The sequence below is a fragment of the Streptomyces sp. A0958 genome, assembly GCF_004795035.1.
In the GTDB taxonomy this organism is placed as follows: Bacteria; Actinomycetota; Actinomycetes; order Streptomycetales; family Streptomycetaceae; genus Streptomyces.
Map to the genome: position 1 here is coordinate 1 of NZ_SSBK01000038.1, position 57,401 is coordinate 57,401.

Genomic DNA, 57,401 nt, shown 5'->3' on the forward strand with positions numbered 1-57,401 from the left:
GAGCGCAGGATCCTGGTCGAGCTCAGGCAAGGATTGTTCACCCAGCCACGGCCATAACCACCCGGAGAGGCCGCCACCAGCCCCAGCAGCAAGCGCGAAACGGGCAGGACGTCACTTACCGCCCTCTGAGTAACATCCGCCAGGAGACCCCGTCAACTTCGCTCCACTCCGTGTCCGTAGCCGGAGTCGTCGTCCGGGAGGACGGCCGGGTGCTCACGATCAGGCGTGCCGACAACGGGGCATGGGAGCCGCCCGGGGGTGTGCTCGAATTGGCCGAGTCCCCGGAGGACGGCGTCCGACGCGAGGTCTACGAGGAGACCGGCATCAGGGTGCGGGTGGGCCGGTTAACCGGGGTCTACAAGAACACGTCGCGAGGCATCGTCGCCCTGGTCTTCCGTTGCCGCACCGAAGGCGGGTACGAGCAACTGTCCGACGAAACCACGGCAGTCGAGTGGCTGACTCCGGACGAGGTGGCCGGCCGCATGGCCGAGGTCTACGCGGTCCGGGTCGCCGATGCCCTGCTGGATGGCGCACCCCGTGTGCGCGCACACGATGGCAAGAAGTTCGCTCGTTCATGCTGAACACACCGTGAGGAGAGGGTTAGGCATGTCGCAGGCCGAAGGTGCCCGGTTGTTCCGTGAGGCATGGGTCGCCGGTGTACGGCGGCACTTTCCCGGGGAACCGAAGGCCGGGTACGTCACGCCGTGGGACGACGCGGCGCGCTGCCGGCCGGGTGGGCGGTGGAGGGCGGCGTCGGCGCCCTCTTCGGCGGCGGCCGGCTGGTCGAGGCGGTGACGCGCACGGGCCGGGCCCGGCTGTACCGGGTGGAGCCGGACGGGTGCGGAGGCGTTTCAGGAACGTGCCCTGCCGTGCGGGCGGCTCGGTGCGGCGATGCCGCGCACGGTTGCTGACTAATCGTCAGATCCATGTCATGCTCCGCCCCATGGCGGGCGGAGAGAAACGTGTCGTACCCGATGTGCTGGCCCCGGCCCGGCTCGGGCCGCTCAGGCTGCGCAACCGGGTCATCAAGGCGGCCACCTTCGAAGGGGCCACCCCCGAGGCGCTCGTGACGCAGGAGCTCATCGACTACCACCTGCGCCCCGCCGAGGGTGGTGTCGGGATGACCACCGTGGCGTACTGCGCGGTGTCGCCGGAGGGGCGGACCGAGCGGCGGCAGGTGTGGATGCGGGCCGAGGCGTTGCCCGGGCTGCGGAGGCTGACCGAGGCGGTGCACGGGGCCGGGGCCGCCGTCAGCGCTCAGCTCGGGCATGCCGGGCCGGTGGCCGACGGGCGGTCCAACGGGGTGGCCTCCCTCGCGCCGACGGGCGGGTTCGACCCGCTCAGCATGCGCCGCAACAAGGCCGCCACCGCCGAGGACATCGCCCGGGTCGTGACCGCCCACGCCGACGCGGCCCTGCTCGCGGCCGAGGCCGGGTTCGACGCGGTGGAGATCCATCTCGGCCACAACTACCTGGCCAGCGCCTTCCTCAGCCCCCGGCTGAACCGGCGTACCGACGCCTATGGCGGGCCCCTGCGGGCCCGGGCCACCGTGGCGCTCGATATCGCGCGGGCCGTACGCGAGGCGCTGGGCGACCGGCTCGCCATCACCGCCAAGCTGAACATGAAGGACGGGGCGCCCGGCGGGCTCACCGTGGAGGAGAGCCTTCAGGTCGCCCGCTGGCTGGAGGAGGACGGCAGCGTCGACGCCCTCGAACTCACCGCCGGCAGCTCCCTGCTCAACCCCATGTACCTCTTCCGGGGCGACGCCCCCGTCACCGAGTTCGCGGCCGACTTCCCGCTCCCGCAACGCCTCGCCATCCGGGCCCTCGGGCGCGCCTTCTTCCGTACGTACCCCTACCGGCCGCTCTATCTGCTGGACGACGCCCGCCACTTCCGGGCCGCGCTCGGTCTGCCGCTGATCCTCCTCGGCGGGATCACCGACCGGGAGGGCATGGACCGCGCCATGGCCGAGGGCTTCGACTTCGTCGCCATGGCCCGCGCCCTGCTGCGCGAGCCCGACCTGCTGCGCCGCATCGGGGGCGACCCGGCCACGGTGTCCGGCTGCGTCCACTGCAATCGCTGCATGCCCACCATCTACACCGGAACCCACTGCCCATTGGCGTAGTGGTGGCGGCAGCGGTGGTGGGCCTGGACTACCCCCCCGCCGGTAACCGACAATGGGCGGAGGATCACGAGCCCGCGGGCCGTGAACGGGGAACGGGGGAGGGACACGATGCACGCGGTCCTCATACTGCTCGGGCTGCTCCTGAGCGCGGTCGTCTTTTTGATCGCGAAGCTGACGTCGCAGCAGCGCAGACGCCGTACGGACAACTTCGACGGCCAGGAGATCGAACGCCACCACAGCGCGGAGATACGCAACATCCGCGCCGCCAACACCTCGGTCGCCGTCCACAACCGCTTCGTCGACGGCGGCAACGACTACCGGTACCGCAAACACTGAGGGCCTGAGGTAGTCTTTCGCACCCCGTACCGGGACATGACCAAGGAGGTGGGCCCCATTACCGCTGTATCGACCCGGGTGCTCACCCCCAGCGATCGCGTGGCCGGCCGGACCTGACCGGCTGCGGAGCACCCCTCGGCGTTCCTCCGAAAGGCTCCGCACCATGCCGGTCCCCCTGTCACCGACCGCCCTCTCCACCCTCGTCGCCGCCCTGCGTGCCGCCGGCTGCGTCTTCGCGGAGGACGAGGCCGGTCTCATCGCCGCCACCGCCGCCGGACCCGCCGAACTCACCGCCATGGTGGAGCGCCGCGCCGCCGGCCACCCCCTTGAACACGTCCTCGGCTGGGCCGAGTTCAACGGGCTGCGCATCGCCGTGGACCCCGGCGTGTTCGTACCCCGCCGCCGCACCGAGTTCCTGATCCGCCAGGCGGTCGCCCTCGCCCCCGAACCGGCCGTCGTCGTGGACCTGTGCTGCGGCTCGGGCGCGCTCGGCGCCGCGCTCGCCGCCGCCCTGGACCGCGTCGAACTCCACGCCGCCGACGTCGAGCCCGCCGCCGTACGCTGCGCCCGGCGCAACATCGGGGACCGCGGCGAGGTCTACGAGGGCGACCTCTTCGCCCCGCTGCCCGGCTCCCTGCGCGGGCGCGTCGACGTGCTGCTCGCCAACGTGCCGTACGTACCGACCGAGGACGTCGCCCTGCTGCCCGCCGAGGCGCGCGTCCACGAACCGCTCGTCGCGCTCGACGGCGGCGGCGACGGCCTCGACGTCCTGCGCCGGGTCGCCGCCGAGGCCCCCCGCTGGCTGGCCCCCGGCGGCAGCCTCCTGGTCGAGACGAGCGAACGGCAGGCGGAACGCGCCGCCCGGGTCATCGGCGACAGCGGGCTCGTCCCACGCGTCGTCTCCTGCGACGAGCTGTACGCCACCGTCGTGATGGGGGCCCGGCCGGGCCGAGCGGTGAGCTGAAGTCCTCTTCGGGGCGTGGGCGCGTGGCGTCACGCACGACGGCGTGCAGCCGGTCCCCGGGCCGGGGCGGCGCGGTGTCCTCGTCCCACCAGGAGGTGCGGAGAAGGAGGGGCGGTCTCAACGGTTCGCGCTCACTCGGGGATCAAGACGCCCGGCAGGACCGGGACGGTTCTCACCGAGCCGCTGCTGCGGGCAGCCGCAGTGCCGTGATGGCGCGGCGGATCACGGTCACTCGCAGTCTCCGAATCAAGGGGCGCCGGGCTAGGCTCGGCAGGCTGAAGGCTATGCGGGCGGCGAGCAGGAGGGCGCGGAATGACGATGATGCCGGGGCGCAGGAGCAGTACGTTCACCAGACTGCTGCGGCACGGTTTCACCGACCCGTCCGCCGCCGAGCGGCTGCTCGACCTGCCCGACCTCTCCTCCGTACGCTCCGACTCCGTGCTCCTCGACGCCCTCGGGGCCACCGCCGACCCCGATCTGGCGCTGCGCGGCCTGGTCCGGCTGGTCGAGGCCGAGGAGGCGGGCCAGCGGCAGATCCTGCTGGACACGCTGGTCACGGCCAAGCCCCTGCGGGACCGGCTGCTCGGGGTGCTGGGGGCGTCCGAGGCGCTCGGCGACCACCTGGCGCGCCACCCCCGCGACTGGCAGGTTCTCGTCACGTACGAGGCCACCGATCTGCACCCCGGGGTCGCCGAGTTCGAGCAGGAGCTGGCCGGGGCCGAGGACCCGGACGGGCTGCGCGTCGGCTACCGGCGGTGCCTGCTGTCCATCGCGGCCCGGGACGTCTGCGGCACCACCGACGTCGCCGAGACCGCCGCCGAGCTGGCCGACCTCGCCACCGCGACGCTGCGGGCCGCACTGCGCATCGCCTCAGCGGCCGCCCCCGACGACGCCGCGCAGTGCCGGCTCGCGGTCGTCGCCATGGGCAAGTGCGGCGGCCACGAACTGAACTACCTGTCCGACGTCGACGTCATCTTCGTCGCGGAACCCGTCGACGGCGCCGAGGAGAGCAAGGCCATGCAGGCCGCCACCCGGCTCGCCGCACACCTCATGCGGATCTGCTCCGACACGACCGTCGAGGGCACCATCTGGCCCGTCGACGCCAACCTCCGCCCAGAGGGCCGCAACGGGCCCCTGGTGCGCACGCTCTCCTCGCACCTCGCCTACTACCAGCGCTGGGCCAAGACCTGGGAGTTCCAGGCGCTCCTCAAGGCCCGGCCGGTGGCCGGCGACCCGGCGCTCGGCGCCGAGTACGTCGAAGCCGTCTCGCCGCTCGTCTGGCAGGCCGCCGACCGGGAGAACTTCGTCCCCGACGTGCAGAAGATGCGCCGCCGCGTCGTGGACACCATCCCCGCCGACCGCGTCGACCGGGAGCTGAAGCTCGGCCCCGGCGGGCTGCGGGACGTCGAGTTCGCCGTCCAGCTCCTCCAGCTCGTCCACGGCCGCAGCGACGCCGCCCTGCGCAGCGGATCGACCCTGGAGGCGCTGGGGGCGCTCGCCGACGGCGGATACGTGGGGCGCGTCGACGCCGTACAGCTGGACGACGCCTACCGCTTCCTGCGCGCCATGGAACACCGCATCCAGCTCTACCGGCTGCGCCGCACCCACCTCGTCCCCGACGACGAGCCCGACCTGCGCCGCCTCGGCCGCTCCCTCGGGCTGCGCACCGACCCCATCGCCGAGCTCAACCAGGCCTGGAAGCGGCACGCCTCCGTGGTGCGCCGGCTGCACGAGAAGCTGTTCTACCGGCCGCTGCTCGACGCCGTCGCCCAGCTCACGCCCGGCGAGTCCCGGCTCAGCACGAAGGCCGCCGGCCACCGGCTCGTGGCCCTCGGCTACGAGGACCCGGCGGCGGCCCTGCGGCACCTGGAGGCCCTGTCCTCCGGGGTGTCGCGCAAGGCGGCCATCCAGCGCACCCTGCTGCCCGTGCTGCTCGGCTGGTTCGCGGACTCCGCCGACCCGGACGCCGGCCTCCTCGGCTTCCGCAAGGTGTCCGACGCGCTCGGCAAGACCCCCTGGTACCTGCGGCTCCTGCGCGACGAGGGGGCCGCGGCGGAGAACCTCGCCCGGGTCCTGTCGGCCGGCCGGCTCGCCCCCGACCTGCTGCTGCGCGCCCCCGAGGCCGTCGCCATCCTCGGCGACCCGCACGGCCTCGCCCCCCGCAGCCGCGCACACCTGGAACAGGAGGTGCTGGCCGCCGTGGGCCGCGCCGGCGACGCGGAGTCGGCCGTCGCGGTGGTGCGCGGGGTGCGCAGGCGCGAGCTGTTCCGTACGACGGCCGCCGACCTCATCGGCTCCTACGGCACGGAGGACAGCCCCGCCGAGTCCGACCCGGGCGCCCTCGTCGACCGGGTCGGCGGCGCCGTCACCGACCTGAACGCCGTCACCATCGCCGGGGCGCTGCGGGCCGCCGTCCGCGCGGAGTGGGGCGACACCCTGCCCACCCGGTTCGCGGTCATCGGCATGGGCCGCTTCGGCGGGCACGAGCTGAGCTACGGCTCCGACGCGGACGTCCTCTTCGTCCACGAGCCGCGCGAGGGCGTGGACGAGCAGGAGGCGAGCAGGGCCGCGAACCGGGTGGTCTCCGAGATGCGCCGGCTGCTCCAGCTGCCCACCGCCGACCCGCCGCTCATCATCGACCCCGACCTGCGCCCCGAGGGCAAGAGCGGCCCGCTGGTGCGCACCCTGAAGTCGTACGGAGCGTACTACCGGCGGTGGTCGCTGGGGTGGGAGAGCCAGGCCCTGCTGCGGGCCGAACCGATGGCGGGGGACATGGACCTGGGCGCGGACTTCATCGCGCTGATCGACCCGCTGCGGTATCCGGCCCGGGGCCTCGGGGAGGACGCGGTCCGTGAGATCCGGCGGCTCAAGGCCCGCATGGAGTCCGAGCGGATGCCGCGCGGCGCGGACCCGACCCTCCACACCAAGCTGGGGCGGGGCGGGCTGAGCGACGTCGAGTGGACCGTCCAGCTGATGCAGATGCAGCACGCCCGGTCGGTGCCCGGCCTGCGGACCACCCGCACCCGCCAGGCACTGGCGACGGCGTGTGCGGCGGAGCTGATCTCCGAGGAGGACGCGCAGACCCTGGACGAGGCGTGGGTCCTGGCGACACGGGTGCGCAACGCCGTGATGCTCGTACGGGGCCGGCCCGGCGACACGTTCCCCTCGGTGCCGCGCGAGCTGACCGCGGTGGGCCGGTACCTGGGGTACGAGGAGGGGCACGTCGGCGACATGCTGGACGACTACCGCCGCATCACGCGGCGGGCGCGGGGAGTGGTGGAGGAGCGGTTCTACGGGGGGTGAGGTGCGGCCCCCCGGGGGCTTGCGGGGCGCTGCCCCGCACCCCGCTCCTCAATCGCCGGAGGGGCTTGACTGCGCCGCGGGTCGGCTTTCTCCTGCGGGAGGGGCCCGGTCCCGGAGCCGGCCGGGCTTTGATCGCCGGCGGGGGCGAAATCAGCCCCTGCGGCGCTCGAGGAGCGGGGTCCGGGGCGGAGCCCCGGGGCTAGTGCCGGCTCGCCGCCGCCTCGCGTGGCTGCGCCGACAGGGCGCTCAGCCGCGGCCTGCGCGCCGTCTTCGGCGCGATCCGCTTCGGCAGCCGGTGCGGCAGCGACCCGTACCACGCGTACGACACCGCGTAACCGAACGCCAGGCACGCCACGCCGCCCACCGCGTCCAGCCAGAAGTGGTTCGCCGTCGACACGATGACCATCAGGGTCACCGTCGGGTACAGCAGGCCCAGGATGCGCGCCCAGGGGGCCGAGGCCAGGGCGAAGACGGTGAGGCCGCACCACAGCGACCAGCCGATGTGCATCGACGGCATCGCCGCGTACTGGTTCGACATGTTCTTGAAGTTGCCCGACGCCATCGAGCCCCAGGTCTGGTGGACCAGGACGGTGTCGATGAAGTGGCCGCCGTGCATCAGGCGGGGCGGCGCCAACGGGTACAGGTAGTAGCCGAGGAGCGCGACCGCCGTGGTCGCGAACAGGGCCAGCCGGGCCGCTGCGTACCGGCCCGGGTGCCGGCGGAACAACCATACGAGCACACTGATCGTGACGATGAAGTGCAGTGTCGCGTAGTAGTAGTTCATCGACACGATGAGCCATGTCACCGAGTTCACCGCGTGGTTGACCGACTGCTCCGCGGCGATGCCGAGGAACCGCTCGACCGACCACAGCCAGTCCGCGTTGGCCAGGGCCGCCGTCTTCTGCTCCGGGACCGCGTTGCGCACCAGCGAGTACAGCCAGTAACTCATCGCGATGAGCAGGATTTCGAACCAGAGCCGGGGCCGCCGGGGCGACCGTGGGGAGCGCAGCCGTGACACGACGTGGCCGAGCGGTCTGTCGAGCGCCCTGCCGATCCCGTGCGCGCGACCGGATTGCTTCGTGTTCGCCTCGGGAGCCGCCTCGTTCACGATGGGTGACGGGGTGGCCTCCGTGCGGCCTTCCTGTCGTTTCACGCTCAATTCACCCATAGGCACAGAGTCTGCCAGATTTGCCCTCTCCGCCCGATGATCCTCCGGCCGGGAGCGGGTTGCACGTCCGGGCGGGCCCGCGTGAGGCCCTGAATCCCGCCGGACAGGCCCGTTACGGGCGCGCGTGCGATCCTGGGAGAGCGGCCGGGGCGTTGGCGGCCGTGCCGGGGCCCGCGGCCGTCGAGCCGCGTACGACCAGCTCCGGCATGAAGACGAACTCGCTGTGCGGGGCGGGCGTGCCGCCGATCTCCTCCAGGAGGGTGCGCACCGCGGCCTGGCCCATCGCCGTGACCGGCTGGCGGATCGTGGTCAGCGGCGGGTCGGTGAACGCTATGAGCGGCGAGTCGTCGTAGCCCACGACCGAGACGTCGCGCGGGACCTCCCGGGAGAGCCGGCGGGCGGCCCGGATCGCACCGAGCGCCATCATGTCGCTCGCGCACACCACCGCCGTGCAGCCCCGCTCCATCAGCGCCGACGCCGCCGCCTGACCGCCTTCGAGCGTGTACAGGGAGTGCTGGATCAGCTCCTCGACCTCGTCCGCCGTGAGGTCCAACTGCTCCCGCATCGTGGTGTGGAAGCCCTCGATCTTGCGGAGCACGGGGACGAAGCGCTTCGGGCCGACCGCCAGCCCGATCCGGGTGTGGCCCAGCGACACCAGATGGGTCACCGCCAGCCGCATCGCGGCCCGGTCGTCCGGCGAGATGAACGGCGCCTGCACCTTGGGCGAGAAGCCGTTGACCAGGACGAAGGGCACGCCCTGCGCGCGCAGTTGTTCGTAGCGCTGCATGTCGGCGGAGGTGTCCGCGTGCAGCCCGGAGACGAAGATGATCCCGGAGACGCCCCGGTCGACCAGCATCTCCGTCAGCTCGTCCTCGGTGGAGCCGCCCGGCGTCTGGGTCGCCAGCACCGGGGTGTAGCCCTGCCGGGTCAGCGCCTGCCCGATGACCTGGGCGAGCGCCGGGAAGATGGGGTTCTCCAGCTCGGGCGTGATCAGGCCGACGAGCCCCGCGCTGCGCCTGCGCAGACGTACGGGCCGTTCGTAGCCGAGGACGTCGAGCGCGGCGAGGACGGATTCGCGGGTGGCAGCGGCAACCCCGGGCTTGCCGTTCAGTACGCGGCTGACCGTCGCTTCGCTGACCCCCGCCTGAGTTGCGATATCGGCAAGCCGTGCGGTCATGGCATTGGACTGTACCGGGAGCGGGTCGGATTGCCCACCATGCGGGGAATCGGGCGGGGGCGCCGGGGGAGGGCGGGCTTGCAGGCGGGGGACGGGGTCAGGAGTGGCCCGTAGCAACGTCTTGCAAACTCTTGCGGAGGTGGTTCGCCGGCTGCGGTCGGATCGTCGCACTGCGGAATCGCGGCTGGTGACCCGCTCCTGTCAGGGATCGACGGGTTCCGTCAAGAGGCTTGACGGCAACCTTGAGGACACGCCAATGTAACGATCGCCGGAGCTTGCAGAAATCTTCCGCAAACTCTTTCGGTCGTCTTTCATCCTTGTTACGTTCACGTCGACCCGGCGCCGCGACGGAGCGGTACGGCAGTTGAAGGAGTTCAGATGCGACGTGGCATAACGGCCACCGCCCTGGTCGCGGCCCTGGCGCTCGCGGCGACCGCCTGCGGCAGCGATGACGACAGTTCCGACAGCACCTCGAAGAGCTCGGGCGAGCTCTCGGGCACCGTCACGTGGTGGGACACCTCCACCGCGGGCAGTGAGGACAAGGTCTTCAAGAAGATCGCCGAGGGCTTCGAGAAACTGCACCCGGAGGTCGACGTCAAGTACGTCAACGTGCCCTTCGGTGACGCGCAGAACAAGTTCAAGAACGCGGCTCAGGCGGGCTCCGGCGCCCCCGACGTGATCCGCTCCGAGGTCGCCTGGACCCCCGAGTTCGCGGACCTCGGCTACCTCGCCCCGCTGGACGGCACCTCCGCCCTCCAGAAGGAGAGCGACTTCCTGAAGCAGGCCGCCGCGTCCACCAAGTACAACGGCAAGACGTTCGCCGTTCCGCAGGTGATCGACTCCCTGGGCATCTTCTACAACAAGAAGATCTTCAAGGAGGCCGGCGTCGAGGTCCCCACCACCATCGACGAGCTGAAGTCCGCCTCCAAGAAGATCAAGTCGAAGACCGGTAAGACCGGCCTCTACCTGCGCGGCGACGACGCGTACTGGTTCCTGCCCTTCCTGTACGGCGAGGGCGGCGACATGGTCAACGCCGCGGACAAGTCCGTCACCATCGACGACGCGGCCGGCGTCAAGGCGATGAAGCTCGTCAAGGACCTGGTCGACTCCGGCGTCGCGAAGACCGACGCGACGGACGGCTGGGACAACATGCAGGCGTCCTTCAAGGACGGCGACGTCGCGATGATGATCAACGGCCCGTGGGCCGTCGCCGACACGTACGCCGGCAAGGAGTTCAAGGACAAGGCGAACCTCGGCGTCGCCCCGGTCCCGGCCGGCTCCGCCGCACAGGGCGCCCCGCAGGGCGGTCACAACCTGGCCGTCTACGCCGGTTCCAAGAACCTTGAGGCCTCCTACGCCTTCGTCGACTACATGACCTCCGTCAAGACGCAGGCCCAGGTCACCAAGGAGCTCAACCTCCTGCCGACCCGCACCTCCGCCTACGCCGAGGAGTCCGTGGTCGACAACGAGATCGTCGGCTTCTTCAAGCCGGTCGTCGAGAGCGCCGTCGAGCGCCCCTGGATTCCGGAGACCGGCAGCCTCTTCGCGCCGCTCGTCACCGAGTACACCAAGGTCCTCACCGGTCAGACCACCCCGGAGAAGGCGGTCAAGACGACCGGCGCCTCCTACCGCAAGCTCCTTGACGGCTGGAAGTAACTCAGGAAGGCAGGCCGGCTGATGGCTGTCCACACCAGCCAGTCGGTGGCGAAGGCCGCGGGCGACGACGTCGCCCGCGGCCGGAGCCGCGGTACTGGCAACCCCCCGCCGCCGGGCAAGCTCCGGCGGGCCCTGTCGACGCACTGGTACGCCTGGACGATGGTGGCCCCGGTCGTCATCGTGATCGGCGTGATCATCGGTTATCCGCTGGTCCGCGGCATCTACCTGTCGCTGACCGACGCCAACGAGCGCAACGTCGCGCGGTCCATCGGTGTCAACCACCTGCCCGCCACGTACAAGTTCGTCGGCCTGGACAACTACGCCGACGCCCTCACCGGCGAACAGTTCCTCGGCACGCTCGGGTGGACCCTGGTGTGGACGGTCTCCTGCGTGGCCATCACCTTCGCCCTCGGCATGGCCCTCGCCAACATCCTCAACCGCAGGATCGCCGGTCGCTCCGCCTACCGGATGGCCCTCATCCTGCCCTGGGCCGTCCCCGGCTTCGTCTCCGTCTTCGCCTGGCGCTTCCTGTACAACAACGACCGCGGGCTGCTCAACAAGATCCTCTCCGGCGGCGGCTTCGGCGGCATCGACTGGCTCGGCGACCCCACCTGGGCGAAGCTGTCCGTCATCGCCGTCAACGTGTGGCTCGGCGTGCCGTTCATCATGGTCGCCCTGCTCGGCGGCCTGCAGTCCATCCCCAGCGAGCAGTACGAGGCCGCGGAGATGGACGGCGCCACCGCCTGGCAGCGCTTCCGCCACGTCACGCTGCCCGGACTGCGCCCGGTCTCCACGACCGTGATCCTGCTCTCCACCATCTGGACCTTCAACATGTTCCCGGTGATCTTCCTGCTCACCGGCGGCGGACCCGGCGACGCCACCCAGATCCTGGTGACGCAGGCGTACAAGTTCTCCTTCGAGATCAGTCCGCGCGACTTCGCGCAGTCCTCCACCTGGGGCGTGCTGATCCTCGTACTCCTGCTGATCTTCGCCACCATCTACCGGCGGGTCCTGCGCACTCAGGGAGATGACTGGTGACCACCGCAACCACCCCCACCGCGCGGCACTCCGCGCCCAAGGTCCGGCGCCGCGGCGAGCGTTCGCCGCTGGCCTCCACGGCCCTGCACCTGACGCTGATCGTCGCGTCCGTGATCGCGGTCTTCCCCGTGCTCTGGGTCCTGCTCACCTCGCTGAAGCCGGCCGAGTTCGCGACCACCACGGACTTCTTCAAGGACACGACGTTCGAGAACTACACGAACCTCATCAAGGACACGAAGTTCCTGACCTGGTTCGGCAACTCGCTGATCGTCGCGGGGCTCACCACGCTCATCGGCGTCATCGTCTCCGCCTCCACCGGCTACGCCGTCAGCCGCTTCCGCTTCCCCGGCAAGCGCGGGCTGATGTGGACGCTGCTGATCACCCAGATGTTCCCGGTCGCCGTCCTCATCGTGCCGATCTACAACATCATGGCCAGCATGGGCCTGCTCAACAAGCCGGCCGGTCTGGTCATCACCTACCTCACCATCTCGGTGCCGTTCTGCGCCTGGATGATGAAGGGCTTCTTCGACACCATCCCGCGCGAGATCGACGAGTCGGGGCAGGTCGACGGCCTCACCCCGTTCGGCACGTTCTGGCGGCTCGTCCTGCCGCTGGCCAAGCCCGGCCTCGCCGTCACCGCGTTCTACTCCTTCATCACCGCCTGGGGCGAGGTGGCGTACGCCTCCGCCTTCCTGGTCGGCGAGGACAACCTCACGCTCGCGGGCGGACTCCAGCTGTTCGTCAACCGGTACGGGGCCCAGTGGGGTCCGATGACCGCCGCGTCCGTACTGATCGCGATACCCGCGGCCCTGGTGTTCCTGTTCGCGCAGAAGCACCTTGTCACCGGCATGTCCGCCGGAGCCGTCAAGGGCTGAGCGTCCTCAGCGGCACGCCCGTACGACCCGCACGCACCAGTCACGGTGGCGCCGGCATCCCGACCCGGTCCCGGCGCCGCCCCCACCCAGACACCCCAGGGACGACATGACCCAGCACCTCGCTGCCCCCTCCACCGGCACGTCCGACGACGCCCCGGGCCACCGCACCGGCTGGTGGCAGGACGCGGTGATCTACCAGGTCTATCCGCGCAGCTTCGCCGACGGCAACGGCGACGGCATGGGCGACCTCGCAGGCGTCACCGCCCGGCTCCCGTACCTCAAGGACCTCGGCGTCGACGCGGTCTGGCTCAGCCCGTTCTACGCCTCCCCGCAGGCCGACGCCGGCTACGACGTCGCCGACTACCGGGCCATCGACCCGATGTTCGGCACCCTGCTGGACGCCGACGCGCTGATCCGCGACGCCCACGACCTGGGCCTGCGGATCATCGTGGACCTGGTGCCCAACCACTCCTCCGACCAGCACGAGTGGTTCAAGCGCGCGCTCGCCGAGGGCCCCGGCTCCGCCCTGCGCGACCGCTACCACTTCCGCCCCGGCAAGGGCGTCGACGGCGAACTCCCGCCCAACGACTGGGAGTCCATCTTCGGCGGCCCGGCCTGGACCAGGACCACCGGCCCGGACGGCACCCCCGGCGAGTGGTACCTCCACCTCTTCGCGCCCGAGCAGCCCGACTTCAACTGGGAGCACCCGGCCGTCGCCGACGAGTTCCGCTCGATCCTGCGCTTCTGGCTCGACATGGGCGTCGACGGCTTCCGGGTCGACGTCGCGCACGGCCTGGTCAAGGCCGAGGGGCTGCCCGACCTCGGCACCCACGACCAGCTGAAGCTGCTCGGAAACGATGTCATGCCGTTCTTCGACCAGGACGGTGTGCACGAGATCTACCGCAGCTGGCGCACCATCCTCGACGAGTACCCCGAGAACAACGGGCCCGAAGGACCGGAAGGGCGGCGGCGGGCGACGGGCGGGCGCATCCTCGTGGCCGAGGCCTGGACCCCGACCGTCGAGCGCACCGCCAACTACGTGCGCCCCGACGAGATGCACCAGGCCTTCAACTTCCAGTACCTGGCGACCGCCTGGGACGCCGCCGCGCTGCGCGAGGTCATCGACACCTCGCTCGACGCGATGCGCCCGGTCGGCGCCCCCACCACCTGGGTGCTCTCCAACCACGACGTCACCCGGCACGCCACCCGCTTCGCCAACCCGGCGGGCCTCGGCACCCAGATCCGTACCGCCGGCGACCGCGAGCTGGGCCTGCGCCGGGCCCGCGCGGCCAGCCTGCTGATGCTGGCGCTGCCCGGCTCCGCCTACGTCTACCAGGGCGAGGAGCTGGGCCTGCCCGACGTCACCGACCTGCCCGACGAGGCCCGCCAGGACCCCTCGTTCTTCCGGGCCGAGGGCCAGGACGGCTTCCGCGACGGCTGCCGCGTCCCGATCCCGTGGACCCGCGAGGGCAGCTCGTACGGCTTCGGCGCGGGCGGCAGCTGGCTCCCGCAGCCCGCGGGCTGGGGCGAGCTGAGCATCGAGGCGCAGACCGGTGCGGCCGGCTCCACCCTGGAGCTGTACCGGGCCGCGATCGCCGCCCGCCGGGCGCACCCCGGGCTCGGCGCCGGCACCGACGTGCGGTGGCTGGACGCGCCCGAGGGGCTGCTGTCCTTCGCCCGCCCCGGCTTCGTCTGCACCGTCAACACGACCGGCGAGCCGGTCCGTATCCCCGTCCAGGGCACCGTGCTGCTGTCCAGCGCCCCGGTCCGGGCCGACGGCGACGCGATCGAGCTGCCCGCGGACACCACGGTGTGGTGGACGGTGTGACGACCGTCCCCCTGCCGCGGGGCCCCGGCGCGGGCGGCTCGCTCAGGCTGTCGGACATCGCGGGCCAGGCGTCCGTCAGCGAGGCGACCGTCAGCCGGGTCCTCAACGGCAAGCCGGGCGTCGCGGACACCACGCGTCAGCGGGTGCTCGCGGCGCTCGACATCCTCGGATACGAACGCCCCGTACGGCTGCGGCAGCGCAGCGCCGGGCTGATCGGGTTGGTGACCCCCGAGCTCACCAACCCGATCTTCCCGGCGTTCGCCCAGTCCGTGGAGCAGGTCCTCGCCGGCCACGGCTACACGCCGGTGCTCTGCACCCAGCTGCCCGGCGGCGCCACCGAGGACGAACTCGTCGAGCAGCTCGTCGAACGCGGCGTCGGCGGCATCGTGTTCCTCTCCGGGCTGCACGCCGACACCTCCGCCGACCCGGCGCGCTACGCCGCGCTGACCGAGCGCGGGGTGCCGTTCGTCCTGATCAACGGCTACAACGAGCGGATCAGCGCCCCGTTCGTATCGCCCGACGACACCGCCGCCGTGCGGATGGCCGTGAGCCATCTCGCCGAACTCGGCCACCGCCGGATCGGCCTCGCCATCGGACCGCAGCGCTACGTCCCCTCCCGCCGCAAGCGGGACGGCTTCGTGGACGCCGCGGTCTCCGTGCTGGGCCTGGACCGCGAGGAGGCCGAACTCCTGGTGTGCTCCACGCTGTTCAGCGTGGAGGGCGGCCAGGTCGCGGCCGGCGCGCTGCTCGACCAGGGGTGCACCGGCATCGTCTGCGGCAGCGACCTGATGGCGCTCGGGGTGGTCCGCGCCGCCCGGGACCGCGGCCTGGACGTGCCGCGCGACGTCTCCGTGGTCGGCTTCGACGACTCCCAGCTCATCGCGTTCACCGACCCGCCGCTGACCACGGTGCGCCAGCCCGTCCAGGCGATGGCGGCGGCCGCGGTGGGCGCGCTGCTGGAGGAGATCGGCGGCAGCCCCGTGCAGCGCACGGAGTACGTGTTCCAGCCGGAGCTGGTGGTACGCGGGTCCACGGCGGCGCTGCGCAGCGTCTGAACGGGCGCGGGAACAGGGCCGGGTCGGGAGGGGGGCCCGGCCCGTCCGCGTTCCAGCCCGTCGGGCGGTCGGCTCGGGCAGACGCACGCTCGGGGGCGCCCGCTTGGACTGGTGCCCGTCTTCGCACGGGCAGCCCCCACCTGCCCGCGTCAGCGCGCGAGCACCGACTCCGGTTCGGTGGAGCTCTGCGGCGCTTCACCCTTCTCGTGGGGCTGGGTGAGCGCTTCGCCCTCCACGTCCACGTGCGGCAGAATCCTCTCCAGCCACCGGGGCAGCCACCACGCCCTGTCGCCGAGCAGCGCCAGAACCGCGGGCACGATCGCCATCCGTACGACGAAGGCGTCGAAGAAGACGGCGATCGCCATGCTGAAGCCGATCATCTTGATCATGGATGCGCCCGCCCCGATGAATCCGCCGAACACGGCCATCATGATGAGCGCTGCGGCCACGACGACCCTGGCGCTGTTGCGGAACCCGGAGACAACGGCCTCGCCGGGACTGTCGCCGCGGACGTATGCCTCGCGCATCCGGGTCACCAGGAACACCTCGTAGTCCATCGCGAGTCCGAACACGATCCCGATCATGAACAGCGGCATCATGCTGAGGATGGGCCCGGTCTGCTCGACGCCCAGGAAGCCGGAGAGCCAGCCCCACTGGAAGACCGCGACCACGGCTCCGAGCGCGGCGGAGACCGACAACAGGAAGCCCAGAGCAGCCTTGAGCGGTACCAGGACCGAGCGGAAGATCACCATCATGAGCAGGAAGGCGAGGCCCACCACGATGGCGATGTAGGGAACGAGGGCGCTCTTCACCTTCTGCGCGACGTCGATGTTCATCGCGGTCATGCCGCTGACGAGGACGGTCGCTCCGGTGTCGGACCTGAAGCGGTCCGCCTGCTCGCGCACGTCGTGGATGACCTGGTCGGTCCGGCTGTCGGTCGGAGCTGTGGACGGCACCGCGCTCAGCAGGGCGGTGTCGCCCGCCTTGTTGAAGACCGGTGGGGAGACCGAGACGATTCCCTTGGTTCCGGCGACCTCGGCTGCGACGGTGTCGGCTGCCGCCTTGGGGTTCTCGGCACCCTTGGCGTCGACGACCACGGTCAGCGGGCCGTTGAAACCGGGGCCGAACCCACTGGCGAGATCGTCGTAGGCGCGGCGCTCCGTGGTGGACGTCGCCTTCACCTCGTCACCGGGAAGTCCTAGCTGGAGGTCCAGGGCGGGTACGGCGATCACGCCGAGGCCGACCACGCCGAGGAGGAGCACCAGCAGCGGGCGGCGCAGGACGAACCGAGCCCATCGGGTGCCCGCATTGGGCTTGCCCGCCTGCGACGCGACCGGTTCCTTCGCCCTGCGCGTCCTGCGGGGCAGCACGGCGCGGTGGAAGAAGCCCAGCAGCGCGGGCACCAGCGTCAGCGCGATGACGACGGCGACGGTGACGACTCCGGCGGCGGCCAGGCCCATCTTGGCCAGCATCGGAATGCCGATGACGGACAGCCCAGCCAGGGCGATCACCACGGTCAGGCCGGCGAAGACCACCGCGGAACCCGCTGAGCCGACGGCCAGGCCCACCGCTTTCTCGGGGTCGTGGCCCTTGACCCGCTCCTCGCGGTAGCGGGAGACGATGAACATCGCGTAGTCGATACCGACCGCCAAGCCGAGCATCACCCCGAGCGTCGTGGTGGTCTGCGACAGGCCCAGCGTGCTGCCCAGAGCGGTGATGGATGCGACGCCGACGCCGACGCCGATCAGAGCCGTCAGCAACGGCATGCCGGCCGCGGCGAGCGACCCGAAGGTGATGAGCAGGATCACGGCAGCGCCGACGACGCCGAAGACCTCGCTGGACCCGCCGAACTCGTCCTCGGCCAGCGCCGAGCCCCCGATCTCGACGGTCAGGCCGGCGTCACGAGCTGTCTGGGCCGCGGCCTGGAGGCCCGACTTCGAGTCCTGGGTGAGGTCGGCGGCCTTGGCCTTGTACGTGATGGTGGCGTACGCGGTCGAACCGTCCTCGCTCACCGCCTGCGACGTGAAGGGGTTGAGCGCCGAGTCGGTTTGCGCCCCCTTGGCGACGGCGTCGACGGCGTCGACGATCGCCTTCTTGTTCTCGGTCGCCGTCACCTTCTGCCCGTTCGGCGCGACGAAGACGAGCCGGGCATCGGCGCCGTCGGACTTCCCGCCGGGGAAGCGCTGGTCCATGAGATCGAAAGCGCGCTGCGACTCAGTACCCGGCATTCCGGCCTCGTCGTCCGGTGCGGCGGGGGCATTGGCTGCGGCGAAACCGGCGACGGCCAGTAGCGCTACCCACATGAGGGTGATGTACCGGCGTTGTCGGAAAGCCATACGGCCCAGTCGGTAGAGAAGCTGTGCCACGGAAGGGTTCCTCCGGTCTGGAGCATGGGCTGTAACGGGCAAGGGGCTCGAGTGCGGCCGGAGTCGGCAGCGGCTTCGGGCGCCCTGGTGCCGGTGCACGACTCCGGCACCAGGGAGGTGTCAGCGGTCCGCGGCTTCCGCGTCCGCTGACGGTTCAACTCCCGGCGTCGTCCCCGCGGGGGAGGCGGGGATGAGGAAGGAGGCGATGAGCCCCAGCAGGACGAACCCGGCGGCGAGGTAACCGCCGAGGACGACGCCGTCCGTCATCGCCGCGCGGGCCGCGTCCGCGACGGAGACCGTCTGCGGGTTGGCTGCCAGGGGCCCGATGGCCGCCCCGGCGCTGTCGGTGACGGCCCCGGTGAGCTTGTCCGCCTCGTCCGCGGGCAGGCCGCCGCTGGTGAGCCGGTCGTTCAGCCGGGTGCTGAGCGTGGTGAAGAACACCGTGGTCAGGGCGGCGATGCCGAGAGCGGAGCCGAGTTGGCGGAAGGCGCTCTGGACCCCGGAGGCCTGCCCGGAGCTGGCTTCGGGGACATCGTTGAGGACGACGTTGGTGACCTGGGCGGTCGCGAAGCCGACACCGATCCCGTACAGGAAGAGCACCAGGGAGACGGGCCACCAGGAACTGTCCGGGGCGGCGATCAGCCCGATTCCGGCGAGCCCGACGACCTCCAGCGCGAGCCCGACGCGCAGCTGGCCGAGCGGGGAGACCTTGGCGGCCATCCCGAAGCTGGCGCCGCTGGCGACGAAGGACCCGATGGCCACGGGCACGAGGGCGAGACCGGCCTGCAGGGCGCTGTAGCCGAGGGTGAACTGCAGCCACAGCGGCAGGATGGCGACGACGCCGAACTCGCCGATGCCGATGATCAGCGTGGCGATGTTGCCGCCCCGGAACGAAGCGATGGAGAACAGGCTCACATCCATCAGGACCCGGTCCGCGTCGCCCTTGCGGCCCAGCGTGATCTGCCGCCGGACGAACGCGTAGAGACTGACGGCCGAGAGGACCAGGGCGACCAGGACGGGCGAGGGGTCACCGGACCAGATGAGGCCGAGGACGTCCAGCGGGTGCACGGTGGTGATCCAGCCGTACGTGCGTCCCTCGACCAGCCCGAAGGCGAGCAGCCCGAGACCGGCCACGGACAGCAGCGCGCCCGGCACATCGATACGGCCCCGGGTCCGGGGGGAGGGGGCCATGTACAGCAGCACACCGACCCCGACCAGCACGGACAGCGGCACGTTGATGCCGAAGGCCCAGCGCCAGGAGACGTGCTCGGCGAGCCAGCCGCCCAGCAGCGGGCCGAGGGCGGCGGCGGCGCCGATGGTCGAGCCCCACACGGCGAACGCCTGACCGCGCGCCCTGCCGGTGAAGGTCGCCTTCAGCAGGGACAGCGAGGTCGGCAGCAGCATCGCCGCTCCGGCGCCCTGGAGGAACCGGGCCAGGATGAGCAGCCCGCTGTTGGGCGCGAGCCCGGCGAGCACGCTGGTCGCCCCGAAGACGACGACGCCGCCGACGAAGATCCGGCGGGCTCCGAAGATGTCGGCCAGCCGGCCGGTGAGCAGGAGCAGCGCCGCGAAAACGATGGCGTACGACTCCTGGATCCACTGCGCCTGGACTGAGGTGGCGTCCAGGTCCTCGATGACCGAGGGGACGATCACGTTCACGATCGTGGTGTCCACCACGATCAGCGCCACCCCCAAAGCGATCGCGATCAGGCCGAGCCACCGGCGGGTGGCAGAAGGGCTGCGCATACCAAGACCTTCCATGGTGGAATAGTTCGATGATGGAAGGGTAGGCTGGGGGTAGTAGGTTGTCAAAAGTCGTGGCCGGCGCGGATGGCAGGCCCGCGGGGAGGAAAGGTGGCGCCGGCGGTGGAGGGATCGACACGCGATGAGGTGACTGCGCAGCGTGAACGGCTGATCGAGGGGCTTCGGGCCTACGGCGGTCAGTTCACCGAGCTGAGCCGCCTCTTCGCCGACTGGCTGGGCCTGCACTCCACCGACGCGGCCGCCCTGCTGGAGATCGCCGCGGCGGATGAGCGGGACTCCCCGCTGTCGCCGGCCCGCCTCAGCGAACGGATCATGCTCTCCCCGAGCGCGACGACGGCCCTGCTCAACCGCCTCGAACAGGCCGGGCACATCATCCGCAGCCGGGAACACACCGACCGGCGGATCATCACCCTGCGCAGCAGCGTGGACGTCCATGAGCGCGCCGACGAGTTCTTCCGCCCCCTGGGCGCCCGCCTCGACGCCGTCATGGCCGGGCACCCGCCAGAGGTCGTGGCCGGCTTCGAGGCCCTGCTCGCCGACCTGAGGGCAAGCATGGACACGTACATCACCGAGCGGGCCCAGAAGGCCTGACGCCGGTTCGGCCCGTCTCCCCTGCCCTGGTGTGTCGGCCGGCGCTCGGTCTACCTGCTGATCCGGGGGACGGCCCCGTCCCCCGGCTGCTCGGCCGGATGACCGACGACCGGGCACGGCCGGCGGGCGTCCGGAGGCGTACTGCCACCGCGAGACGCCGGACGCGGTGCGCTGCCTCGTCGCCAACGGTGTGAAGTGGACGGCCGGGCCGGTCGATTTCCCGTACCGGCGGGCGGTCTACGACTTCTTCCGCCGCCGGCGGTCCTGCGATTACGTGCGTGAGCTGTACGAGTGCCTGCGACGTCCGGCCGGGGAGCGCGCAGGCGAAAGCGTTGGCCCGTCACGGAGTCCGGATCGAGGTCGTGCGCCGATCCGGCGGACAACGCGGATTCGTCGTACTGGGCGCGCAGGTGAGGGGTGGAGCGAGTGCCGAGCCGGCTCTCCCGCTCGCACCACCTCAACCGCGACCGCGAACGCCGCACCGAGGGCGCCTGACGCCGCGGACGGTGACGCACCGGCCCCCGACACCGCACGGGGACGCTGCCGATCCCGCGGATACCACGTGACCGGCGTCCCCGACCCTCTGGCTCTGCCGGCCACCGCGCCGGCCGCGCCGCTCAGTCCTGCCCGTCGCCCTCCTCGAAGAGGCGCACCGTGCCGAGGATCTTGCGGATGGTGGCGTCGGGCACCTCGTCGGGCACGCCGTGCGCGCCGACGTAGGTCCACGACACGAACTTGCCCTCCGCGTTCTTGAAGGCGAACGTCACCGCCTTGCCGTCGGTGTCGCACTTGTCCTTCTTCGGCGTCCCGGACGAGGTGACGGTCACGAGGCTGCCCTCGACTCCGCTCTTCGTCCGGAACGGCTCGGGTTCACCGATCGTCAGGCGAGAGCGGTCGGGCTGGGTGTAGAGGCCGTAGACCCAGTTCTGCGCGGTGTCCTTCGCGGCTTCGTCGGCGCTCTTCGAGCTCTGTTCCCCGGTGGTTCCCGCCGAGGCGAGCGGGAAGTCCTCCTCGGTGCCGTCCTTGTCACTGTCGGACGTGCACCACCTCTCCTTGAGGACCGCCGGCGCCATCATCGCGACCAGCGGCTTCTCCGCGGGGTCGTCGTCCTCCGCGACGTAGCTCACCCAGTCCGCGGACTGCCGGGCCCAGGGGGCGGGCACGTCGAAGGTGATGCCGCGCTTGGCGTTGACCACCGTCTGCCAGCCGGGGACGAGGGGGCCCGAGCCGCCCTCGGCCGCGGGCCGGGCCGGGCCGTGCGGGCTCGCCGAGCCCGTCGGTGCCGGCTGCGGGCCCGCCTCGTCGTTCCCGTCGTCGTGGAGCACCCGGAAACCGATCACCCCGCACGCCACGACGACGGCCAGGGAAGCGGCCACGACGGCGACCGTGGTCCGGTTGCGGGGGCGGCGGGGCGGCTCGGGAGCGTTCACGCCGAGCGTGGGAGCGGCGTGCCAGTCGGGGCTGCCCCGGCCGGGCTGTGCGGGGGCCGAACTGTGCTGTCCGCCTTGCTGGTTCGGCTGGTCGGGGGGTGACTGCTGTCCTTGCCACATGGGGGACGAGCCTAATGGGCCCCGCTCGGGCTGGACGGGCCAGGGAGGGTTCAGTGACGGTTCAGGAGAGGCACCGGAGGTCGGCCCGGACGGGCCGGCGGGGAGGTGTGACCGCCGGTGCCTTCCCTGTCCATGACCGGCCCGGCCGGCCGGGCGCGTGGGGCCCGGGGTGAGCGGGACCCTCGGCCGACCGGACCGGAGTCGGGAGAAACTTAACAGTGCTGCAATGTTTTGCGTAAGTCCTTGCAGGAAGGAATCTGCGGTATTTCGCGGATGTGAGCAGGTGATGTCCAAAGGGTTGACCGGAACCTGGCGGACTCGTACGGTCTCCCCGCAGCAAGCTTTGCAGTCTTGCAGCAAGAACCTTCAGGGGCCTTGAGGGCAGGGCGCGTTGCCGTATGAGGCCGAACCGTCACCCGCATTTCCCCCACAGCAGGAGGAAACATGGCCAGCAGACCCTTGTCTGCCGCGCTCGCTCTGATCGCGGGAGCCGCCGCCCTCGTGGTCCCCGCCACGACGGCCGAGGCTTCCGCCCCGGGTACCAAGGACGTCACCGCCGTCCTCTTCGAGTGGAGGTTCGACTCCGTCGCCAAGGCGTGCACCGACACCCTCGGCCCGGCCGGATACGGCTTCGTCCAGGTCTCGCCGCCGCAGGAGCACATCCAGGGCGGCCAGTGGTGGACCTCGTACCAGCCGGTCAGCTACAAGATCGCCGGACGGCTCGGCGACCGGAACTCGTTCGCCAACATGGTGAACACCTGCCACAGCGCGGGCGTCAAGGTCGTGGCCGACTCGGTCATCAACCACATGTCGTCGGGCTCGGGCACCGGTACGGGCGGTTCCTCGTACACGAAGTACAACTACCCCGGTCTGTACTCCTCGTACGACATGGACGACTGCACCTCCGAGATCACCAACTACGGGGACCGGTACAACGTCCAGCACTGCGAGCTCGTCGGGCTGGCCGACCTGGACACCGGTGAGGAGTACGTCCGCGGCAGGATCGCCGGCTACCTCAACGACCTGCTCTCCCTCGGCGTCGACGGATTCCGCGTCGACGCGGCCAAGCACATGGCCGCCGCGGACCTGGCCGACATCAAGTCCCGGCTGAGCAACCCGAACGCCTACTGGAAGCAGGAGGCGATCTACGGCGCCGGCGAGGCCGTCTCGCCCGACGAGTACGCCGGCACCGGAGACGTCCAGGAGTTCCGCTACGCCCGCAGCCTCAAGCAGGTCCTCAACAACGAGAAGCTCGCCAACCTGAAGAACTTCGGTGAGGGCTGGGGCTTCATGTCGTCCTCGCAGGCCGCGGTCTTCGTCGACAACCACGACACCGAGCGCAACGGCGAGACGCTGAACTACAAGGACGGCGCCAACTACACGCTCGCCAGCGTGTTCATGCTGGCCTGGCCCTACGGCTCGCCCGACGTCCACTCCGGCTACGAGTGGTCCGACAAGGACGCGGGCCCGCCCAACGGCGGTACGGTGAACGCCTGCTACAGCGACGGCTGGAAGTGCCAGCACGCCTGGCGAGAGATCTCCTCCATGGTCGGCTTCCGCAACGCCGCGCGCGGCGAGTCCGTCACCGACTGGTGGGACAACGGCGGCAACCAGATCGCCTTCGGCCGCGGCTCCAAGGCGTACGTCGCGATCAACCACGAGGGCTCCTCGCTGACGCGTACGTTCCAGTCCTCGCTGCCCGCCGGCGACTACTGCGACGTCCAGTCCGGCAACGGCGTCACGGTCAACGGCTCCGGCCAGTTCACCGCCACCCTGGGCGCCAACACCGCCCTGGCCCTGCACACCGGCGCCCGCACCTGCGGTGGCGGCACGACCGGCCCGACCGACCCGACCGGCCCCGGTACGGGCACCTCCGGCGCCTCCTTCGGCGTCAACGCCACCACCCAGCTCGGCCAGAACATCTACGTCACCGGCAACCAGTCCGCCCTCGGCAACTGGAACCCCGGCAGCGCGCTGAAGCTCGACCCGGCGACGTACCCGGTCTGGAAGCTCGACGTGAGCATGCCCGCAGGCACCTCGTTCGAGTACAAGTACATCCGCAAGGACGCGAGCGGCAACGTCACCTGGGAGAGCGGCGCGAACCGCACGGCCACGGTGCCGTCCTCCGGGAAGGTCACGCTGAACTCGGACGTCTGGCGCGGCTGATCCTCCCGCCCCCCACCCGCCGGGCGGGCCGTCCCCCAGCGGCCCGCCCGGCCCCCGCACACCCCGTACCCCTCCGAGGAGATTCCGAGTGAAACGTCCGTCTCCGCGCGTGCCCGCACGCAGAACGGCGACCGCCGTCGTCGCGGCAGCCCTGTGCGCGGCCCTCGTGCCCGCGCTGCCCGCCGCCGCGGCCCGGCCGCCCGCCGCGCCCTCGGACGCCGAGCTGGCCGCCCAGCCCGCCCGGCACGACCTGACCCGCGAGCAGTTCTACTTCGTCATGCCCGACCGGTTCGCCAACGGCGACATGCGCAACGACCGCGGCGGGCTGACCGGCTCCCGGCTGGAGACCGGGTACGACCCCACCGACAAGGGGTTCTACCAGGGCGGCGACCTCAAGGGGCTGACCAGCAGACTCGACTACATCAAGGGGCTCGGCACCACCGCCATCTGGCTCGCGCCGATCTTCGAGAACCGGCCCGTCCAGGGCACCGGCGGGGACGCCTCGGCCGGCTACCACGGCTACTGGATCACCGACTTCACCCAGGTCGACCCGCACTTCGGCACCAACGCCGACCTGACGAAGCTGATCGACAAGGCCCACCGCAAGGGCATGAAGGTCTTCTTCGACGTCATCACCAACCACACCGCCGACACCGTCGACTACGCCGAGAAGACCTACGGCTACAGGTCCAAGGGCGCCTACCCCTACCTCGACCGCGACGGCCGCCCCTTCGACGACAGCGCGGGCATGGCGGAGGTGGACGCCGACTCCTTCCCGTACAAGCCGGTGACCAGCGGCGGGAAGACGCCGTCCTGGCTCAACGACCCGACGATGTACCACAACCGCGGTGACTCGACCTATGCCGGCGAGTCCACCACGTACGGCGACTTCTCCGGTCTGGACGACCTGTGGACCGAGCGGCCCGAGGTCGTCTCCGGCATGGAGAAGATCTACGAGAAGTGGGTCCGCGACTTCGATATCGACGGGTTCCGGATCGACACCGTCAAACACGTCGACATGGACTTCTGGACCCAGTGGGCGACCGCGCTCGACGCCTACGCGGCCAAGCACGGGCGCAAGGACTTCTTCATGTTCGGCGAGGTCTACTCCGCCGACACCGCCGTCACCTCGCCCTACGTCACCCAGGGCCGGCTGGACGCCACGCTCGACTTCCCGTTCCAGGAGGCGGCCCGCCAGTACGCCTCGCAGGGCGCCCCGGCATCCAAGCTCGCCGCCGTCTTCGGCGACGACTACCGGTACACCACCGACAAGGCCAACGCCTACGAGCAGGTGACCTTCCTCGGCAACCACGACATGGGCCGCATCGGTACCTTCCTCAAGCAGGACAACCCGAAGGCCGGTGACGCCGAACTCGTCAAGCGCGCCGAACTCGCCAACGAGCTGATGTTCCTCAGCCGCGGCAACCCCGTCGTCTACTACGGCGACGAGCAGGGCTTCACGGGCGACGGCGGCGACAAGGACGCCCGCCAGACGATGTTCGCCTCGAAGACCGCCGACTACCTGGACGACGACGAGCTGGGCACCGACCGCACGCACGCCTCCGACGCGTACGACGTGAAGCACCCGCTCTACCGCAACATCGCCGCCCTCTCCGAGCTGACCCGGAACAACCCGGCGCTGCGCGACGGCGTCCAGACCGAGCGGTACGCCGAGGGTTCCCTCTACGCCTTCTCCCGCACGGACCCCGAGCGCCCCAACGAGTACGTCGTCGCCACCAACAACGGCACGAAGGCGAAGACCGTCGAGCTGCCCACCGAGTCCGCCCGGGTGGACTTCCGCACCCTGTACGGCGGTTCCGGCACGGTCCGCAGCGGCGCCGACACGAAGATCAAGGTCACCGTCCCCGCCCTGTCGAGCATCGTGCTCCGCGCCGCGAAGCCCCTGGGCGCCCCCGCCGCGAAACCCGAGGTCTCCCTGAAGGCACCGGCCGCCGGCGCCACCGGCACCGTCGAGCTGACCGCCGACGTGTCCGGCGGCTCCCTCAACCGCGTCGTCTTCGCCGCCCAGACCGGCAACGGCAAGTGGACCACCCTCGGCACCGCCGACCACGCCCCGTACAAGGTCACCCAGACGCTCAGCGACAAGACGGCCGCCGGAACGCCGCTGCGTTACAAGGCCGTGGTGGTCGACCGCACCGGCCGCACCGCGAGCGCGCTCGCCTCGTCCACCGCCGGACAGGCACCCGCCCCCGCCAAGCCCGTCGCCGTCGAGCGCGACTACGCCGTCGTCCACTACAAGAGGGCCGACGGCGACTACGACGGATGGCAGATCAAGTCCGGCGAGGCCACCGCGGACTTCACCGGGCGGGACGCCTACGGCGCGTTCGCCTGGATCAAGGTGCCCGAGGACGCCGCCACCGTCCCGTACACCGTCGAGAAGTCCGGCACGGTCGACGGGCCCGAGCGCACCGTCGACCTCGCGAGGACCGGCCAGGTCTGGATCGAGCAGGGCGAGCACGGCCAGGCCGATACCGCCCCCGACGGTGCCTACCCCGCCCAGGACACCGGTAAGGCCGTCCTGCACTACTACCGGGCCGACGGCGACTACGACGGCTGGGGGCTGCACACCTGGACCGGCGCGAAGGAGCCCACCGACTGGGCCAAGCCGCTCCAGCCGGTGAAGAAGGACGCGTCCGGGCTCACCTTCGAGGTCCCGCTCACCGACGGGGCCACCTCGCTCAGCTACATCCTGCACCGGGGCGACGAGAAGGACCTGCCCAGCGACCAGTCGCTCGACATCGCGAGCTACGGCCACGAGGTGTGGCTGCTCGGCGGCGCGGCCGGCTACCTCCTCCCGCAGGCCGGCGGCGTCCCCACGCCCGACCTCACCAAGGCCGAGGCGCAGTGGATCGACGCCGACACCGTCGTCTGGAAGGTGAAGGCCACCGAGGCCACCAGCCAGCAGCTCGTCTACGCCGAAAAGGGCGGCATCTCCGTCGTGGACGGGGCCCTGAGCGACGAGGGCCGGTGGCTGCGGCTCACCCCCTCGGCGCTGAGTGACGCCCAGAAGGCGAAGTACCCGCACCTCAAGGGCTACCCCGCCTTCACCGTCGATGCCCGCGACCGGGACCGTGTCCGCGAGGCCCTGCGCGGCCAGCTGATCGCCACCCAGCGCGCCGCCAACGGCGCCCTGCTCGCCGCGACCGGGGTGCAGAGCGCCGGTGTGCTCGACGCCCTGTACGGGTCGAAGGCGAAGGACGCCTCGCTCGGCCCGGTCTTCCGCAACGGCACCCCCACGCTGTCCGTGTGGGCGCCCACCGCCCGTACCGTCTCGCTCGACCTCGACGGCAAGTCCGTCGCCATGCGGCGCGACGACCGCACCGGCGTCTGGTCCGTCACCGGCAACAAGAGCTGGAACGGCAAGCCCTACCGGTACGTCGTGGACGTCTGGGCGCCCACCGTCCACAAGCTCGTCACCAACAAGGTCACCGACCCCTACTCCACCGCCCTGACCACCGACTCCGCCCGCAGCCTCGTCGTGGACCTGGAGGACCGGAAGCTCGCCCCCAAGGGCTGGGACACGCTGCGCAAGCCGGCCGCCGTGCCGCTGCGCGACGCACAGATCCAGGAGCTCCAGATCCGCGACTTCTCCATCGCGGACCCCACCTCCAAGCACCCCGGCCAGTACCTCGCGTTCACCGACACCCGCTCCGACGGGATGAAGCACCTGGAACAGCTCGCCGACGCCGGCACCAGCTACGTCCACCTGCTGCCCGCCTTCGACATCGGCACCATCCCCGAGAGGAAGAAGGACCGGGCCGAGCCCGCCTGCGAGCTGTCCGTCTACGCCCCCGACTCCGCCGAACAGCAGGCCTGCGTGGCGAAGGCCGCCGCGAAGGACGCCTACAACTGGGGCTACGACCCGCTGCACTACACCGTCCCCGAGGGCAGCTACGCCTCCGACCCGAACGGCACCAAGCGCACGGTCGAGTTCCGGCAGATGGTGCAGGGGATCAACGGCGCCGGGCTGCGGACCGTCATGGACGTCGTCTACAACCACACCGTCGCCTCCGGCCAGGACGACAAGTCCGTACTCGACCGGATCGTGCCCGGCTACTACCAGCGGCTCCTCGACGACGGCACCGTCGCCACCTCCACCTGCTGCGCCGACACCGCCCCCGAGAACACCATGATGGGCAAGCTCGTCGTGGACTCGGTGGTCACCTGGGCCAAGGAGTACAAGGTCGACGGCTTCCGCTTCGACCTCATGGGCCATCACCCCAAGGCCAACATCCTGGCCGTCCGCAAGGCCCTCGACGCACTGACCCCCGCCAAGGACGGCGTCGACGGCAAGAAGATCATCCTGTACGGGGAGGGCTGGAACTTCGGTGAGATCGCCGACGACGCCCGCTTCGTCCAGGCCACCCAGAAGAACATGGCCGGCACCGGCATCGCCACCTTCTCCGACCGGGCCCGCGACGCCGTGCGCGGCGGCTCCCCGTTCGACGAGGACCCCGGCGTGCAGGGCTTCGCCACCGGCCTCTACACCGACCCTAACCCCTCCGCCGCCAACGGCACGAAGGCCGAGCAGAAGGCCCGCCTGCTGCACTACCAGGACCTGATCAAGGTCGGCCTCACCGGCAACCTCGCCGACTACACCTTCACCGACACCTCCGGCGCCGCGGTCAAGGGCTCGGGCGTCGACTACAACGGAGCCCCGGCCGGATACGCCGCGGTCCCCGGTGACGCACTGGCCTACGCCGACGCCCACGACAACGAGACCCTGTACGACGCGCTCGCCTTCAAGCTCCCGTCCGGCACCTCGGCGGCCGACCGGGCCCGCATGCAGGTCCTGGCCATGGCGACGGCCACCCTCTCGCAGGGACCGGCGCTCTCCCAGGCCGGCACCGACCTGCTGCGCTCCAAGTCGCTGGACCGCAACTCCTTCGACAGCGGCGACTGGTTCAACGCCCTGCACTGGGACTGCCGGGCCGGCAACGGCTTCGGCCGCGGACTGCCGCCCGCCGCTGACAACGAGGCGAAGTGGCCGTACGCCGAGCCGCTGCTCACCAACGCGAAGGTCAGCCCCGGCTGCGCACAGATCAACGGCGCCTCGGCCGCGTACCGTGACCTGCTCACGATCCGCACCACGGAGAACGACTTCGACCTGACCTCCACCGCACAGGTGCAGTCCCGGCTCTCCTTCCCGCTCTCCGGCAGGAACGAGACCCCGGGCGTGATCACCATGCGGCTCGGCAAGCTCGTCGTCGTCCTCAACGCCGCCCCCGGCACCACCACCCAGAAGGTCACCGCGCTCGCCGGCAAGAACTACGCCCTGCACCCCGTCCAGGCGAAGGGCGCGGATTCTACCGTCAAGCGGTCCACGTACGAGCGGAGTTCGGGCAGCTTCACCGTTCCGGGACGCACGGTGGCGGTGTTCACCCTGCGCTGACCCTCACGGGACTACCGTATGGGCAGCCGCCCGGGGGTGCCGCACCACCGCACCCCCGGGCACGCCTCCCACTCCACCCGGCCGGTCCCGGCCCCCTCCGCGCGCACCGGCGTCGTTCACCGCCGGGCCGCGCGGGTGCGGGAGCCGGGGCCGGCCGCTCCACCTGTGCAGCGACGGTGACGATGGTCAGCAACATCCCCGAGGAGACCACCAGCTTTGTCGGGCGGAAGGCCGAGCTGGCCGGGCTCGAACACGCCCTCGCCACCGGCCGGCTGACCACGCTCACCGGCACCGGCGGCGTCGGCAAGACCCGGCTCGCCCTGCGCGCAGCCCGCCGCGCCGAACCGGGCTTCCGCGACGGCGTGTGGTGGGCCGACCTCGCCCCGCTGCACGACGACGAACTGCTCCTGGCCACCGTCTCCGACGCGGTCGGCCTCAGCGACCACACCCTGCGCATGCCCATCGAAGTGCTGTGCGAATGGCTCGCCGACAAACAGCTCCTGCTCGTCCTGGACTCCTGCGAACACCTGCGCCCCGCCTGCGCCCACCTCCTGGGCGAGATCCTCACCACCTCCCCGGGCCTCACCGTCCTCGCCACCAGCCGCCGGCCCCTGGACCTGCGGGGCGAGCAACTGGTCGAGGTGGAGCCGCTGCCCGTCGACGGCGCCGCGCTCACCCTCTTCCGGGAACGGGCCGAAGCCGCCGCAACCGCCACCTCCTTCGAGGAACCCGGCACCGCCGAGGCCGCCGCCGAGATCTGCCGCCGCCTCGAAGGCATCCCGCTCGCCATCGAACTCGCCGCCGCCGGCGTCGGCCGGCAGACCGTCCAGGAGATCGCCCAGCGGCTCGGCTCCCGCCTCGACGTGTTCGCCCACGCCACGCTCCGCCCGGTCCGCCACCGCACCCTGCGCACCACCATCGGCTGGTCCCACGAACTGTGCACCCCCCTCGAACGGCTCCTGTGGGCCCGGCTGACCGTGCTGCGCGGCGACTTCGACGCGGACACCGCCGCCACCGTGTGTGCCGGAGGCCCCCTCACCGCCGACGGCGTCCGTACGGCGCTGAGCGGCCTCGTCGCCCAGTCCGTCGTCGCCCGCGACGGGGACCGCCACCGCATGCTCGACACGCTGCGCGAGTACGGCCGGATGTGGCTCGCCGAACTCGGCGAGGAACGTGCCGCCGCCGACCGGCACGCCGCCTGCTTCCTGGACCTCGCCCGCAACGCCCACGCCGGCTGGACCGGCGACGACCAGATCCTCTGGTACCACCGCATCGCCGAGGCGCACGCCGACCTGTGCGCCGCCCTCGACCACCTCCTCGCCCACGACCCCGCCGGCGCCCAGGAGATGGCCGGCCGCATCGGCTTCTTCTGGTGCTGCTGCGGCCACCTGCCGCAGACCCGCGGCTACGCCCAGCGTGCCCTGGACGCCGGACCGGTCAGCGGCCCCCACCGCACCCGCGCCCTGTGGGTGCTCGGCATGTGCGTCCTGCTCCAGGGCGACTACCCGGCCGCCGAGCGCATCGGCGAGGAATGCGTCCGCGCGGCCGCCGCCGACAGGACCGCCGAGGGCGTCCTCGCCGCCGCCTACCTGCGCGGCCTCACCCACCTGATGACCGGCGAACCCGAGAAGGGGCTGCGCGAGTCCGAGCGGGTGCTGCGCACCACCGGGACCGCCACCCCGCTCGAATCGGCCTACCGGCTGCGCTGCCACCTGATCACCGTCTTCGCCCTCACCGGACTCGGCCGGCTGGAGGAGGCGGCAGCCGCGGCGGTCGTCCTGCGCGCAGCCTGCGAGGCCCAGGACGAGTGCTGGACCCGCAGCTACGCCGACTACCAACTCGCCCTGATCGCCCTGCTCCAGGGCCGCGCCGCACCGGCCGCCGCGCACGCCCGGGCCATGCTCACCGGCAAGCACCGGCTCCGCGACCGCTTCGGGATCGCGCTCGGCCTGGACATCCTGGCCGCCGCCATCGCCGCCCAGGGCGAGGGGGCCAGGGCCGCCCGCGTCTACGGCACCGGGCAGGTCTACTGGCGGATGGTCGGCCACCCGCAGCGCGGCACCCCGGAACTGGGCCCGGTGCGCGAGGCGTGCGAGCGGCGGGCCCGGGAGGCCGTCGGTGACGCCGCCTACCGGCGCGCCTTCGAACAGGGCCGGTCGGACAGCGCGGAAGCGGGCCTGGCCCTCGCGCTCCACGGTGAACTGCTCACATAGTGAATCCCTGTTGTGCGCGCGGGCGGTGCCGGGGAAGGCTGGGCGGCGTCCCTCAGCCGCCCGCCCCGACCGGGAGCCCGCCTTGCCGCAGATCACCGTCGACTACTCCGCCGAGCTGGCCGACACCTTCGACCGCCCCGCCTTCGCCCTCGCCCTGCACCCGCTGGTCGCCGAAGCCGTCAACACCAGGATCGCCGCCTGCAAGACCCGCTTCCGGCGGGCCGAGGAGACGGTGGTGGCGGACGGGCCGGACGGGGACGCGCTCGTGCACGTGGACATCTCGCTGCTGCCCGGCCGCACTCCGGAGACCAAGGCCCGGCTCACCCGATCCGTCCTGGAACTGCTGACCGGCCACCTCCGCACGGCCACCGGCCCGACCCTGCACCTCTCGGTCGAGGCCCGCGACCTCGACCCCTCCTACCACAAGGGCTGACCCGCTACCGCGACCGCTGCGGCGGCACGGCCGGCGTGACGGGCCCCAGCGAGGAGAGCCGCGTCAGCAGGTCTCCGAACGGCCCGTCCGCCGGCTCCTGCGCCAGGACCTTCAGGACGATCCCCGCCATCTCCTCGTCGTACGCGGCACTCACGGCGGCCAGCGCCGCGAAGTCGTGCACCAGCTGCAACTCCAGCTCGGCCCGGGGCACGCGCCGCCCGTCCAGCCAGAGCAGCGCCGTCGACTCGGCGAGCGAGACCCAGGAGCGTACGACCAACTCCAGCCGGGCCGCAGGCTCCGCGACGTCCAGATGGGCCAGGATCTGCGCGCAGGCCGCCTGGCGCACCCCGTCGATCATCGCGTTCGCCGTGGAGGAGCCCACGGCCGGGCCGCCCCGCATCAGCGCGGCGAACCCGGGCCCGTGCTCGTCCACGAAGTCGAAGAACCGGCCCATCACCCGCAGCAGCCGTGCGCCCAGGGGCCCTTCGCGCGGCTCCAGGAACCGGGTCGCCAGCTCGTCGGCCGCCCGCCGCAACGCGGCCTCGTACAGGCTCTGTTTGCCCGGGAAGTAGTGGTAGACCAGCGGCCGTGAGATCCCGGCGGCCGCGGCGATCTCGTCGATCGACACCTCGTCCGGCGAGCGGCGGCCGAACAACTCCAGCGCGACACCGATCAGCTGCTGTCTGCGCTCCTCGACGCCCATCCTGCGCCGCATCCCGGTCGTCATACCCCCCAGCGTACCGACCGGTGGGTCCGGCGCGGCTACAGGTCCAGCACCAGCCGTCCGCCCCGGCACCTGGAGACGCAGATCAGCATGGAATCGTCCCGCTCCGCGTCCGTCAGCACGTCGTCTCGGTGCTCGACCTCGCCCTCCAGGACGCGCTGTTGGCATGTGCCGCAGAAACCCTGTTCGCAGGAGTACGAGACGTGCGGCAGTTCGGCGCGCACGGCGGCCAGCACCGACTGGTCCGCCGCGACCGGGACCGTACGCCCCGAGCGGCGCAGCTCCACCTCGAAGGGGACCGCACCGGCCGGGTCCGGCCCCGCCGCGGAGAAACGCTCCAGGTGCAGGGTGCAGCCGGGCGGGAGCGCGGCGGCGACCGCGTCCATCAGGGGCTCCGGGCCGCAGCAGTGGACCGCCGTGCCCCCGGCCGCGTCCGCGAGGGCGGCGGCGATGTCCGGGTGGCCCGCCTCGTCCTGCGGGACGACCGTGACCCGGCCGAAGTCGGCGCCCAGCTTCTCGATCTCGTCCAGGAACGGCATCGTGGCCCGGCTGCGACCTCCGTACAGCAGCCGCCAGTCGGCGCCCTCGGCGGCGAGCCGGCGCAGCATCGGCAGGAGCGGGGTGATGCCGATGCCACCGGCGATCAGGACGTGGGCGGGGGCGTCGGTGAGCGGGAAGCGGTTGCGCGGACCGCGCACCTCGACCTCCATGCCCTCGCGGAGGGCGGTGTGCACCTCGCGGGAGCCGCCGCGCCCGTCCTCGACCAGGCGGGCCGCCACGGTGTAGGCGCCTGTGTCGGCCGGGTCGCCGCACAGCGAGTACTGCCGGACCAGACCGGAGGGCAGCACCAGGTCCAGATGGGCCCCGGGCTCCCAGGGCGGCAGCTCGGTTCCCTCCAGGCGGAGTCGGACGACACCGTCGGCGGGGCTGGTCCGCTCGGTGATCAGCAGCCGCCGGCCGGTGGTGGAACGGCGCTGTGAGCGGCCGGATATGGGCTCGTCCAGTGCGGGCAGCGGCCACAGCGGGGACTTCTCTATGCGCCGGCGCATCGCCCGCCTGGTGAGCAGCGCGGCTGCGGCCACCACGGCGACGGTACGCAGACGGGGCGGGGGGAGGGGCAGGGAACGCGGCATGGTCAGCGGGCTTCCGGCGTACGGGCCTCGGCCGCGACGGCGGCGGGCGAGCGGGTGAGATAGTCGACGGCCTGCGCCGTGCTGCACTCCTGCGAGGGGTGGTACGAACGGCTCAGATAGCGCGGGATGGAACGCAGCATCGACGGGGTGCTGGGCAGGGTGCCGTGCCGGCCGCTGCGGTAGAACTGCCCGAAGGACGCCTTGCCGGCCGGCAGGCTCGGGTCGTTCTCCATGAAGAACCGGGTGCCGCGCTGCCAGAGGAAGGCCAGCGCGGAGAACGCCGTCGCCCAGGTCCGCACCCGCCGCCGGTATCCGCCGTCGATGTGCATGAACACGTCGAAGGCGACCGAGCGGTGCTCGACCTCCTCGGCGCCGTGCCAGCGCAGCAGGTCCAGCATGGTGGGGTCCGCCCCGCGCCGGTCCAGCTCGTCGGCGTTGAGTATCCAGTCGCCGAGGAACGCGGTGTAGTGCTCTATCGCCGCTATCGTCGCCACCCGCTCCCTCAGCCACCAGGCGCGCGCCCGGCCCGGCGGCAGGGTCCGGTCACCGAGGAGCTTCTCGAAGAGCCAGTCGACCTGGGCGGTGTACGGCGTCGGGTCGAGCCCCAGCTCCTTGAGGTGCGGGAGCACGTCGTCGTGGGCCTGGGAATGCATAGCCTCCTGGCCGATGAAGCCGATGACGTCCCTGCGCAGCTCCTCGTCATGGATGTACGGGAGCACCTGGCGGTAGACGTGGATGAACCAGCGTTCCCCGGCCGGGAGCAGGAGGTGGAGCACGTTGATGGTGTGCGTGGTGAACGGGTCGCCCGGCACCCAGTGCAGGGGAGTCCGGTCCCAGGCGAAGCTGACCCGCCGGGCCTTGAGCGGGGTCCGCTCCGACGCGACCGCCGCTGGTTGCATGTTAGACATATTGTCAATGTACTGATGGGTAAGTCGGGGGAACAGGGCCGTGCGGCGAATTCCTGAGCCCGCTCCCACTCTTCGGGCGGCAGTTCAGCGCAGCGCGCCGACCCGGCTGCCGTCCTTCAGCCGCCCGTCCAGCCGTGCCCGGTCGCCCGCCGCGGCGGGCACCGCGAGCAGCCGCCCCCGGGCGCTGCCCGTCACCCCGCCCGACGTGGACAGCGACGCGAACTGCTCGCTGCCCGCCGCCAGTACGTACCACCGGCCGCCCGGCGACTTCCACAGCACGCCCGCCAGCACCCGGGGCGTGCGCGCCCCGCACTCCGGCGAGTCCTCGGCACGCGCCGCCACCGCGCCGGGCGGCCCGCTCCCCGGCCCCCGGGCGGCCGGCGCCTGGAACTGGGCGATGACCCGGCTCCCGCCGCCCCGCCAGGTCTCCGCCCTGGTGCACAGCCACTGGGCCTCGCCGCCGCCCTCGGGCAGCGGCTGGCGCGCGTACGCCCAGGAGTTCACCGACCGCACGCCGTGCGCCCGGACCGCCGGCAGCAGGCAAGCGGTCCGGGCCCAGCTCTCCCGCTCCGCCCGCCCGGTGACGTCGTGCGGTGTGCCGGGGGCGCCCGAGGTGAGCCGGGCCGGGGCGAGTTCGCCCAGGTCGGTCAGGAGCCGCACCGCCGTGCCCCCGGTCAGCTCGACCGCCTCCCAGGACCGGCAGTCGGTGTCCGCAGCGGGGTCGGCCAGCGGTGCGGTCACCCCGTCGGGGGAGCGGGGCAGCGGGCGCGGTGCCCGGTCCGGCGCGAGCAGGTCCCGTACCCGTACGCCCCGCACCCACGGCGCCGTCAGATAGCGGACCCCGTCCTCGGCGCGGGCCACCACCAGCGCGCCCGACGACGCCCCGTCCGCCCCGTCCACCCGGGCGAAGTCGAGCGCGGAGCCCCGGGACGGGTCGGCGTTGCGCGGCTCGGCGTACCGCACGACGCGCAGCCCGTCGTAGAACAGCACCACCGCCGAGGCGCCCACCTCTCCCGCGTACAGCAACTGCGGCGCACCCATCGGCGGGCCCACGGGCGTGCCCGGCGTCTTCGACGTCCGCACCCCGGCGCCCGGCCGTGCCCACACCGCGAGCGCCCGCCGCAGCAGCCGGGTGTCCTGCGTGCGGTCGCCGCGCGTGGGCCAGGCGGTGAAGTCGGTACGCGGCGAACGCGGCCAGTACGTCGCCGGCACCCGGTGCAACGCCCCCGGGTCCAGGGCCGCTTCGGCCGCCGGATTGCGCGCGTACAGCGGCGCGGACAGCGCCCCGCGCCCCCAGCCGCCGCCGGGCAGCGCGAGCAGCGCCCCGCACACCAGCAGCGCGGCGACGGCCGCGAGCACCGTCCGGGCCCGCCTGCGCCGGCGCGGCAGATCCGGCGGTCGGGCCTGGAGCGAGCACGGGTCGAACTCCGGCGACGCCAGCAGCGCGTACCCGGCGCCGACCCCGTCCGCCTCCATCAGAGCCGCGTGCGGATCGGCCACCCCGGCGGCGGCCAGCTCCCGCCGCACCTCTCCGTCCGCCAGCCCCTCCAACCCGCGCAGCACGAACGCGGCACGCGCCGGCCCGCCGACCGCCGACAGCCGCTGCTCCAGGGCGAGTTCGCCTGCTCCGCCCGGATGCGGCAGCAGGCGCAGGCCCCAGGCGGAGGGCAGGACGGGCGGCAGCAGGGCGCGGCGCGGCCGGAACCACGGACGCGACGACGAGGGCCCTGCCGCCAGCGCCCGGCGCAGCACCTGGCGCCGCACGTACGCGTATCCGGGGTCGTCGCAGCCCTGGGTCCGGCCGGGGCGGCGGGGGAGCGGGACGGCGCGGGCCGCGGCGCCGGCCCGGTGTGCCGCCTGGAGGGACCGCTGGGCCAGGGCGTGGGCGGCGAGGACGCGCCGGCCGCGGTTCGGTGAGGGCGGCAGGACGAGGTAGCCGATCCGCACCAGGCGCGGGTAGTGCTCGACGAGCGCGGCCTCGGCCTGTTCCGCGTCGACCGGGGCTGCGGCGGTGGACGGTAGCTCTGACGGTGGGCGCACGTTCAGCTGAACGAGCGAATGGTGCGATGGTCACCCCGGGGCGCGCGGGCCGGATGCCGGAGGCAGGTGTCAGGCGAACCGCGCCAGCGGGCCGTCCACCGGTGCGTCGGTCATCCGGTTGGCCAAGGTCGACAGGGTGTAGGCGCTGATGCCGAGGACCACCTCCAGCGCGTTGCGTGAGGTGTAGCCGTGCTCCATGAACGACCGGAGCGCGTCGTCGCCGACGGCCCCGCTCGTCGCGAGGGCGTCCAGGATGAACTGCCGTAGCGCTTCCAGCCGTTCATCCGGGAGCGGGGCACCCTCGCGCAGGGCGGCGAGGAGCGCGGGATCGGCGTCCAGGGAGGTGAGTATCCCGGTGTGCATCGCCACGCAGACGTGGCAGCCGTTCCGGGTGGCCATCGTCATGCTCAGGACCTCACGGGAGAGCCGGTCCAGGGTGGTGGCCTCGAAGAGGGCGTTCATCTTCAGAAAGCCGCCCAGCACCTCCGGAGAGGTGGCCATCCGGGCGGCGGCGGACGGCAGGAAGCCCTGTTTCTTGGCGATGGCCGCCAGCGCGGGGCGGGCGGCGGCGGGTGCGGATTCGATGGTGTGGTCGGGGAAGACGGTCGCGGACATGGCTGACCCCTCGCGGTAAACTCGACAACGTGATTGACGAAAACGTAAACCAGGTTGTCGAGTTTCGCAATGGCTGAGCGCGCAGACGGGCGCCCCGCCGAGCCGGGCGCGGGCTTCGAGCTGCCCCTGCTCCTGTTCGCCGGGTTCCGGACGGTCATCGACGGCCTCCACCGCGACCTCGCCGAGCAGGGCCACCCCGACATGCGGCCCGCGTACGGCTACGCCCTCCAGGCGGTGGGCGTCGAGGGGGCGACCGCCAGTGAGATCGGCCGCCGGCTCGGCGTCTCCAAGCAGGCCGCCGGGAAGACCGTGGAGAAGCTCGAAGGCCTCGGGTACGTGGAGCGCGCCGACGACCCGAACGACGGGCGCCGCAAGCTGGTCCGGCTGACCGCGCGGGGGACCGACGTACTGGTCAGGTCCGCCGAGGGCTTCGACCGGCTGCGGGCCGAGTGGGTCCGCGTGCTCGGGGCCGAGCGGGTCCGCGCCCTGGAGGACGACCTGCGCACGATGGCCCCCGGCGGCGCCTTCCGGCTCGATGTGGCGTCCTGGTTCAACGGCTGAGGTCGGTCCTGGCGGCTTGGACTTTGCTCACGAGGGACAGGACCCCACCGCCGGGCCACCGGCCTGGCAGCAGCGGGAGGCCACCGCCTTCACGCACTTCGGAATGAACACCTTCACCGGCCGCGAATGGGGCTCCGGCACGGAGGACGAGAAGCCCTTCGCGCCTCGCCGTGGAGGCCAAGACGGGCGGGGTCTGGCAGCGGATCGCCGAAGGCACCACCATCGGCCACGAACGCATCCTGCCGCTCCCCGAGGCCGTCACCGCATCGGCGGTCCGCGTCAAGGTGCTGGAGTCCCGGGCGAAGCCGCACCTGGGGGCCACCACCCTGCACCTGGCCGGCAGCCGCGCGAGGTCCTGAGGCCTGTCCGGCGGACAGGCCTCAGCCCTGGTCCAGATACGCCAGTACGGCCAGAACGCGGCGGTTGTCGTCGTCGGACGGCGGCAGGCCGAGCTTCCCGAAGATGTTCGAGGTGTGCTTGGCCACCGCCCGCTCCGTGATCACCATCTGTGAGGCGATCGCCGCATTCGACCGGCCCTGGGCCATCAGCTCCATGACCTCCCGCTCGCGCGGCGTCAGGCCGCCCATCGGCTTGTCCTGCGAACGCCGCGTCAGCAGCTGCGAGATGACCTGCGGGTCCATCGCCGTACCGCCCGCCGCCACCCGGCGTACCGCGTCGATGAACTGGTCCGCGTCGAAGACCCGGTCCTTGAGCAGGTAGCCGATCCCGCCGTTGCCGTCCGCCAGCAGCTCGCGCGCGTACAACTGCTCCACGTGCTGGGAGAGTACGAGGACCGGCAGGCCGGGTCTCGCGCGCCGGGCCGCCAGCGCGCACTGCAGCCCCTCGTCCGTGTGGGACGGCGGGAGCCGGACGTCGACAACGGCGACGTCCGGCTCCAACTCGGCGAAGGCTCTGGTCAGTTCGGGCCCGGTCTCGACGGCGGCCGCGATCTCGAAGTCGTACGCCTCCAGCATGCGGACCAGGCCGTCGCGCAGCAGGAAGAGATCTTCGGCTAGGACAACTCGCAAGGGATCTCCATGGTCACCATGGTGGGACCGCCCGCGGGGCTGCTGACGGCCATGATGCCGTCGAATGTACCGAGTCGGCGTTCGATTCCGCTCAGGCCCGAGCCCGCGCCGACCGACGCGCCGCCCTTCCCGTTGTCCGTGACCGAGAACCTGAGCGCCCCCTCGCTGTGGTGCAGGTCCACCCAGATCCGCTCGGCGCCCGAGTGCTTCGCCGCGTTCGTCAGGGCCTCGCTGATCGCGAAGTACGCCGCCGACTCGACCGGGGCCTCGGCGCGGCCGTTCAGCTCCACGTCCACCTCGCACGGGATGGGCAGCCGCAGGGCCAGGGCCTTCACCGCGTCCCCGAGCCCGCGCTCGGCGAGGACCGGGGGGTGGATGCCCCGGACCAGGTCACGCAGCTCGGTCAGCGCCTCGGCCGAGGACTCGCGGGCCATCGACAGGAGCTTCTTCGCCTGCGCCGGGTCCTTCTCGATGAGCGCCTCGACGGTGCCCAGGTTCATGCCCATGGCGACGAGCCGGGCCTGCGCCCCGTCGTGCAGGTCGCGCTCGATGCGCCGCAGCTCCGACGCGGCCGTGTCGACCGCCTCGTGCCGGGTCTCGGTCAACCGCGCGACGCGCAGGGCCAGTTCCTGTTCCTGGGTGGGGGCGAGAACCGACCGGGCGAGCACGAAGTGCGCCCGCAGCAGCCGCTCGCTCAGCACCAACCCGACCGCGAAGATCATCACGCCGAGTGCGGCGGCCAGCAGGCCCGTCGCCTGGCTGTCGACCGGGACGAACGCGTACCAGTACCGGTCGTCCGTGTAGACCCGCCACAGACCCGCCGCCAGGACGAGCCCCTCCACCGGGAAGACCAGCAGCGCCGCAGCCAGCACGGACACCACATACCCGGCCGTCATGTCGACCAGCATCCACCGCATGTCCCGCCAGGTCGCCGGGTCCTTCAGCATCAGCGTGGTCCGCTCCACCTGCCCGATGAAGCCGCCGCGCAGATCCTTCGGAAGCGGCCGGTACGGGACCGGGATGCGCACGTCGGACCAGGTGATGGCCAGCAGCCGGCGCTGGTTGGCGTGCTTGCGGACCGCCTCCAGGATGTACGGCGTGGTGACCAGGCCGATGCCCAGCGGGATCAAGACCACGGAGACCAGCGCCAGCACGAAGAGCGTGACCGAACCCACGATGGCGGCGAAGGACACCACCAGCCCGCGCCACGCGGCCAGCAGCGCCGACCCGATCCGTCCCCGTTTCGTGTCCATCGCGGTCCTTCTTCCCCTCGCCGGGCCGTCGTGCCGGCCCCGTCTCGCACACAGTCTGGCCCGCCGCGCCCCGCGGGCGTCAGCCGGTTCCCCACCCGGCGGGGGTGTACCTGGCACCACCCCTGTGACCTCGCCCTACGTCCTGCGGAGCGGGGGCTTCAGCGGCTGGGGCGGCGGTCGGCGCCTCCCTAGATTCGAGGGGCATCGTCGGACATCCACAACAGGGGGCGAACACGCCATGAGGCGTAACCTCGCGGCACGTATCGGTGTGTGGAGCGCACACCACCGCAAGACGGCCATTCTCGGCTGGCTGCTCTTCGTCGTACTCGCCGCGGGTATCGGCGGCGCTTCGGGCATGGTTGAGATGACCGACACGGAGAACGGCGCGGGCGACTCGGCTCGCGCCGAACAGATCCTGTCCGACGCGGGCCTCAGCCACCGGGCCGGCGAACTCGTCATGGTGTCGGCGGCCGAGCCGGACGGCTGGCGGACCGCCGCGCGGGAGCTGACCGCCGCCATCGACAAGACCGGCGAGGTCACGGGCCTGGCGGACCCGGTCCCCTCCGAGGACCGCAAGGACGCGCTGATCACCTTCGAGATGAAGGGCGATCCGGACACCGCCGCCGACCGGGTGCAGCCCGTGCTGGACGCCGTCGCCGGGGTGGAGGAGAAACGGCCGGACGTCACCGTCCACCAGTTCGGCGACGCCAGCGCCGGCAAGTGGCTCGGCGATCTGCTCTCCGACGACTTCAAGAAGGCCGAGTTCACCGCCATACCCCTGGCCCTGGGCATCCTGGTGGTCGCCTTCGGCGCCGTCGTCGCGGCCCTGCTGCCCGTGGGGCTGGCCCTCACCGCGTGCCTGGCGGCCTTCGGACTGCTCTCGCTGGCCAGCCACCAGCTGCACCTCTCCCAGACCACGTACTCCGTGATGTTCCTGATGGGCTTCGCCGTCGGCGTCGACTACTGCCTGTTCTACCTGCGGCGCGAACGCGACGAGCGGGCCGCCGGGCGCGACGCCGAGACGGCCCTGCGGATCGCCGCCGCCACCAGCGGCCGGGCCGTGCTCGTCTCCGGGCTCACCGTGATGGTCGCGATGGCCGGCATGTTCCTGTCCGGACTGATGCTCTTCAAGGGCTTCGCCCTCGCCACGATCATCGTCGTCCTCATCGCCATGCTGGGCTCGGTGACGGTGCTGCCCGCCCTGCTGTCCTGGCTGGGCGACCGGATCGAGGCGGGCAAGGTGCCGCTGCTGAACCGGCGCGGCAAGCGGGGCAGCAAGCAGAGCGGCCGGATCGCCGGCCGGCTGCTGAGGCCCGTCCTGCGGAGCCCGAAGTTCTTCGCCGCCGCCTCCGTCGCCGTCCTGCTGGCGCTCGCCGTGCCCGCCATCGGCATGAAGACCGAGTCCCTCGGCCTGGAGAAGCAGTTCGGCTCCGACTCGGCGCTGTCCGTCGCCTACCGCCACATCAGCGAGACCTTCCCCGGCGGCTCCGCCCCGGCCCAGGTCGTCGTCGAGGCGGACGACATCACGGCACCCGGCGTCCGCAAGGCCCTCGCCGGCTTCGACCACGTCACCGTGCACCGGGCGCAGAACGTCGCGGAGATCGAGGTCCCGCTGCCCGGCGGGAAGGACGGCCTCGCCGAACTGCGCGACGAGCGGCTGCCGGCCGCCTTCGACTCCACCGGCGCACGGGCCTACGTCACCGGCGAGGTGGCCGGGTCCGTCGACTTCAACGACCAGCTGAGGCGCGGCATCGCGCCCGTCTTCCTCTTCATCACCGCGGTGACGTTCCTGCTGATGCTGTTCTGCTTCCGCAGCTACGTGATCGCCGTGACCTCCATCCTGCTCAACCTGCTCTCGGTGGCCGCCGCGTACGGGGTGATGACCGCCGTCTTCCAGCACGGCTGGGGCGCCGGTCTGATCGGCTCGGAAGGTGTCGGCGCGGTCGAGTCCTGGATGCCGCTGTTCGTCCTCGTCGTCCTGTTCGGGCTGTCGATGGACTACCACGTCTTCGTGGTCTCCCGCATCCGCGAGGCCCACGGCCGCGGGCTCTCCACCCGGGCCGCGATCGACGAGGGCATCCGGCGCACGGCCGGCGCGGTGACCGGCGCGGCCGTGATCATGGTGGCGGTGTTCTCGGTCTTCGCGACGCTCTCGATGCAGGACATGCAGCAGATGGGCGTCGGCCTGGCCGTCGCGGTGCTGCTGGACGCCACGATCGTACGGATGGTCCTGCTGCCCTCCGTGATGGCGCTGCTGGGCGAGCGCAACTGGCGCACCCCGCGCGGCCTCGGACGGCTGCCGAGCCTGGACCACAGCGAACCGGAGCCGGAGCCGGCCGGTGTCGCGGCGCCGGTGGGCCCGGGGGTGCGCGGCTGACCGGGAACGGACGAGGCGGGCCCCGGCCCCGGTGTGCGCACACCGGGGCCGGGGCCCGCCGTTCTCACCATCGGCTCAGGGGGCGTACTTGTACCCCACCCGCCGCACCGTCTGGATCGAGCGGCGGTGCTCGGCGCCGAGTTTGCGGCGCAGCCGGGCGATGTGGACGTCGACGGTGCGCCCGTCGCCCACGTGCCCGTAGCCCCAGACCGTGGTCACCAACTGGTCGCGGGTGTGCACCCGCTGGGGGTGCGCAACCAGGTGGGCGAGGAGTTCGAACTCCAGGTAGGTGAGGTCGAGCAGCTGCCCGTTCACCGAGGCGGAGCGCTGGACGGGGTCGATGCTCACCGGCCCGTCCGCCGCGTCCACCGGCGGTTTTGGCGCCGCGTACTGGGCGGCGGCGGCCGCGAAGGCCGGCTGCTGGTCGGCGGGCACGAGCACCAGGTAACCGACCATCGGCGGCCGGCCCGGCAGGGCGGGCAGGGTGTGCTGAGGCGCCGGCAGCCAGGTCGCACCCGGCGTCAGGAACGCGGACACGTCGGCCTGCTGGACGACCTCGTCGGGGGCGACGGCGCGCAGCCGGTGCCGGTTGGGGGACTGGGTACGGGCGGAGGCGGTCGCAGCGGCCACCGTCGGCGCTGCGGTGGCAGCGGCTGCGGCGGAGAAGGAACGGGTGTTCGCCATGAGGGGTCAGCTCTTTCGCGCGAAGGAGTCGTCTGTGGACGGACTTGCTGCGTGCGCGCGGACCGGAGGCCGGGTGAGCGGCTTTAAAGGGCCGGCGCGTTCAGCGCGCGGCAACACACCCGGTCGAAGTCGTGGTGCTGACGGGAGGGCCAGAACGGCTCGAGGTCGCTGCGACCTGTCGAGGTGTGCGGGAAACCGGCCATGCCCCCATTGAACCAGAGAACGGCACGCGGGAGCAGGCCTCTCTCACCCGTCGATACGGACCCTTTGCGTTACGGCGGGCCCCGCGCCCCACCCGGGCTCCTGGCGGGCCCACCGCGTCATCAGCCCGGTGACCCGCTCGGGGGTGGGGTCAGACCTGGCCGGCCTTCTCCAGCGCCGTGCAGCAGGTGTCCACGATCAGCCGCGTGACGACGTACGGGTCGACGTTGGCGTTCGGGCGGCGGTCCTCGATGTAGCCCTTGCGGTCCTGCTCGACCTGCCACGGGATGCGGACCGAGGCGCCGCGGTCGGAGACGCCGTAGCTGTACTCGTTCCACGGGGCGGTCTCGTACAGACCGGTCAGCCGGTCGTCGATGCCCGCGCCGTAGTTCTTGACGTGGTCCATCGGCTTCGAACCCTCGCCCAGCGACTCGCACGCGGTGATGATCGCGTCGTAGCCCTCGCGCATCGCCCTGGTGGAGAAGTTGGTGTGCGCGCCCGCGCCGTTCCAGTCGCCCTTGACCGGCTTCGGGTCGAGGGTCGCTGAGACGTCGAAGTCCTCGGCGGTGCGGTAGAGCAGCCAGCGGGCGATCCACAGCTGGTCGGAGACCTCCAGCGGCGACAGCGGACCCACCTGGAACTCCCACTGGCCGGGCATCACCTCGGCGTTGATGCCGGAGATGCCCAGCCCCGCCTTCAGGCAGTTGTCGAGGTGCTTCTCCACGATGTCGCGGCCGAAGATCTCGTCCGCGCCGACACCGCAGTAGTAGCCGCCCTGTGCGGCCGGGAAGCCGCCCTCGGGGAAGCCGAGCGGCCGGTGGCCGTCGAAGAACGTGTACTCCTGCTCGATGCCGAAGATCGCCTCCTGCCCGGCGAACCGCTCGGCGACCGGGCGCAGCCGCGCCCGGGTGTTGGAGGCGTGCGGGGTCATGTCGATGTCGAAGACCTCGCACAGCACCAGGATGTCGCCGCCGCCGCGGATCGGGTCCGGACAGGTGAAGACCGGCTTCAGCACCAGGTCCGAGGCGCGGCCCTCGGCCTGGCTGGTGCTCGACCCGTCGAAGCCCCAGATCGGCAGCCCGGTCACGTCGGACGACGGAGAGCCGGGCATGATCTTGGTCTTGGAACGGAGCTTGGCGGTCGGCTCGGTGCCGTCGATCCAGATGTACTCGGCCTTGAACGTCACGGAAGCCATCCTTTGCGGGTTCTGCGGTCTATGCGACGCAGCTTCGCAAGGCGCGATTTCCCGTCCGTTGCCCTCGCGTGAACCCGGTGTTACCGGGGTTTCGGAAGAAACCGCCCGGCAATTGAGGGAGGGGAGCGGGACTGGGTGCTTGCTGGGTGCTTGCGGCTGCTGGGCGGAGGCACCCGTAGGGCCGTACGCGCCCCGCCACCGCATTGCCCGGCGGTCCGGGCCGGCAGCCACCGGCACGCGGGCGCACCGGGGGCGGCGGCGCCCGGACCGCACCGGGCACACTGGAGCCATGACGACACCCGAGACCCCCCTGCGCATCGGCCTGGCCGGCACCGGCCCCTGGGCCCGCAACACCCACGCCCCCGCCCTCGCCGCCCACCCCGGCGCCGTGCTCAGCGGAGTGTGGGGCCGCCGCGCCGAGGCCGCCGTGGAACTGGCCGCCGCGTACGGCGCCCCGGCCTACTCCGGTGACACCGGGCTCGATGAGCTGTTCGCCACGAGCGACGCCATCGCGTTCGCGCTGCCGCCGGACGTACAGGCCCCGCTGGCCGCCCGCGCCGCCGCGGCCGGCTGCCACCTGATCATGGACAAGCCGGTCGCCACCACGGTCGCCGGAGCCCGTGAAGTGGCCGAGGCCGCCGAGCAGGCCCGGGTCGCCTCCGTCGTCTTCTGCACGTTGCGCTTCGCACCGCAGACCTCTGCCTGGATCGCCGAGCAGGGGGCGGTGGGTGACTGGTTCACCGCCCGCGCGGACTGGATCGGCGCGCTGTGGGCCCCCGGCGCGGACAACGAGTACGCCGCCTCCCCCTGGCGCCGCGAGCGGGGCGGCCTCTGGGACGTCGGCCCGCACGCCCTCTCGGTCCTGATCCCGGTCCTGGGCGACGTCACCGAACTGACCGCCGCCCGCGGCCCCTCCGACGTCCACCACCTCGTCCTGCGCCACACCACGGGAGCCTCCAGCACGGTGACCCTGGCCCTGGGCGCCCCGGTGGCGGCGGCCGGGGTGGAGGTCGTGCTCAGGGGCGAGCACGGGATCGCCGAACTGCCGCGGTGGGAAGGACCGGTGGACGCGTTCGCGGCGGCGGTGGACGCGCTGATCGCATCGGTGCGCACGGGTGAGGCCCACCCCTGCGACGTACGCTTCGGCCTCCGCCTGACCGAACTGCTGGCCGAGGCGGAGGCACAGGCGAGCAGCTGACCCCGGGGCGCCGGGACCGGCTCACCCCGGCTTCGCGCTGCCTGGTCCCGTGCTGCCCGGTCCCGTGCTGCCCGGTCCCGTGCCGCCCGGTCCCGCGCTGCCTGGCTTCGCGCTACCTGGTCCCGTGCTGCCCGGTCCCGTGCCGCCCGGTCCCGCGCTGCCTGGCTTCGTGGTGCCTGGTCCCGCGCTGCCCGGTCCCGCGCTGCCCGGTCCCGCGCTGCCCGGTCCCGCGCCGCCCGGCCCCCCGCCGTCCGGCTCCGAGACCGCTGTGAGGAATCCGCCCAGAAACCGCCGTACGGCGGCGACTTCGCGCTCGTCGTAGTCCCGCAGCAGCGCGACCGCACTCCCGATCACCGGCCCGAATGCCGCCCACCCCAGCTCCACCGCGCTCGGCGTCACGGCCAGCAGAACCCGTCGCCGGTCCCGGGGGTCGCGGGTACGCGTCAGATGGCCCAGCCGCTCCAGCCGGTCGATGAGCGAGGTGGTCCCCGCCGAGTTGAGCCCGAGCTCCGCGCCGAGCCGGCCGGCGGTGGCCTCGGTGCCGCTCCGCTCCGCGTCGAGCAGGCACACCAGGGCCCGTACGTCGGTCGGATGCATGCCGTGCCGGGCCGCGAACTCGGCCTGGCGCAGCCCGAATTCCATCGTGACCTTGCGCAGCAGATGGACGATCTCCAACTCGGGGCCCTGCTCGCTCATCTCCGGCTCCTCGCTCTATTACCTCGCTGAGCGAGATAATATCCAGGTGTACGGAGCCCAGGGAGTACCCATGACGTCCACCCCGCCCCCGCCCACGCCCCCGCCCCCGCCCCCGCCCCCGCCCGCGACCGCCGGCGAGCCCTTCCTCGCCGCCTACGACGAGGTCGTCGCGGCCAAGTGGCCGGCCGGCACCACGCCGACGGCCGTCCCCACCCCGTACGGCACCACCCACGTCAACAGCTACGGCCCCGAGGACGCCCCGCCCCTCGTGCTGCTGCCGGGCGGCGGTGCGATGTCCACCGTCTGGTACGCCCAGGCCGCGGAGCTGGGCCGCACCCACCGGGTCCACGCGGTCGACCTCGTGGGCGAGCCGGGACGCAGCACGGTGGGGGAGCGGCCGATCCGCAGCGTGGACGATCTGTGCGGCTGGCGCGACGCGCTGCTGGACGGCCTGGGCGCGGATTCCACCGCGCTGTGCGGCCACTCGTACGGCGGCTGGATCGCCCTGCACTACGCCCTGCGCGCGCCCCACCGGCTCCGGAAGCTGGTCCTCCTCGACCCGACCGGTTGCTTCGCCGGTTTCCGGCCCGGCTACCTGCTGCACGCGCTGCCGATGCTGCTGCGCCCGAACGCCGCCCGGACGCGCGCCTTCCTGGAGTGGGAGACGGGCGGCGCCCCGGTCGACCCGGCCTGGCTGCGGCTGCGCGAGGCGGCGGCGGATTTCCCCTCGGCCCGCCCGGTCACCGGCCCCCGCCCGTCACCCGAGGCCCTGGACGCGCTCGCCGTACCGACGCTGGTCCTCCTCGCCGGTGGGAGCCGGGCCCAGCACGCGTCCCGGGTGGCGGCCACCGCGCACCGCCTGCTGCCGCGCGCACAGACGGCGATCCTGCCGACCGCCACTCACCACACACTGCCGCTGCACGCGGCAACGGCCCCCGAACTCAACCGCAGAGTCAGCGACTTCCTCACAGGGCAATACATCTAGGGCCTGTCCGGCCCCAGACGCTCAGCGCCCCATCGCGTCCCGGACCGCCTCGTCGGTGCGGGCGACCACGGCGGTGCCGTCCTCCGCCGTGATGATGGGCCGCTGGATCAGCTTCGGGTGCTCGGCGAGGGCGGTGATCCACCGCTCCCGGTCCTCCGCCCCGCGCGGCCAGTCCTTGAGGCCCAGCTCCTTCGCGTCCGCCTCCTGCGTCCGCGTGATGTCCCACGGCTCCAGCCCGAGCCGGTCGAGCACCGCCCGGATCTCCTCCGGCGACGGCACGTCCTCCAGGTAGCGGCGAACCGTGTAGTCGGCCCCCTCCGCGTCGAGCAACCGCACCGCGCTGCGGCACTTGGAACAGGCGGGATTGATCCAGATCTCCATGGGGCCAAAGGTACGGGACGGACTCTCAAAAGATGCGCGAAAGCCCCTCTGGCCAGGGGCGATTGTCAGTGCCGGGCAGTAAAATGGGGGTAGTTCGTGAGGGTTCCGACGAGTTCCGCCACCGCGCCAGGAGGTTGCCCATGGCCGTTGCCGCAGTCACGACCAAGCCGCTCCCCAAGTCCCCGCTTCAGCCCCCGCTCAAGCCGCTGAAGAAGAAGCCGCTCCCCGCCGGCCGCCCCCGCGAGTGGTACGTCTCGCACAACCGCCGCCTTAAGGCGATGCGCCTGGCCATCGCCCTGCTCGACACCGGCGTCTACCTCCCGTCGAGCGCGAACAACGCCCGGATACGCACGACCGCCGAACGCCTCGGCATCCACCCGCCGTCCGACACGACCTGCCGCATGGTCCGCGCCCTCATCCGCTACGGCCGCTGACCCCTCCGGCGATCGCGCCCCCGGGAGGCCGGCCTCCCGGGGGCGCACCCATGCCCTCCCTCAGTACCCGTTACACGTGGCCGTGGCGAACGCGCCCGACGCCGAATCGGTGCGCCGCGTGCCGTCGTCCACGGTCACCGCGCAGGAGACGTCGCCGCCGGCCCGGCCGACGCTGACGACGAACGAGCCACCGCTCATGAACCCCTTCGTGTCCAGCTCCCCGGCCCACGGCAGGGACCGCAGCGCCAGCCGCCCGGTCGACAGTTCCTCACCCCGCCAGGTGCTGTACGTGAGCACCACGTCCGGGGCGGTCCCCGTGACCTCGTACCGGATGTGCACGGTCCGCGAGCCCTCCGAGTGGAGCACGTCCGACAGCACCGCCCAGGCCGCGCCCGCGGCGAGGGCCAGCAGCACGGCGATCATCAACAGCACCCACGGCCACATCCGCCGCCGGGGAGGCGGCGGCGGGACCGGGTCGCCGGGGGGCGCCTGCTCACTCATCCCCCCAGCCTCGGCGCATCCGTCCGCCCCCGCGACCCCGCCGCGGCCGGCTCTGCGCCGTCCGGCCTACAGATAGGGGCGGGTGATCAGCTCGATCGCATGCCCGGCGGGGTCCTTGAAGTACACGCCGCGCCCGCCGTGCCCGGTGTTGGTCTCACCGGGCCGCGTCATCTGCGGGTCGGCCCAGTGCTCGACCCCGCCCTCGGTGAGCCGCCGGTAGGCCCGGTCGAACAGCTCGTCGTCGACGAGGAACGCGTAATGCTGCGTCTGGATCTCCACCGGCGGCTCGGCGAACTGGAGCAGCACGCCGTCATGGAGCTGGACGTTGAGGAAGGGCCCCCAGGACGGAGCCTCGCCGAGCTCCAGCAGTTCACGGAAGAACCGCGCGGAGGCGTGGCGGTCCTTGGAGGCGATGATGGTGTGGTTGAACGAAACGGGCACGCTTGATGACCTCATGATCTCTTCGGCTCGGCACAGTGGGAAAACGCACGGTGTACGAGCCGGGGGGAGGTCCCCGTGCCAGGTATGCGGAGCGCCCGGCGAGGCACGTCCGACGGGGGCTCAGCCCACCACCGGGTAGCCGTTCCGTGCATGGCGTATCGCCGGTCCGGTGTTCACGGCAAGGACCCTACGGGCGCCGGCCGGGTGTGTACAGTTGTTTGGCGCCCGAGGTCGCGCGCGTACGCGTGTGCAGGTTCCACGCCCGGCCACCGCGGACCCCGGTGGACGCCCCCCGATCGACAGGTACGCCTTCTTGTCCTCCTCCACCACGCCCGCGTTCCCGCTCCGGCTGCGCGCCCTCAAGCCCGACTGGATCTCCGACCCCAAGGTGTGGCGTACGGAGGTGCTCGCCGGTCTGGTCGTCGCGCTCGCCCTGATCCCGGAGGCGATCTCGTTCTCGATCATCGCCGGGGTGGACCCCGCGATCGGCCTGTTCGCCTCCTTCACGATGGCGGTCACGATCTCGCTCGTCGGCGGACGGCGCGCGATGATCTCCGCCGCGACGGGCGCGGTCGCCCTGGTGATCGCCCCGCTGAACCGCGAGCACGGCTTCGGCTACCTGGTCGCGGCCGTGATCCTGGCCGGCCTCTTCCAGATCGTGCTGGGGGCCCTCGGCGTCGCCAAGCTGATGCGGTTCGTGCCGCGTTCCGTGATGGTGGGCTTCGTCAACGCGCTGGCCATCCTGATCTTCATGGCGCAGGTGCCCGAGATGCACGACGTGCCCTGGGCGGTGTACCCGCTGATCGTCGGCGGCCTGCTGCTGATGGTGTTCTTCCCGAAGGTCACCCGGGTGATCCCGGCCCCCCTGGTCTCCATCGCCGTCCTCACCACCATCACCCTGGCGGCGGGCATCGCGGTCCCGAGGGTGGGCGACAAGGGCGAACTGCCCTCCTCACTGCCGGTCCCGGGCCTGCCCGACGTGCCGTTCACCCTGGACACCCTGACCACCGTCGCCCCCTACGCCCTGGCGATGGCCCTGGTCGGCCTCATGGAATCCCTGATGACCGCCCAGTTGGTCGACGACATCACCGACACCCGCTCCAACAAGACCCGCGAGTCGATCGGCCAGGGCATCGCCAACATCGTCACCGGCTTCTTCGGGGGCATGGGCGGCTGCGCCATGATCGGCCAGACCATGATCAACGTACGGGTCTCCGGAGCCCGCACCCGCCTGTCCACCTTCCTCGCCGGTTCCTTCCTGATGGTGCTCTGCATCGCCTTCGGGCCGGTCGTCTCCGACATCCCGATGGCGGCCCTGGTCGCGGTCATGGTGATGGTCTCGTTCGCGACGTTCGACTGGCACTCCATCGCCCCGAAGACCCTCCGCCGGCTGCCTATGGGCGAAACGGCGGTCATGGTCATCACCGTCGCCATCGTGGTCGCCACGTCCAACCTCGCCATCGGCGTCGTCGTCGGCTCGGTCACCGCCATGGTGATCTTCGCCCGCCGCGTCGCGCACGTGGCCGACGTCACCGCGGTCACCGACCCGGACGGCGGCCAGGTCGTCTACTCCGTCACCGGCGAACTCTTCTTCGCCTCGTCCAACGACCTGGTCACCCGCTTCGCCTACGCCACCGACCCGGACAAGGTCGTCATCGACCTCTCCGCCACCCACATCTGGGACGCCTCATCGGTCGCCGCCCTGGACGCGATCGAAACGAAGTACGCCCAACGCGGCAAGAGCGTCGAGATCATCGGCCTCAACCAGCCGAGCGCCGACCTGCACCGGACGCTGAGCGGGGAGCTGACGGGCGGGCACTGAGGGCTCCTCCGGTTGCGCGAGTGGCCAGAAATACGGCCCGCCGCGAGGCCCAAGTCCACCTGGCCCCACTGATCCTCCGGCTCCGCGAGCCGACCCGACCCGAGATCCCTGGTCAGACACGACCCAGGAGCGCCTGCACCGCCGAAGGCCCGGTGAAGTCCTGCGCCAGGGCGTCCATCGGCACCTCGTCGCAGACCTGGCCGAGCCAGTACCCGGCCTCGCGCAGCTTCCCCGCGTGCTGGAACCCGGCGCGCTCGTAGGCGTTGATCCCGGCCACGTTGGGGGCCAGCACCTTGAGCCACACCATGAGCGGGACTGTAAAACGTCGTTTGACAGACCCGAACAGGACGCCGCGCGTACGAGATGCTGCTGCCGGCGTCCGGGTCGCTGCGCACGACGAGGACCCTTGCTGCCACGCGCCAAGTCATTGAGGCCACGGGCACGAGGGCGCCCGAGGTCGTGAGCTGGATCGAGGAGTCACGCCGATGGATCTGAAGACGTATACGCACGCCGATGCCCAGGACGTGCGCTCCTTGCTCCTGGACATACACGACGAGGTCTACGCGGACGAGCCCGACCCGTTCCACTCGCGCGAGCGGTTCCCGTACTACGTCGACCTGTGGTCCGGGCACGAGGGCTGGCTCTGCGTCGCGGGCCGGGAGGACTGGGGACCGGTCGAGTACGCGTACGGTTCGAGGTTCAAGCCGGGTGGCTGGTGGAAGGGGGCGGACCGGACCAGGGATGTGCGCGGCCGGATCTGCGCCCTGTCCGAGCTGATGGTGGTCTCCCGGTGGCAGGGGACCGGCAGGGCGCAGCAGATCCACGACGCGCTGATCCGATCGGTCGAGGTCGACTTCGTGACGCTCCTGGTCGATTCCACCCACCCGAGGGTGCAAGCCCTGTACGAGAAATGGGGCTACGAGAAGCGGGACGAGGCCAGGCCCTCCGACGACTCCCCGCTGTACGCGGTCGTGGTCAGGACGCTGCGAAAGAGTTGACTCGATGATGCGCGGGCGACGGCCCAGGTGTGATCGGCCCCGCCGGTTCCCGCTGCAAGAGGCGCCTGCGCGGCTGCATAGCGGGAGTAGAGCAAAGAGCCCTGCCACTTTCCGCGGAGAGTGGCAGGGCTCTTTGCTCTGGCGAAGCTGTGTCCGGTACGCCGTCAGGTTCCGACCGTCGGTACGGGTACGTCCCGGCCCCCGCCCTTAGAGGTCGAAGTACAGCTCGAACTCGTGGGGGTGCGGGCGCAGCTGGATCGGGGCGATCTCGTGGGTGCGCTTGTAGTCGATCCACGTCTCGATCAGGTCGGACGTGAAGACCCCGCCGGCCTGGAGGTACTCGTTGTCCGCCTCCAGGGCGTCCAGGACGGCCGGGAGGGAGGTCGGGACCTGCTGGACGTTGGCGTGCTCCTCGGGAGCCAGCTCGTAGAGGTCCTTGTCGATCGGCTCGGCGGGCTCGATCTTGTTCTTGATGCCGTCCAGGCCGGCCATCAGGAGGGCGGAGAAGGCCAGGTACGGGTTGGACGACGGGTCCGGGGCGCGGAACTCGACGCGCTTGGCCTTCGGGTTGGAGCCCGTGATCGGGATGCGCATCGCGGCGGAACGGTTGCGCTGCGAGTACACCATGTTGACCGGGGCCTCGAAGCCGGGGACCAGGCGGTGGTAGGAGTTCACCGTCGGGTTGGTGAAGGCCAGCAGCGACGGGGCGTGCTTCAGGATGCCGCCGATGTAGTAGCGCGCCATGTCCGAGAGGCCCGCGTAGCCCTGCTCGTCGTAGAACAGCGGGTCGCCGGCGGCCCACAGGGACTGGTGGACGTGCATGCCCGAGCCGTTGTCGCCGAAGATCGGCTTCGGCATGAAGGTCGCGGTCTTGCCGTTGCGCCAGGCGACGTTCTTCACGATGTACTTGAAGAGCATCAGGTCGTCGGCCGCGGCGAGCAGCGTGTTGAACTTGTAGTTGATCTCGGCCTGGCCACCGGTGCCGACCTCGTGGTGCTGGCGCTCGATCTGGAGGCCGCTGTTCTCCAGCTCCAGGGACATCTCGGCGCGCAGGTCGGCGAAGTGGTCGACCGGCGAGACGGGGAAGTAACCGCCCTTGTAGCGGACCTTGTAACCGCGGTTGTTCTCGATCGCACCGGTGTTCCAGGCGCCGGCCTCGGAGTCGATGTGGTAGAAGCTCTCGTTTGCCGACGTCTGGAAGCGGACGTTGTCGAAGACGTAGAACTCGGCCTCCGGGCCGAAGTACGCGGTGTCGGCGATGCCGGTCGAGGTGAGGTACGCCTCGGCCTTCTTGGCCACGTTGCGCGGGTCACGGCTGTACTGCTCGCCGGTGATCGGGTCGTGGATGAAGAAGTTGATGTTGATGGTCTTGTCGCGGCGGAAGGGGTCGACACGGGCGGTCGACAGGTCCGCGCGCAGCGCCATGTCGGACTCGTGGATGGCCTGGAAGCCGCGGATCGACGAGCCGTCGAACGCAAGCTCGTCGGCCGGGTTGAAGGTCGCCGCCGGGACGGTGACGTGCTGCATGACACCGGGCAGGTCACAGAACCGGACATCGATGAACTTGACGTCGTTGTCGGCGATGAACTTCTTCGCGTCGTCGGCGTTCTGGAACATCCAACTCCTCCTACTCCCGGCCCGGGAGGGACGGGGTTGCAGCTCGTTGTGTGACCAGTGCGGTGGCACACGCTGGACCCGACCATAGGCAGACCGGATTTCTCAAGCATGACCCATTTGTTTCACCGAAGTTAACCGGGCCGGGTGCCGCAGGCGGTCGCGCGGGCCCCGGACCGCCTGCGTACCGGGGCTCGGCGGGCTTCCCGGCCGTCTCACCGCCACGTCCGGGGAATGGGACGGCACCCACCGGGGAAGACGCGCGGCCGGGCGCAGTACCGTGGTCGGGTGGACAACAGGCAAGCAATCGGATCGTGGCTCTCCGGGCCGCGCGCGGCCGCCGAGGAGATGGGCGCCGACTTCGGGTACCGGGGCAAGCGGCTCGGCCTTCCCGAGCAGGGGCCCGGGGCCATCGCCCCGCTCGGCCGGCGCTTCGGAGCCCTCTTCATCGACTGGGCCCTGTGCCTGCTGATCGCATACGGACTGTTCGCCCGCGGTGACCAGCAGGCGGCCGGCAACTGGGCGCTCGGCATCTTCCTCGTCCTGAGCGTCCTCACCGTCGGCACCATCGGCTGCACCCCCGGCAAGCGCCTCGTGGGCATCCGGGTCATCGCCGAGGACGGCGGCCGGCTCGGGTTCGTGCGGGTCCTCGTGCGCAGCGTGCTGCTGTGCCTGGCGATCCCGGCCCTCGTCTGGGACCGCGACGGCCGCGGCCTCCACGATCGCCTGGCCCGCGCGGTCCAGGTCCGCCTCTGAGCCGTACGCCGGCAACGGCCGTACACCGGCAAAGAGGGCGGGCCGTCACCGGCGGTCGAGGCGCAGGTCCCGCACGTACCGGGTCGAGCCGTCGGCGTGGAGACGAGGAAGGGCTGGGACGGGGCGCCTGCGGCGGCCCGTCCCAGCCCTTCCTCGTCGTTCTCTGCCGTGACTAGCGCCCGCGAGGCGGGCGGCCGGCGCCTCCGCGTCCGGGGAGAGGCCCCTTCGGCAGGGGCATGTTGCTCATGAGGTCGCCCATCGCGCGCAGCCGGTCGTTGGCGGCCGTGACCTGGGGGCCGGTCAGTACGCGCGGCATCTTCAGCATCTTGGTGCGCACCTTCTTGAGCGGCACCTGACCCTCGCCGTTGCCGACGATGATGTCGTGCACGGGTACGTCGACCACGATGCGGGCCATCTTCTTCTTCTCGGCCGCGAGCAGGCTCTTCACCCGGTTCGGGTTGCCCTCGGCGACCAGCACGATGCCCGCCTTGCCCACGGCGCGGTGGACGACGTCCTGGCTGCGGTTCATCGCGACCGCGGGCGTCGTCGTCCAGCCGCGGCCCACACGGTCCAGCACCGCCGCCGCGGCGCCGGGCTGGCCCTCCATCTGCCCGAAGGCCGCGCGCTCGGCGCGCCGTCCGAAGACGATCGCCATCGCGAGGAGGGCGAGCACGAAGCCCAGGATGCCCAGGTAGATCGGGTGGTCGATCAGGAAACCGATCGCGAGGATGACACCGAAGGTGACGATTCCCACACCCGCGACCACAAGACCGATCTTGGAGTCGGTCCGCCTGGTCATCTTGTAGGTCAGGGCGATCTGCTTGAGCCGCCCCGCGTTCTCGGCGCTGTCCGCGCCTTCAGTGGTGTTTGCCTTCCTCGCCATGCAAGGAAGTTTACGTGGCCCGGGAACGGCGGTCGGCCACGGCCTCCCGTTCCAGTACGTACCCCGACTCGGCCCGGTCCTTGGCCCGGCGGCGGTCCTCCAGGACGGCCGTCCAGGCGTTGCGGCGGGCGGTGCGCTGGCCGCTGCTCAGCAGCAGCGACTCGACGGCGCGGAGGGCATCGGTGACGGTCGGGATGACGGTGGCGCGTACCGGCGCGGCCTGCATCGTGGAAGTCCCCTCGAAACGATGTGCGCTCACTGGGCGGCGCCCGGTGAGCGAGATGTGCTGCGCGGACTGGAGACGGGGCGCAGGGGAGGCGGTCGCGGTCGAAGTCACCGCACTGCGCGTTCATCCAGGGTCACTGTTCGGTGTTACCAGCGCATGACCGGTCGGTCAAACACCAATGAAACCTTGATACGGGCGCCGCGCACGCCGACGCGGTCCGTCCGCGCCCCGGAGGTCTCTCGGACCTGCGGGGAGCGTGCGGACCGCGTCGGAGCGGTCATTACCCAGTGGTAGCCGCTTGTGTGCGGTTTCACACGGGGTGCTTACGCGGTCGGCGCCGCGACCTGGGCCTCGCGCCGGTCCATCGCCTGCTGGAACAGCCGGCCCGCGCGGTAGGAGGAGCGGACCAGCGGCCCGGACATCACGCCCGAGTAGCCGATCTCGTCGGCCTCCTCCTTCAGCTCCACGAACTCGTGCGGCTTCACCCAGCGCTCGACCGGGTGGTGGCGCACGGACGGCCGCAGGTACTGCGTGATCGTGATGAGCTCGCAGCCCGCGTCGTACAGGTCCTGGAGCGCCTCGCTGACCTCTTCACGGGTCTCGCCCATGCCGAGGATCAGGTTGGACTTGGTCACCAGACCGGCCTCGCGGGCCTTGGTGATGACCTCCAGGGAGCGCTCGTAGCGGAAGCCGGGGCGGATGCGCTTGAAGATCCGCGGCACCGTCTCCACGTTGTGCGCCAGCACCTCGGGGCGCGAGGAGAAGACCTCCGCGAGCTGGTCGGGCTCCGCGTTGAAGTCGGGGATCAGCAGCTCGACCTTGGTGCGGCCGGCCTCCCGGTCCGCGGTCAGCGCGTGGATCTGGCGGACGGTCTCCGCGTACAGCCAGGCGCCGCCGTCCTCCAGGTCGTCGCGGGCGACGCCGGTGATCGTGGCGTAGTTCAGGTCCATCGTGACGACCGACTCGCCGACGCGGCGGGGCTCGTCCCGGTCCAGCGCCTGCGGCTTGCCCGTGTCGATCTGGCAGAAGTCACAGCGCCGGGTGCACTGGTCGCCACCGATGAGGAACGTGGCCTCGCGGTCCTCCCAGCACTCGAAGATGTTGGGGCAGCCGGCCTCCTGGCACACCGTGTGCAGGCCCTCGCTCTTGACGAGTTTCTGCAGCTGGTTGTACTCGGGGCCCATCTTCGCCCGGGTCTTGATCCACTCGGGCTTGCGCTCGATGGGGGTCTGGCTGTTCCGGACCTCAAGGCGCAGCATCTTGCGCCCGTCGGGTGCGACAGACACTCCGGTACTCCCCTTTGCTTTCACTGCATTGGATTCTTCGGCGAACACCAGGGTACGCCCGTGGTTCATTCGGCTTTACGTCTGCCCAACCTGGGGCCGGCAGGTCCTATTCCCGGGGGCGTGTTCCGTGGGTCACGCCGTGGCCATGGCGCCGTCGGTCCGGGCGATCGTGCGCGGGGCGAGTTCGGCGTTCTCCAGGATGTCGCGCAGGTGCTTCTCGACGACCGGGAGGACCTCGGCGATGGTGATGTCGCGGCCGAGTTCGTAACTGAGCGAGGTGACGCCCGCGTCCCGGATGCCGCACGGCACGATCCGGTCGAACCAGGTGTTGTCCGGGTTCACGTTGAACGAGAAGCCGTGCATGGTCACTCCCTTGGCGACCCGGATGCCGATCGCGGCCAGCTTGCGGTCCTCGCGGCGCTGGCCGGCGTTGGACGGGG

At 71.6% G+C, this 57,401-nt stretch carries 46 protein-coding genes and 3 pseudogenes (1 of these 49 running past the window's edge); 25 read left to right on the top strand and 24 right to left on the bottom strand.

Annotated elements, in window-relative coordinates:
* The first annotated feature begins 170 nt into the window (after positions 1–170).
* The 6 genes and pseudogenes from E6P78_RS27390 to E6P78_RS27420 all read left to right on the top strand — a co-directional run bounded on the left by E6P78_RS27390 (position 171) and on the right by E6P78_RS27420 (position 6,728).
* Positions 171–581, top strand: coding sequence for an NUDIX domain-containing protein (locus tag E6P78_RS27390; RefSeq protein ID WP_136206333.1), 411 nt, complete (start codon positions 171–173; stop codon positions 579–581).
* A 135-nt stretch (positions 582–716) separates the two neighbouring features.
* Positions 717–915, top strand: a pseudogene (locus tag E6P78_RS33625) (peptidase E); the annotation flags it as partial.
* Between the two features lie 28 nt (positions 916–943).
* Positions 944–2,125 (top strand): NADH:flavin oxidoreductase, encoded by a 1,182-nt coding sequence (locus E6P78_RS27405; protein WP_168712716.1) that lies wholly within the window; start codon positions 944–946, stop codon positions 2,123–2,125.
* Positions 2,126–2,233: 108 nt separating this feature from the next.
* The gene (locus E6P78_RS27410; protein ID WP_136206336.1) at positions 2,234–2,461 is read left to right on the top strand and encodes a hypothetical protein; all 228 of its coding nucleotides are present in this window, start codon (positions 2,234–2,236) and stop codon (positions 2,459–2,461) included.
* A 163-nt stretch (positions 2,462–2,624) separates the two neighbouring features.
* Entirely contained in the window at positions 2,625–3,425 is an 801-nt protein-coding gene (locus E6P78_RS27415) for a putative protein N(5)-glutamine methyltransferase (protein ID WP_136206337.1), read from the top strand.
* A gap of 312 nt (positions 3,426–3,737) precedes the next feature.
* Complete coding sequence (locus tag E6P78_RS27420; protein ID WP_136206338.1) at positions 3,738–6,728, top strand: bifunctional [glutamine synthetase] adenylyltransferase/[glutamine synthetase]-adenylyl-L-tyrosine phosphorylase; 2,991 nt, start codon at positions 3,738–3,740, stop codon at positions 6,726–6,728.
* 199 nt (positions 6,729–6,927) lie between these two features.
* Here the strand turns inward: E6P78_RS27420 and E6P78_RS27425 are convergent, their stop codons facing one another.
* Positions 6,928–7,836, bottom strand: coding sequence for a phosphatase PAP2 family protein (locus tag E6P78_RS27425; RefSeq protein WP_136206372.1), 909 nt, complete (start codon positions 7,834–7,836; stop codon positions 6,928–6,930).
* Positions 7,837–8,008: 172 nt separating this feature from the next.
* The gene (locus E6P78_RS27430) at positions 8,009–9,073 is read right to left on the bottom strand and encodes a LacI family DNA-binding transcriptional regulator (RefSeq protein ID WP_136206339.1); all 1,065 of its coding nucleotides are present in this window, start codon (positions 9,071–9,073) and stop codon (positions 8,009–8,011) included.
* A gap of 378 nt (positions 9,074–9,451) precedes the next feature.
* Between E6P78_RS27430 and E6P78_RS27435 the strand changes: the two genes are divergently transcribed.
* From E6P78_RS27435 to E6P78_RS27455, 5 genes are all read left to right on the top strand, one after another.
* Positions 9,452–10,729, top strand: a complete 1,278-nt coding sequence (locus E6P78_RS27435; RefSeq protein ID WP_136206340.1) for an extracellular solute-binding protein — start codon at positions 9,452–9,454, stop codon at positions 10,727–10,729.
* A 21-nt stretch (positions 10,730–10,750) separates the two neighbouring features.
* Positions 10,751–11,767 (top strand): sugar ABC transporter permease, encoded by a 1,017-nt coding sequence (locus tag E6P78_RS27440; protein ID WP_136206341.1) that lies wholly within the window; start codon positions 10,751–10,753, stop codon positions 11,765–11,767.
* Entirely contained in the window at positions 11,764–12,642 is an 879-nt protein-coding gene (locus E6P78_RS27445; RefSeq protein WP_136206342.1) for a carbohydrate ABC transporter permease, read from the top strand. Before E6P78_RS27440 ends, E6P78_RS27445 begins: the two co-directional genes overlap by 4 nt.
* A gap of 106 nt (positions 12,643–12,748) precedes the next feature.
* Complete coding sequence (locus E6P78_RS27450; RefSeq protein ID WP_136206343.1) at positions 12,749–14,470, top strand: alpha-amylase family glycosyl hydrolase; 1,722 nt, start codon at positions 12,749–12,751, stop codon at positions 14,468–14,470.
* On the top strand, positions 14,455–15,525 hold the full coding sequence (locus E6P78_RS27455) for a LacI family DNA-binding transcriptional regulator (RefSeq protein ID WP_136206344.1): 1,071 nt from the start codon (positions 14,455–14,457) through the stop codon (positions 15,523–15,525). Before E6P78_RS27450 ends, E6P78_RS27455 begins: the two co-directional genes overlap by 16 nt.
* A gap of 149 nt (positions 15,526–15,674) precedes the next feature.
* On the opposite strand, the gene E6P78_RS27460 is transcribed toward E6P78_RS27455, so the two are convergent.
* Together E6P78_RS27460 and E6P78_RS27465 are read right to left on the bottom strand one after the other, a co-directional pair.
* On the bottom strand, positions 15,675–17,891 hold the full coding sequence (locus E6P78_RS27460) for an MMPL family transporter (RefSeq protein WP_136206345.1): 2,217 nt from the start codon (positions 17,889–17,891) through the stop codon (positions 15,675–15,677).
* A gap of 120 nt (positions 17,892–18,011) precedes the next feature.
* Positions 18,012–19,637, bottom strand: a complete 1,626-nt coding sequence (locus E6P78_RS27465; RefSeq protein ID WP_136206346.1) for a DHA2 family efflux MFS transporter permease subunit — start codon at positions 19,635–19,637, stop codon at positions 18,012–18,014.
* A gap of 84 nt (positions 19,638–19,721) precedes the next feature.
* On the opposite strand from E6P78_RS27465, the gene E6P78_RS27470 reads away from it, so the two are divergent.
* Entirely contained in the window at positions 19,722–20,246 is a 525-nt protein-coding gene (locus tag E6P78_RS27470) for a MarR family transcriptional regulator (RefSeq protein WP_206307930.1), read from the top strand.
* Positions 20,247–20,863: 617 nt separating this feature from the next.
* On the opposite strand, the gene E6P78_RS27480 is transcribed toward E6P78_RS27470, so the two are convergent.
* On the bottom strand, positions 20,864–21,796 hold the full coding sequence (locus E6P78_RS27480) for a hypothetical protein (protein WP_240799389.1): 933 nt from the start codon (positions 21,794–21,796) through the stop codon (positions 20,864–20,866).
* A gap of 444 nt (positions 21,797–22,240) precedes the next feature.
* On the opposite strand from E6P78_RS27480, the gene E6P78_RS27485 reads away from it, so the two are divergent.
* The 4 genes from E6P78_RS27485 to E6P78_RS27500 all read left to right on the top strand — a co-directional run bounded on the left by E6P78_RS27485 (position 22,241) and on the right by E6P78_RS27500 (position 32,021).
* The gene (locus E6P78_RS27485) at positions 22,241–23,962 is read left to right on the top strand and encodes a carbohydrate-binding module family 20 domain-containing protein (RefSeq protein WP_136206348.1); all 1,722 of its coding nucleotides are present in this window, start codon (positions 22,241–22,243) and stop codon (positions 23,960–23,962) included.
* An 88-nt stretch (positions 23,963–24,050) separates the two neighbouring features.
* The gene (gene pulA / locus E6P78_RS27490; RefSeq protein WP_136206349.1) at positions 24,051–29,375 is read left to right on the top strand and encodes a pullulanase-type alpha-1,6-glucosidase; all 5,325 of its coding nucleotides are present in this window, start codon (positions 24,051–24,053) and stop codon (positions 29,373–29,375) included.
* A gap of 182 nt (positions 29,376–29,557) precedes the next feature.
* Positions 29,558–31,588, top strand: a complete 2,031-nt coding sequence (locus E6P78_RS27495; protein WP_136206350.1) for a regulator — start codon at positions 29,558–29,560, stop codon at positions 31,586–31,588.
* Between the two features lie 82 nt (positions 31,589–31,670).
* Positions 31,671–32,021, top strand: coding sequence for a 5-carboxymethyl-2-hydroxymuconate Delta-isomerase (locus tag E6P78_RS27500; protein WP_136206351.1), 351 nt, complete (start codon positions 31,671–31,673; stop codon positions 32,019–32,021).
* A 4-nt stretch (positions 32,022–32,025) separates the two neighbouring features.
* Here E6P78_RS27500 and E6P78_RS27505 read toward each other — a convergent pair whose 3' ends face one another.
* The 5 genes from E6P78_RS27505 to E6P78_RS27525 form a co-directional block, all read right to left on the bottom strand.
* On the bottom strand, positions 32,026–32,748 hold the full coding sequence (locus E6P78_RS27505; RefSeq protein ID WP_168712717.1) for a TetR/AcrR family transcriptional regulator: 723 nt from the start codon (positions 32,746–32,748) through the stop codon (positions 32,026–32,028).
* Between the two features lie 35 nt (positions 32,749–32,783).
* On the bottom strand, positions 32,784–33,878 hold the full coding sequence (locus E6P78_RS27510) for a PDR/VanB family oxidoreductase (RefSeq protein WP_136206352.1): 1,095 nt from the start codon (positions 33,876–33,878) through the stop codon (positions 32,784–32,786).
* Between the two features lie 2 nt (positions 33,879–33,880).
* Positions 33,881–34,786, bottom strand: coding sequence for a metal-dependent hydrolase (locus E6P78_RS27515; RefSeq protein ID WP_136206353.1), 906 nt, complete (start codon positions 34,784–34,786; stop codon positions 33,881–33,883).
* Positions 34,787–34,870: 84 nt separating this feature from the next.
* Complete coding sequence (locus E6P78_RS27520; RefSeq protein WP_136206354.1) at positions 34,871–36,826, bottom strand: hypothetical protein; 1,956 nt, start codon at positions 36,824–36,826, stop codon at positions 34,871–34,873.
* A gap of 69 nt (positions 36,827–36,895) precedes the next feature.
* A complete protein-coding gene (locus E6P78_RS27525) occupies positions 36,896–37,441 on the bottom strand; it encodes a carboxymuconolactone decarboxylase family protein (RefSeq protein ID WP_136206355.1) in 546 nt (181 codons plus the stop codon).
* Positions 37,442–37,510: 69 nt separating this feature from the next.
* On the opposite strand from E6P78_RS27525, the gene E6P78_RS27530 reads away from it, so the two are divergent.
* The gene (locus tag E6P78_RS27530; protein WP_136206356.1) at positions 37,511–38,002 is read left to right on the top strand and encodes a MarR family transcriptional regulator; all 492 of its coding nucleotides are present in this window, start codon (positions 37,511–37,513) and stop codon (positions 38,000–38,002) included.
* A 170-nt stretch (positions 38,003–38,172) separates the two neighbouring features.
* The gene (locus E6P78_RS27535) at positions 38,173–38,361 is read left to right on the top strand and encodes a hypothetical protein (RefSeq protein WP_240799390.1); all 189 of its coding nucleotides are present in this window, start codon (positions 38,173–38,175) and stop codon (positions 38,359–38,361) included.
* Between the two features lie 21 nt (positions 38,362–38,382).
* Here E6P78_RS27535 and E6P78_RS27540 read toward each other — a convergent pair whose 3' ends face one another.
* Both E6P78_RS27540 and E6P78_RS27545 read right to left on the bottom strand, forming a co-directional pair.
* Positions 38,383–39,030 carry a response regulator transcription factor gene (locus E6P78_RS27540; protein WP_136206357.1) on the bottom strand — a complete coding sequence of 216 codons (648 nt, stop codon included), beginning with the start codon at positions 39,028–39,030 and terminating at the stop codon, positions 38,383–38,385.
* A complete protein-coding gene (locus E6P78_RS27545) occupies positions 39,015–40,283 on the bottom strand; it encodes a sensor histidine kinase (RefSeq protein WP_136206358.1) in 1,269 nt (422 codons plus the stop codon). Before E6P78_RS27545 ends, E6P78_RS27540 begins: the two co-directional genes overlap by 16 nt.
* A gap of 238 nt (positions 40,284–40,521) precedes the next feature.
* On the opposite strand from E6P78_RS27545, the gene E6P78_RS27550 reads away from it, so the two are divergent.
* Positions 40,522–42,660, top strand: coding sequence for an MMPL family transporter (locus E6P78_RS27550; protein WP_206307931.1), 2,139 nt, complete (start codon positions 40,522–40,524; stop codon positions 42,658–42,660).
* A gap of 75 nt (positions 42,661–42,735) precedes the next feature.
* On the opposite strand, the gene E6P78_RS27555 is transcribed toward E6P78_RS27550, so the two are convergent.
* Both E6P78_RS27555 and glnII read right to left on the bottom strand, forming a co-directional pair.
* Positions 42,736–43,344, bottom strand: coding sequence for a winged helix-turn-helix domain-containing protein (locus E6P78_RS27555; protein WP_136206359.1), 609 nt, complete (start codon positions 43,342–43,344; stop codon positions 42,736–42,738).
* A gap of 352 nt (positions 43,345–43,696) precedes the next feature.
* Positions 43,697–44,731 (bottom strand): glutamine synthetase, encoded by a 1,035-nt coding sequence (gene glnII / locus E6P78_RS27560; RefSeq protein ID WP_136206360.1) that lies wholly within the window; start codon positions 44,729–44,731, stop codon positions 43,697–43,699.
* Between the two features lie 298 nt (positions 44,732–45,029).
* Between glnII and E6P78_RS27565 the strand changes: the two genes are divergently transcribed.
* Positions 45,030–45,938 carry a Gfo/Idh/MocA family oxidoreductase gene (locus E6P78_RS27565; protein ID WP_136206361.1) on the top strand — a complete coding sequence of 303 codons (909 nt, stop codon included), beginning with the start codon at positions 45,030–45,032 and terminating at the stop codon, positions 45,936–45,938.
* 246 nt (positions 45,939–46,184) lie between these two features.
* Here E6P78_RS27565 and E6P78_RS27570 read toward each other — a convergent pair.
* A pseudogene (locus E6P78_RS27570) lies at positions 46,185–46,634 on the bottom strand (MarR family transcriptional regulator); the annotation flags it as partial.
* Positions 46,635–46,704: 70 nt separating this feature from the next.
* Between E6P78_RS27570 and E6P78_RS27575 the strand changes: the two are divergent.
* On the top strand, positions 46,705–47,619 hold the full coding sequence (locus E6P78_RS27575; RefSeq protein ID WP_136206362.1) for an alpha/beta hydrolase: 915 nt from the start codon (positions 46,705–46,707) through the stop codon (positions 47,617–47,619).
* Between the two features lie 21 nt (positions 47,620–47,640).
* On the opposite strand, the gene E6P78_RS27580 is transcribed toward E6P78_RS27575, so the two are convergent.
* On the bottom strand, positions 47,641–48,000 hold the full coding sequence (locus E6P78_RS27580; RefSeq protein ID WP_136206363.1) for an arsenate reductase family protein: 360 nt from the start codon (positions 47,998–48,000) through the stop codon (positions 47,641–47,643).
* A gap of 140 nt (positions 48,001–48,140) precedes the next feature.
* Between E6P78_RS27580 and E6P78_RS27585 the strand changes: the two genes are divergently transcribed.
* Positions 48,141–48,434: a hypothetical protein gene (locus E6P78_RS27585; RefSeq protein WP_136206364.1), complete on the top strand. Its 294-nt coding sequence runs from the start codon at positions 48,141–48,143 to the stop codon at positions 48,432–48,434.
* Positions 48,435–48,494: 60 nt separating this feature from the next.
* Here E6P78_RS27585 and E6P78_RS27590 read toward each other — a convergent pair whose 3' ends face one another.
* Together E6P78_RS27590 and E6P78_RS27595 are read right to left on the bottom strand one after the other, a co-directional pair.
* Entirely contained in the window at positions 48,495–48,935 is a 441-nt protein-coding gene (locus E6P78_RS27590; RefSeq protein WP_136206365.1) for a hypothetical protein, read from the bottom strand.
* 66 nt (positions 48,936–49,001) lie between these two features.
* A complete protein-coding gene (locus E6P78_RS27595; RefSeq protein WP_136206366.1) occupies positions 49,002–49,376 on the bottom strand; it encodes a VOC family protein in 375 nt (124 codons plus the stop codon).
* Positions 49,377–49,689: 313 nt separating this feature from the next.
* Here E6P78_RS27595 and E6P78_RS27600 point away from each other — a divergent pair, with 313 nt between their 5' ends.
* A complete protein-coding gene (locus E6P78_RS27600; RefSeq protein ID WP_136206367.1) occupies positions 49,690–51,198 on the top strand; it encodes a SulP family inorganic anion transporter in 1,509 nt (502 codons plus the stop codon).
* A 112-nt stretch (positions 51,199–51,310) separates the two neighbouring features.
* Here E6P78_RS27600 and E6P78_RS27605 read toward each other — a convergent pair.
* Positions 51,311–51,505: pseudogene (locus tag E6P78_RS27605) on the bottom strand (GNAT family protein); the annotation flags it as partial.
* 178 nt (positions 51,506–51,683) lie between these two features.
* On the opposite strand from E6P78_RS27605, the gene E6P78_RS27615 reads away from it, so the two are divergent.
* A complete protein-coding gene (locus E6P78_RS27615; protein ID WP_136206368.1) occupies positions 51,684–52,196 on the top strand; it encodes a GNAT family N-acetyltransferase in 513 nt (170 codons plus the stop codon).
* Between the two features lie 207 nt (positions 52,197–52,403).
* Here the strand turns inward: E6P78_RS27615 and glnA are convergent, their stop codons facing one another.
* A complete protein-coding gene (glnA, locus tag E6P78_RS27620) occupies positions 52,404–53,813 on the bottom strand; it encodes a type I glutamate--ammonia ligase (protein WP_136206369.1) in 1,410 nt (469 codons plus the stop codon).
* Positions 53,814–54,098: 285 nt separating this feature from the next.
* Between glnA and E6P78_RS27625 the strand changes: the two genes are divergently transcribed.
* The gene (locus E6P78_RS27625; RefSeq protein WP_168712718.1) at positions 54,099–54,566 is read left to right on the top strand and encodes an RDD family protein; all 468 of its coding nucleotides are present in this window, start codon (positions 54,099–54,101) and stop codon (positions 54,564–54,566) included.
* A 172-nt stretch (positions 54,567–54,738) separates the two neighbouring features.
* On the opposite strand, the gene E6P78_RS27630 is transcribed toward E6P78_RS27625, so the two are convergent.
* The 4 genes from E6P78_RS27630 to lipB all read right to left on the bottom strand — a co-directional run.
* Positions 54,739–55,449 carry a DUF4191 domain-containing protein gene (locus E6P78_RS27630; RefSeq protein ID WP_136206370.1) on the bottom strand — a complete coding sequence of 237 codons (711 nt, stop codon included), beginning with the start codon at positions 55,447–55,449 and terminating at the stop codon, positions 54,739–54,741.
* Between the two features lie 10 nt (positions 55,450–55,459).
* Positions 55,460–55,675 carry a hypothetical protein gene (locus tag E6P78_RS27635; protein WP_136206377.1) on the bottom strand — a complete coding sequence of 72 codons (216 nt, stop codon included), beginning with the start codon at positions 55,673–55,675 and terminating at the stop codon, positions 55,460–55,462.
* Between the two features lie 323 nt (positions 55,676–55,998).
* Positions 55,999–56,934, bottom strand: coding sequence for a lipoyl synthase (gene lipA, locus E6P78_RS27640; protein ID WP_136206378.1), 936 nt, complete (start codon positions 56,932–56,934; stop codon positions 55,999–56,001).
* 159 nt (positions 56,935–57,093) lie between these two features.
* On the bottom strand, positions 57,094–57,401 hold the final stretch of the coding sequence (gene lipB, locus E6P78_RS27645; protein ID WP_136206371.1) for a lipoyl(octanoyl) transferase LipB. The gene runs 505 nt beyond the window's last position; the window shows 308 of its 813 coding nt (coding positions 506–813); its start codon lies beyond the right edge, outside the window; its stop codon occupies positions 57,094–57,096.

Excerpts from the sequence above, each read along its gene's own strand:
- E6P78_RS27545 (WP_136206358.1), bottom strand. The coding sequence starts at position 40,283 with ATGGACACGAAACGGGGACGGATCGGGTCGGCGCTGCTGGCCGCGTGG.
- E6P78_RS27515 (WP_136206353.1), bottom strand. The coding sequence starts at position 34,786 with ATGTCTAACATGCAACCAGCGGCGGTCGCGTCGGAGCGGACCCCGCTC.
- E6P78_RS27450 (WP_136206343.1), top strand. The coding sequence starts at position 12,749 with ATGACCCAGCACCTCGCTGCCCCCTCCACCGGCACGTCCGACGACGCC.
- E6P78_RS27485 (WP_136206348.1), top strand. The coding sequence starts at position 22,241 with ATGGCCAGCAGACCCTTGTCTGCCGCGCTCGCTCTGATCGCGGGAGCC.
- E6P78_RS27635 (WP_136206377.1), bottom strand. The coding sequence starts at position 55,675 with ATGCAGGCCGCGCCGGTACGCGCCACCGTCATCCCGACCGTCACCGAT.
- E6P78_RS27495 (WP_136206350.1), top strand. The coding sequence starts at position 29,558 with ATGGTCAGCAACATCCCCGAGGAGACCACCAGCTTTGTCGGGCGGAAG.
- E6P78_RS27565 (WP_136206361.1), top strand. The coding sequence starts at position 45,030 with ATGACGACACCCGAGACCCCCCTGCGCATCGGCCTGGCCGGCACCGGC.
- E6P78_RS27585 (WP_136206364.1), top strand. The coding sequence starts at position 48,141 with ATGGCCGTTGCCGCAGTCACGACCAAGCCGCTCCCCAAGTCCCCGCTT.
- E6P78_RS27590 (WP_136206365.1), bottom strand. The coding sequence starts at position 48,935 with ATGAGTGAGCAGGCGCCCCCCGGCGACCCGGTCCCGCCGCCGCCTCCC.
- E6P78_RS27630 (WP_136206370.1), bottom strand. The coding sequence starts at position 55,449 with ATGGCGAGGAAGGCAAACACCACTGAAGGCGCGGACAGCGCCGAGAAC.
- E6P78_RS27430 (WP_136206339.1), bottom strand. The coding sequence starts at position 9,073 with ATGACCGCACGGCTTGCCGATATCGCAACTCAGGCGGGGGTCAGCGAA.
- E6P78_RS27550 (WP_206307931.1), top strand. The coding sequence starts at position 40,522 with ATGAGGCGTAACCTCGCGGCACGTATCGGTGTGTGGAGCGCACACCAC.
- E6P78_RS27410 (WP_136206336.1), top strand. The coding sequence starts at position 2,234 with ATGCACGCGGTCCTCATACTGCTCGGGCTGCTCCTGAGCGCGGTCGTC.
- E6P78_RS27480 (WP_240799389.1), bottom strand. The coding sequence starts at position 21,796 with ATGTGGCAAGGACAGCAGTCACCCCCCGACCAGCCGAACCAGCAAGGC.
- E6P78_RS27440 (WP_136206341.1), top strand. The coding sequence starts at position 10,751 with ATGGCTGTCCACACCAGCCAGTCGGTGGCGAAGGCCGCGGGCGACGAC.
- glnA (WP_136206369.1), bottom strand. The coding sequence starts at position 53,813 with ATGTTCCAGAACGCCGACGACGCGAAGAAGTTCATCGCCGACAACGAC.
- E6P78_RS27505 (WP_168712717.1), bottom strand. The coding sequence starts at position 32,748 with ATGACGACCGGGATGCGGCGCAGGATGGGCGTCGAGGAGCGCAGACAG.
- E6P78_RS27415 (WP_136206337.1), top strand. The coding sequence starts at position 2,625 with ATGCCGGTCCCCCTGTCACCGACCGCCCTCTCCACCCTCGTCGCCGCC.
- E6P78_RS27435 (WP_136206340.1), top strand. The coding sequence starts at position 9,452 with ATGCGACGTGGCATAACGGCCACCGCCCTGGTCGCGGCCCTGGCGCTC.
- E6P78_RS27530 (WP_136206356.1), top strand. The coding sequence starts at position 37,511 with ATGGCTGAGCGCGCAGACGGGCGCCCCGCCGAGCCGGGCGCGGGCTTC.
- E6P78_RS27525 (WP_136206355.1), bottom strand. The coding sequence starts at position 37,441 with ATGTCCGCGACCGTCTTCCCCGACCACACCATCGAATCCGCACCCGCC.
- E6P78_RS27555 (WP_136206359.1), bottom strand. The coding sequence starts at position 43,344 with ATGGCGAACACCCGTTCCTTCTCCGCCGCAGCCGCTGCCACCGCAGCG.
- E6P78_RS27510 (WP_136206352.1), bottom strand. The coding sequence starts at position 33,878 with ATGCCGCGTTCCCTGCCCCTCCCCCCGCCCCGTCTGCGTACCGTCGCC.
- E6P78_RS27470 (WP_206307930.1), top strand. The coding sequence starts at position 19,722 with ATGGCAGGCCCGCGGGGAGGAAAGGTGGCGCCGGCGGTGGAGGGATCG.
- E6P78_RS27405 (WP_168712716.1), top strand. The coding sequence starts at position 944 with ATGGCGGGCGGAGAGAAACGTGTCGTACCCGATGTGCTGGCCCCGGCC.
- E6P78_RS27420 (WP_136206338.1), top strand. The coding sequence starts at position 3,738 with ATGACGATGATGCCGGGGCGCAGGAGCAGTACGTTCACCAGACTGCTG.
- lipA (WP_136206378.1), bottom strand. The coding sequence starts at position 56,934 with ATGCTGCGCCTTGAGGTCCGGAACAGCCAGACCCCCATCGAGCGCAAG.
- E6P78_RS27465 (WP_136206346.1), bottom strand. The coding sequence starts at position 19,637 with ATGCGCAGCCCTTCTGCCACCCGCCGGTGGCTCGGCCTGATCGCGATC.
- E6P78_RS27615 (WP_136206368.1), top strand. The coding sequence starts at position 51,684 with ATGGATCTGAAGACGTATACGCACGCCGATGCCCAGGACGTGCGCTCC.
- E6P78_RS27580 (WP_136206363.1), bottom strand. The coding sequence starts at position 48,000 with ATGGAGATCTGGATCAATCCCGCCTGTTCCAAGTGCCGCAGCGCGGTG.
- E6P78_RS27575 (WP_136206362.1), top strand. The coding sequence starts at position 46,705 with ATGACGTCCACCCCGCCCCCGCCCACGCCCCCGCCCCCGCCCCCGCCC.